General features: G+C 64.7%; 53 protein-coding genes (2 of these 53 cut by a window edge). 18 read left to right on the top strand and 35 right to left on the bottom strand.

Annotation, left to right across the window (positions count from 1 at the left end; all coding sequences use genetic code 11):
- From prmA to A3AG_RS0115575, 5 genes are all read left to right on the top strand, one after another.
- On the top strand, window positions 1–645 hold the 3' portion of the coding sequence (gene prmA / locus A3AG_RS0115595; protein WP_018006310.1) for a 50S ribosomal protein L11 methyltransferase. It extends 249 nt beyond the left edge of the window; 645 of the gene's 894 nt are visible here — the last part of the coding sequence; its start codon lies off the left edge, out of view; it ends in the stop codon at window positions 643–645.
- 9 nt (window positions 646–654) lie between these two features.
- Complete coding sequence (locus A3AG_RS0115590; RefSeq protein ID WP_026164219.1) at window positions 655–2,082, top strand: DUF3426 domain-containing protein; 1,428 nt, start codon at window positions 655–657, stop codon at window positions 2,080–2,082.
- A 98-nt stretch (window positions 2,083–2,180) separates the two neighbouring features.
- Complete coding sequence (gene tpx, locus A3AG_RS0115585) at window positions 2,181–2,681, top strand: thiol peroxidase (protein WP_018006308.1); 501 nt, start codon at window positions 2,181–2,183, stop codon at window positions 2,679–2,681.
- A 127-nt stretch (window positions 2,682–2,808) separates the two neighbouring features.
- Entirely contained in the window at window positions 2,809–3,756 is a 948-nt protein-coding gene (locus A3AG_RS0115580; RefSeq protein ID WP_018006307.1) for a carbohydrate kinase family protein, read from the top strand.
- Between the two features lie 37 nt (window positions 3,757–3,793).
- On the top strand, window positions 3,794–4,270 hold the full coding sequence (locus A3AG_RS0115575) for an outer membrane lipoprotein (protein WP_018006306.1): 477 nt from the start codon (window positions 3,794–3,796) through the stop codon (window positions 4,268–4,270).
- A 270-nt stretch (window positions 4,271–4,540) separates the two neighbouring features.
- Here the strand turns inward: A3AG_RS0115575 and A3AG_RS0115570 are convergent, their stop codons facing one another.
- Window positions 4,541–5,125 (bottom strand): histone H1-like DNA-binding protein, encoded by a 585-nt coding sequence (locus A3AG_RS0115570; protein WP_018006305.1) that lies wholly within the window; start codon window positions 5,123–5,125, stop codon window positions 4,541–4,543.
- A gap of 1,515 nt (window positions 5,126–6,640) precedes the next feature.
- Between A3AG_RS0115570 and A3AG_RS0115565 the strand changes: the two genes are divergently transcribed.
- The gene (locus A3AG_RS0115565) at window positions 6,641–7,105 is read left to right on the top strand and encodes a DUF2147 domain-containing protein (RefSeq protein WP_018006304.1); all 465 of its coding nucleotides are present in this window, start codon (window positions 6,641–6,643) and stop codon (window positions 7,103–7,105) included.
- Window positions 7,106–7,230: 125 nt separating this feature from the next.
- Here A3AG_RS0115565 and A3AG_RS0115560 read toward each other — a convergent pair whose 3' ends face one another.
- Window positions 7,231–9,339 carry a TonB-dependent receptor gene (locus A3AG_RS0115560; RefSeq protein WP_018006303.1) on the bottom strand — a complete coding sequence of 703 codons (2,109 nt, stop codon included), beginning with the start codon at window positions 9,337–9,339 and terminating at the stop codon, window positions 7,231–7,233.
- 179 nt (window positions 9,340–9,518) lie between these two features.
- Window positions 9,519–10,391, bottom strand: a complete 873-nt coding sequence (locus A3AG_RS0115555; RefSeq protein WP_018006302.1) for a LysR family transcriptional regulator — start codon at window positions 10,389–10,391, stop codon at window positions 9,519–9,521.
- A gap of 131 nt (window positions 10,392–10,522) precedes the next feature.
- Here A3AG_RS0115555 and A3AG_RS0115550 point away from each other — a divergent pair, with 131 nt between their 5' ends.
- The 3 genes from A3AG_RS0115550 (at window position 10,523) to A3AG_RS0115540 (ending at window position 13,444) form a co-directional block, all read left to right on the top strand.
- On the top strand, window positions 10,523–10,915 hold the full coding sequence (locus tag A3AG_RS0115550; RefSeq protein WP_018006301.1) for a tautomerase family protein: 393 nt from the start codon (window positions 10,523–10,525) through the stop codon (window positions 10,913–10,915).
- A 203-nt stretch (window positions 10,916–11,118) separates the two neighbouring features.
- Window positions 11,119–12,510, top strand: a complete 1,392-nt coding sequence (locus A3AG_RS0115545; protein WP_018006300.1) for a GntP family permease — start codon at window positions 11,119–11,121, stop codon at window positions 12,508–12,510.
- Window positions 12,511–12,610: 100 nt separating this feature from the next.
- Window positions 12,611–13,444 carry an aldo/keto reductase gene (locus tag A3AG_RS0115540; RefSeq protein WP_026164218.1) on the top strand — a complete coding sequence of 278 codons (834 nt, stop codon included), beginning with the start codon at window positions 12,611–12,613 and terminating at the stop codon, window positions 13,442–13,444.
- A 19-nt stretch (window positions 13,445–13,463) separates the two neighbouring features.
- Here A3AG_RS0115540 and A3AG_RS0115535 read toward each other — a convergent pair whose 3' ends face one another.
- The gene (locus A3AG_RS0115535; RefSeq protein WP_018006298.1) at window positions 13,464–13,877 is read right to left on the bottom strand and encodes a hypothetical protein; all 414 of its coding nucleotides are present in this window, start codon (window positions 13,875–13,877) and stop codon (window positions 13,464–13,466) included.
- A gap of 215 nt (window positions 13,878–14,092) precedes the next feature.
- Here A3AG_RS0115535 and A3AG_RS0115530 point away from each other — a divergent pair, with 215 nt between their 5' ends.
- The gene (locus A3AG_RS0115530; protein WP_026164217.1) at window positions 14,093–14,671 is read left to right on the top strand and encodes a BPSL1445 family SYLF domain-containing lipoprotein; all 579 of its coding nucleotides are present in this window, start codon (window positions 14,093–14,095) and stop codon (window positions 14,669–14,671) included.
- A 108-nt stretch (window positions 14,672–14,779) separates the two neighbouring features.
- Window positions 14,780–15,679 carry a recombination-associated protein RdgC gene (locus A3AG_RS0115525; RefSeq protein WP_018006296.1) on the top strand — a complete coding sequence of 300 codons (900 nt, stop codon included), beginning with the start codon at window positions 14,780–14,782 and terminating at the stop codon, window positions 15,677–15,679.
- Window positions 15,680–15,733: 54 nt separating this feature from the next.
- Here the strand turns inward: A3AG_RS0115525 and A3AG_RS0115520 are convergent, their stop codons facing one another.
- Window positions 15,734–16,177 carry a thioesterase family protein gene (locus tag A3AG_RS0115520; RefSeq protein ID WP_018006295.1) on the bottom strand — a complete coding sequence of 148 codons (444 nt, stop codon included), beginning with the start codon at window positions 16,175–16,177 and terminating at the stop codon, window positions 15,734–15,736.
- A 286-nt stretch (window positions 16,178–16,463) separates the two neighbouring features.
- On the opposite strand from A3AG_RS0115520, the gene A3AG_RS0115515 reads away from it, so the two are divergent.
- Window positions 16,464–17,456 (top strand): Bug family tripartite tricarboxylate transporter substrate binding protein, encoded by a 993-nt coding sequence (locus A3AG_RS0115515; RefSeq protein ID WP_018006294.1) that lies wholly within the window; start codon window positions 16,464–16,466, stop codon window positions 17,454–17,456.
- A gap of 59 nt (window positions 17,457–17,515) precedes the next feature.
- Entirely contained in the window at window positions 17,516–17,758 is a 243-nt protein-coding gene (locus tag A3AG_RS0115510; protein ID WP_018006293.1) for a hypothetical protein, read from the top strand.
- A gap of 21 nt (window positions 17,759–17,779) precedes the next feature.
- Here A3AG_RS0115510 and A3AG_RS0115505 read toward each other — a convergent pair whose 3' ends face one another.
- Both A3AG_RS0115505 and A3AG_RS0115500 read right to left on the bottom strand, forming a co-directional pair.
- Window positions 17,780–18,301, bottom strand: coding sequence for a helix-turn-helix transcriptional regulator (locus tag A3AG_RS0115505; protein ID WP_018006292.1), 522 nt, complete (start codon window positions 18,299–18,301; stop codon window positions 17,780–17,782).
- Window positions 18,302–18,783: 482 nt separating this feature from the next.
- Entirely contained in the window at window positions 18,784–20,325 is a 1,542-nt protein-coding gene (locus A3AG_RS0115500; RefSeq protein WP_018006291.1) for a methyl-accepting chemotaxis protein, read from the bottom strand.
- 202 nt (window positions 20,326–20,527) lie between these two features.
- Between A3AG_RS0115500 and A3AG_RS0115495 the strand changes: the two genes are divergently transcribed.
- A complete protein-coding gene (locus A3AG_RS0115495; protein ID WP_026164216.1) occupies window positions 20,528–21,037 on the top strand; it encodes a GNAT family N-acetyltransferase in 510 nt (169 codons plus the stop codon).
- 97 nt (window positions 21,038–21,134) lie between these two features.
- On the opposite strand, the gene A3AG_RS0115490 is transcribed toward A3AG_RS0115495, so the two are convergent.
- The 12 genes from A3AG_RS0115490 to A3AG_RS33400 all read right to left on the bottom strand — a co-directional run bounded on the left by A3AG_RS0115490 (window position 21,135) and on the right by A3AG_RS33400 (window position 29,713).
- Window positions 21,135–21,938, bottom strand: coding sequence for an enoyl-CoA hydratase/isomerase family protein (locus A3AG_RS0115490; RefSeq protein ID WP_018006289.1), 804 nt, complete (start codon window positions 21,936–21,938; stop codon window positions 21,135–21,137).
- Window positions 21,935–23,179, bottom strand: coding sequence for a CaiB/BaiF CoA transferase family protein (locus A3AG_RS0115485; protein ID WP_026164215.1), 1,245 nt, complete (start codon window positions 23,177–23,179; stop codon window positions 21,935–21,937). Before A3AG_RS0115485 ends, A3AG_RS0115490 begins: the two co-directional genes overlap by 4 nt.
- 59 nt (window positions 23,180–23,238) lie before the next feature.
- Complete coding sequence (locus tag A3AG_RS0115480; protein ID WP_018006287.1) at window positions 23,239–24,204, bottom strand: Bug family tripartite tricarboxylate transporter substrate binding protein; 966 nt, start codon at window positions 24,202–24,204, stop codon at window positions 23,239–23,241.
- A 60-nt stretch (window positions 24,205–24,264) separates the two neighbouring features.
- Window positions 24,265–25,203: a LysR family transcriptional regulator gene (locus A3AG_RS0115475; protein WP_018006286.1), complete on the bottom strand. Its 939-nt coding sequence runs from the start codon at window positions 25,201–25,203 to the stop codon at window positions 24,265–24,267.
- A gap of 80 nt (window positions 25,204–25,283) precedes the next feature.
- Window positions 25,284–25,445: a hypothetical protein gene (locus A3AG_RS34000; RefSeq protein WP_018006285.1), complete on the bottom strand. Its 162-nt coding sequence runs from the start codon at window positions 25,443–25,445 to the stop codon at window positions 25,284–25,286.
- Between the two features lie 186 nt (window positions 25,446–25,631).
- Entirely contained in the window at window positions 25,632–26,360 is a 729-nt protein-coding gene (locus tag A3AG_RS0115465; protein WP_018006284.1) for an Imm52 family immunity protein, read from the bottom strand.
- 64 nt (window positions 26,361–26,424) lie between these two features.
- On the bottom strand, window positions 26,425–27,198 hold the full coding sequence (locus tag A3AG_RS0115460) for an Imm52 family immunity protein (protein WP_018006283.1): 774 nt from the start codon (window positions 27,196–27,198) through the stop codon (window positions 26,425–26,427).
- Window positions 27,185–27,910, bottom strand: coding sequence for an immunity 52 family protein (locus A3AG_RS0115455; RefSeq protein ID WP_018006282.1), 726 nt, complete (start codon window positions 27,908–27,910; stop codon window positions 27,185–27,187). The genes A3AG_RS0115460 and A3AG_RS0115455 overlap by 14 nt, the downstream gene beginning before the upstream one ends.
- Entirely contained in the window at window positions 27,907–28,500 is a 594-nt protein-coding gene (locus A3AG_RS33405) for a restriction endonuclease fold toxin 5 domain-containing protein (RefSeq protein ID WP_026164212.1), read from the bottom strand. The genes A3AG_RS0115455 and A3AG_RS33405 overlap by 4 nt, the downstream gene beginning before the upstream one ends.
- On the bottom strand, window positions 28,500–28,847 hold the full coding sequence (locus A3AG_RS0115445; protein WP_018006281.1) for a hypothetical protein: 348 nt from the start codon (window positions 28,845–28,847) through the stop codon (window positions 28,500–28,502). The genes A3AG_RS33405 and A3AG_RS0115445 overlap by 1 nt, the downstream gene beginning before the upstream one ends.
- Window positions 28,831–29,334 (bottom strand): DUF4123 domain-containing protein, encoded by a 504-nt coding sequence (locus A3AG_RS0115440; RefSeq protein WP_018006280.1) that lies wholly within the window; start codon window positions 29,332–29,334, stop codon window positions 28,831–28,833. Before A3AG_RS0115440 ends, A3AG_RS0115445 begins: the two co-directional genes overlap by 17 nt.
- A gap of 7 nt (window positions 29,335–29,341) precedes the next feature.
- Window positions 29,342–29,713 carry a PAAR domain-containing protein gene (locus A3AG_RS33400; protein ID WP_477146757.1) on the bottom strand — a complete coding sequence of 124 codons (372 nt, stop codon included), beginning with the start codon at window positions 29,711–29,713 and terminating at the stop codon, window positions 29,342–29,344.
- A 189-nt stretch (window positions 29,714–29,902) separates the two neighbouring features.
- Here A3AG_RS33400 and A3AG_RS0115435 point away from each other — a divergent pair, with 189 nt between their 5' ends.
- Both A3AG_RS0115435 and A3AG_RS34835 read left to right on the top strand, forming a co-directional pair.
- Window positions 29,903–31,399, top strand: a complete 1,497-nt coding sequence (locus A3AG_RS0115435) for a M81 family metallopeptidase (RefSeq protein ID WP_026164211.1) — start codon at window positions 29,903–29,905, stop codon at window positions 31,397–31,399.
- Between the two features lie 328 nt (window positions 31,400–31,727).
- Complete coding sequence (locus A3AG_RS34835) at window positions 31,728–31,943, top strand: SymE family type I addiction module toxin (RefSeq protein WP_081610730.1); 216 nt, start codon at window positions 31,728–31,730, stop codon at window positions 31,941–31,943.
- A 489-nt stretch (window positions 31,944–32,432) separates the two neighbouring features.
- Here A3AG_RS34835 and A3AG_RS33995 read toward each other — a convergent pair whose 3' ends face one another.
- The 12 genes from A3AG_RS33995 to A3AG_RS0115380 form a co-directional block, all read right to left on the bottom strand.
- Window positions 32,433–33,962, bottom strand: a complete 1,530-nt coding sequence (locus A3AG_RS33995) for a hypothetical protein (RefSeq protein ID WP_147310025.1) — start codon at window positions 33,960–33,962, stop codon at window positions 32,433–32,435.
- Window positions 33,862–38,865: an AAA domain-containing protein gene (locus A3AG_RS0115420; RefSeq protein ID WP_167332270.1), complete on the bottom strand. Its 5,004-nt coding sequence runs from the start codon at window positions 38,863–38,865 to the stop codon at window positions 33,862–33,864. The genes A3AG_RS33995 and A3AG_RS0115420 overlap by 101 nt, the downstream gene beginning before the upstream one ends.
- 546 nt (window positions 38,866–39,411) lie before the next feature.
- Window positions 39,412–39,843, bottom strand: a complete 432-nt coding sequence (locus A3AG_RS33990; protein WP_145987511.1) for a ubiquitination-like system serine protease family protein — start codon at window positions 39,841–39,843, stop codon at window positions 39,412–39,414.
- Entirely contained in the window at window positions 39,840–41,021 is a 1,182-nt protein-coding gene (locus tag A3AG_RS0115415; protein WP_018006274.1) for a ThiF family adenylyltransferase, read from the bottom strand. Before A3AG_RS0115415 ends, A3AG_RS33990 begins: the two co-directional genes overlap by 4 nt.
- The gene (locus tag A3AG_RS33390; protein ID WP_081610735.1) at window positions 40,996–41,232 is read right to left on the bottom strand and encodes a multiubiquitin domain-containing protein; all 237 of its coding nucleotides are present in this window, start codon (window positions 41,230–41,232) and stop codon (window positions 40,996–40,998) included. Before A3AG_RS33390 ends, A3AG_RS0115415 begins: the two co-directional genes overlap by 26 nt.
- 217 nt (window positions 41,233–41,449) lie before the next feature.
- Window positions 41,450–42,637 carry a ribonucleotide-diphosphate reductase subunit beta gene (locus tag A3AG_RS0115410; RefSeq protein ID WP_018006273.1) on the bottom strand — a complete coding sequence of 396 codons (1,188 nt, stop codon included), beginning with the start codon at window positions 42,635–42,637 and terminating at the stop codon, window positions 41,450–41,452.
- Between the two features lie 143 nt (window positions 42,638–42,780).
- Window positions 42,781–45,720, bottom strand: coding sequence for a ribonucleoside-diphosphate reductase subunit alpha (locus tag A3AG_RS0115405; protein ID WP_018006272.1), 2,940 nt, complete (start codon window positions 45,718–45,720; stop codon window positions 42,781–42,783).
- Window positions 45,721–46,213: 493 nt separating this feature from the next.
- Window positions 46,214–46,834 (bottom strand): 1,6-anhydro-N-acetylmuramyl-L-alanine amidase AmpD, encoded by a 621-nt coding sequence (gene ampD / locus A3AG_RS0115400; protein WP_018006271.1) that lies wholly within the window; start codon window positions 46,832–46,834, stop codon window positions 46,214–46,216.
- A complete protein-coding gene (locus A3AG_RS0115395; protein WP_018006270.1) occupies window positions 46,831–48,468 on the bottom strand; it encodes a sigma-54-dependent transcriptional regulator in 1,638 nt (545 codons plus the stop codon). The genes ampD and A3AG_RS0115395 overlap by 4 nt, the downstream gene beginning before the upstream one ends.
- Before the next feature lie 22 nt (window positions 48,469–48,490).
- Window positions 48,491–50,644, bottom strand: coding sequence for a sensor histidine kinase (locus A3AG_RS0115390; RefSeq protein ID WP_018006269.1), 2,154 nt, complete (start codon window positions 50,642–50,644; stop codon window positions 48,491–48,493).
- Window positions 50,641–50,940, bottom strand: a complete 300-nt coding sequence (locus A3AG_RS0115385; protein ID WP_018006268.1) for a PP0621 family protein — start codon at window positions 50,938–50,940, stop codon at window positions 50,641–50,643. Before A3AG_RS0115385 ends, A3AG_RS0115390 begins: the two co-directional genes overlap by 4 nt.
- Before the next feature lie 6 nt (window positions 50,941–50,946).
- Window positions 50,947–51,882, bottom strand: coding sequence for a cytochrome C assembly family protein (locus tag A3AG_RS0115380; protein WP_018006267.1), 936 nt, complete (start codon window positions 51,880–51,882; stop codon window positions 50,947–50,949).
- A gap of 141 nt (window positions 51,883–52,023) precedes the next feature.
- Here A3AG_RS0115380 and ffh point away from each other — a divergent pair, with 141 nt between their 5' ends.
- On the top strand, window positions 52,024–53,418 hold the full coding sequence (ffh, locus tag A3AG_RS0115375) for a signal recognition particle protein (RefSeq protein ID WP_018006266.1): 1,395 nt from the start codon (window positions 52,024–52,026) through the stop codon (window positions 53,416–53,418).
- A gap of 52 nt (window positions 53,419–53,470) precedes the next feature.
- A complete protein-coding gene (locus A3AG_RS0115370; protein WP_018006265.1) occupies window positions 53,471–54,013 on the top strand; it encodes a hypoxanthine-guanine phosphoribosyltransferase in 543 nt (180 codons plus the stop codon).
- A 108-nt stretch (window positions 54,014–54,121) separates the two neighbouring features.
- On the opposite strand, the gene A3AG_RS0115365 is transcribed toward A3AG_RS0115370, so the two are convergent.
- The 4 genes from A3AG_RS0115365 to A3AG_RS0115350 all read right to left on the bottom strand — a co-directional run.
- Window positions 54,122–54,736: a LysE family translocator gene (locus tag A3AG_RS0115365; protein WP_018006264.1), complete on the bottom strand. Its 615-nt coding sequence runs from the start codon at window positions 54,734–54,736 to the stop codon at window positions 54,122–54,124.
- Window positions 54,737–54,871: 135 nt separating this feature from the next.
- Window positions 54,872–55,528: a LysE family translocator gene (locus tag A3AG_RS0115360; protein WP_018006263.1), complete on the bottom strand. Its 657-nt coding sequence runs from the start codon at window positions 55,526–55,528 to the stop codon at window positions 54,872–54,874.
- An 88-nt stretch (window positions 55,529–55,616) separates the two neighbouring features.
- Entirely contained in the window at window positions 55,617–56,465 is an 849-nt protein-coding gene (locus tag A3AG_RS0115355; RefSeq protein ID WP_035848876.1) for an AraC family transcriptional regulator, read from the bottom strand.
- A protein-coding gene (locus A3AG_RS0115350; protein ID WP_018006261.1) for a 2OG-Fe(II) oxygenase crosses the window boundary here: on the bottom strand, window positions 56,462–56,586 show its 3' portion. It continues 766 nt past the right edge of the window; 125 of the gene's 891 nt are visible here — the last part of the coding sequence; the start codon falls outside the window, past its right edge; the stop codon is at window positions 56,462–56,464. The genes A3AG_RS0115355 and A3AG_RS0115350 overlap by 4 nt, the downstream gene beginning before the upstream one ends.

The following is a 56,586-nucleotide window of genomic DNA, read 5'->3' as shown; positions in this document are numbered from 1 at the left end:
CTCGGCATCGACCCGGTGCCGCCGTACCAGCTGCGCGCGGTCGAGGACCAGGACTGGGTGCGGCTGACGCAATCGCAGTTCGAGCCGATCCGCGTGGGCGAGCGCATCTGGGTGGTGCCCTCGTGGCACGACGCGCCCGAGCCCGACGCCGTGGTGCTGGAGCTCGACCCGGGCCTGGCCTTCGGCACCGGCAGCCATCCCACCACGCGGCTGTGCATGCAGTGGCTGGAGCAGAACCTGACGCCGGGCGAAACCGTGCTCGACTACGGCTGCGGCTCCGGCATCCTGGCGATCGTGGCGCGCAAGCTCGGCGCCGGCGCCACGGTCGGCATCGACATCGACCCCAACGCCGTGGAGGCGTCGCGCTACAACGCCGAGCGCAACCGCGTCGAGGCCTCGTTCGCGCTGCCGGAATCGGTGTCCGACGCCAGCTACGACCTGGTGGTCGCCAATATCCTGTCCAACCCGCTCAAGCTGATGGCCGCCATGCTGAGCGCGCGCGTGCGCGCCGGCGGGCGGCTGGTGCTGTCCGGCGTGCTCGAGCGCCAGGCCGACGAAGTCGCCGCGGCCTATGCCCCCTGGCTGCCGCTGACGGTGTGGCGCAGCGAGGAAGGCTGGGTCTGCCTGCACGGCACCCGGCCCTGATTGCGCCCGATGGCCGCCGTCAAGCTAGTCACGCGCTGCCCGGCCTGCCGCACCGCCTTCCGGCTGGTCGCCGACCAACTGCGGCTGCGCCAGGGGCTGGTGCGCTGCGGCCAGTGCGAAACGGTGTTCGACGCGCGCGAGCACCTGATCGAGATTCCGCTGCCGGCGGGCAGCGCGCAGGCCTCGGCACAGAAGCCGGCAGCGTCTGCCGCGCCTGTCCCCGCAGCCGCTGAAACCACCGCGCCGCCCGCCTCATCACCCGCGGCACCCGCGCCGACCCCGACTCCCGCTTTCACCCCGACCATCGATCCCGGCTACGACGTGCCGGCGCTGGATGCGCCGACCATGCTGATGTCGTCGCCCGAGGACATGGCCGCGCCACCGCAGGCCGGCATGGACGATGCCGAGATCGAACGCGCGCTGCGCGAAGCCAACGCAGCCGTCGCCGACCGCGATGCCCGCGACGCGCAGCGCCAGGCGCCAGGCCTGGTCGCCGAAGCGGCCCCGGCCCCGGCCCCGGCCCCGGCCCCGGCACCGACACCTGCACCGGCGGCAGCCGCCTGGCCGGCGCTCGATCACGGCGCGCTCGATAGCCCGGCCGGCAAACCCGCGACGCCGGCCCCCGGCGCCATCCCCAGCGCGAGTGAATTCCTGCGCGCGGCATCGGCCGATCAGGCATCCGAGTCGGCGCCGTGGCCGGATCACACGCAGCGCCCGGCTGACCAGGCTGCGCCCGCCACGCCGCCGAACGCATTGCCCGCGGTCGGCGAGCAGGACCAAGCGCGCTCCGCCGGTCCAGATACCCTTGCCAGCGTCACCGGCGGCGCGGTGGCGCGCGAGCAGGCGACGCGCCGCTGGGTCCGCGCCGAAGCACCGGCCGGCCCGGTGTTCGCCCCGGACTTCCTGCGGCACGCGCGCGACCGCGAACGTGAACGCCAGCCACGCCGGCCCATTGCGGTGCCCCGCGTCGCGTGGCGCGCGGCAGCCGTGGTACTCGCCCTCGCCGCGCTGTTGCAGCTTGCGTACCTGGGACGCAGCCAGCTCGCCGGGCACCTGCCGATGCTGCGCCCGGCACTCGAGGCGGCATGCGCGCCGCTGGGCTGCACCGTGCCGCCGTGGCGCGACATCGATGCGCTGCGCATCGAGACCTCGCAGCTGCAGCGCCAGGATGAAGGCGGCGACACCTACCTGCTGGCGGTCACGCTGCGCAACCTGGGCCGCGCCAGCACCGCGCTGCCGGCGATCGAGCTGGTGATGACCGACCTGCAGGACCAGCTGCTGCTGCGCCGGGTGCTGCAGCCCGCGGAATACCTCGAGCCGTCGCAGCAGGCCTTTGCCGCGCAAGGGCTGCGCGCGGGCATGGAGCTGCCGGTTCGGGTACGATTCCGGACGCAGCAGGCGCCGGCCAACTATCGCGTGCTGATTTTTTATCCCTGAATTCCTGGCCCGCCGCCGGACCGAATCCGAGCCTGTCGGCGGGCCTTGCCCCCGCTCCGGACCACCACCGGAAACCCATCAGAGATCAAGGAGTAGACATGAGCAACGTCACCCTCGGCGGCAACGCCATCGAAGTCGCAGGCAAGTTCCCGCAACCCGGCGACAAGGCCCCGGCCTTCTCGCTGGTCGGCAAGGACCTGAAGGACGTCTCGCTGGCTGACTTCGCCGGCAAGCGCAAGGTGCTGAACATCGTCCCGAGCCTGGACACGCCGGTGTGCCAGGCGTCCGCGCGCAAGTTCAACGAAGCCGCCAGCGGCCTGGCCAACACCGTGGTGCTGACCATCTCCGCCGACCTGCCGTTCGCCATGGGCCGCTTCTGCACCGCCGAAGGCCTGGCCAACGTGGTGCCGCTGTCGACCATGCGCGGCGCCGAGTTCAAGGGCAACTACGGCGTCGACATCAAGACCGGCCCGCTCGCCGGCGTGACCGCGCGCGCCGTGGTGGTGCTGGACGAGAACGACACCGTCAAGTACAGCCAGCTGGTGCCCGAGATCAAGAACGAGCCCGACTACGACGCCGCCCTGGCCGCGCTGAAGTAACAGGCGGCGCGCCTGCGATGTCAGCGGCCGCCCGCGACCACGGGGCGGCCGCTTCTGTTTTCTGCGTTACAGCTGCTGCCCGCAAGGGCACCGATCCACCCAAACCATCACGACACCTGGAGAGAGCATGGCCAGCCTGATCTGCGGCTCCGTCGCCTACGACACCATCATGACGTTCGACGGACGCTTCCGCGAACACATCCTGCCGGACCAGATCCACATGCTGAACGTCTCGTTCCTGGTGCCCGGCATGCGCCGCGAGTTCGGCGGCTGCGCCGGCAACATCGCCTACACGCTGAAGATGCTGGGCGGCGATCCGGTGGTGATGGCCACCGTCGGCATCGACGCCGAATCCTACCTGGAATACCTGCGCAAGCTCGAGATCCCGACCGGCCACATCCGCGTGCTGCCGGAGACCTTCACCGCGCAGGCCATGATCACCACCGACCTGGACAACAACCAGATCACCGCCTTCCACCCTGGCGCAATGAGCCAGTCGCAACTGAACCACGTCAAGGACGCGCTGGGCGGCGACAAGGCGCCGGGCCTGGGCATCGTCGCACCGGACAGCCGCGAAGGGATGCTGCACCACGCGCGCCAGTTCGCCGAAGCCGGCGTGCCGTTCATCTTCGACCTGGGCCAGGCCATGCCGCTGTTCAACGGCGACGACCTGCGCGAGTTCGTTGAACTCGCCAGTTACGTGACAGTCAACGACTACGAGGCGCAGGTCCTGCTGTCGCGCACCGCGTGGACCAGCGCCGAGGTTGCCGCCAAGGTTCGTGCCTTCATCGTCACGCACGGCGAACGCGGCGCCAGCATCTTTGCCGATGGCCGCCAGTACGCGATCCCGGCGGTTGCGGCCGAGCGCGTCGTCGACCCGACCGGTTGTGGCGACGCCTTCCGCGGCGGCCTGCTCTTCGGCATCGAAAACGGATTAGACTGGGAAACGACAGGCCGCCTCGCATCGCTGATGGGGTCGGTCAAGATCGCGCAGCAGGGTCCGCAGAACCACTGGTTGTCGCGCGAGGAAATCGGCAACCGGTTCCAGTCTGCATTCGGGTACCGCTACGCCTGAGCTGCGGCCGGCGCGTGGCGAACTTTCGGGAACTGACATGAACAACAAGCTACGCGGCGGCGCGCTTGCCGTCCTGGGGGCCACCCTGGTTGCCACGCTGGCGGCCGGCTGCGCCACGCAATCCAATTCCAACAGCGTCTACGGCACCGGCCAGGCGCAGCGCGAGCAGACCGTGCGCTACGGCGTGGTCGAAGGCATCCGCGAGGTCACCATCCAGGGCGGCCAGAGCGGCGCCGGCACGCTGGCCGGCGGCGCCATCGGCGGCATCGCGGCCGGCAGCACCATCGGCGGCGGCAACGGCGCGGTAGCGGCCGGCATCCTCGGCGCGGTGCTGGGCGGCATCGCCGGCAGCGCGGCCGAGAACAAGATCAACCAGCGCCGCGCGCTGGAGATCACCGTGCGCCTGGACAACGGCGAGATGCGCGCGATCACGCAGGAGGCCGACGAAGCCTTCCGCCCCGGCCAACGGGTGCGGCTGCTGTCCTCCGGCGGCGTGACCCGCGTCACGCACTGACGGCCGCGCAGGCCCTCACCAAAGGCGCACCCCGGGCGCCGTACCCGCAAGGGTGCGGCGCTTTTTCTTTGGCCGCCGTGGCAGCCTTGCCATGCCCTGGCGCAGCCCTCGCTTGCCCATGAAAAAACCCGCCGGGCAGTTGCCATCGGCGGGTCGGCAAGACCAGGTGTCTTGCGGACCGGATACGCGGTATCCGGTCATACAGGCACGACTTGCGTGCCGTGGTGGTTCCTTGCGGAACGGGTAAGGTCCACGCCGTGGCGGCGCAGCTTACGGACGGTTGCCCGTCGGGAACGGCCAGGCAGCAGCCGGGTTCAGCGCGGTCTTGGCAGCCGAAGCGGGAGCAACGGCAGGGGCCGCGGCAGGCTTGGCGGCGGCCTTCTTGGCAGCCGGCTTCTTGGCAGCAGCCTTCTTGGCGGCCGGCTTCTTCGCAGCAGCCTTCTTGGCCGGTGCAGCCTTCTTGGCAGCGGCCTTCTTGGCGGGCGCCTTCGTGGCAGCAGCCTTCTTGGCCGGTGCGGCCTTCTTGGCGGCGACCTTCTTCACCGCGGCCTTCTTGGCCGGTGCTGCCTTCTTGGCGGCGGCCTTCTTGGCCGGTGCGGCCTTCTTGGCGGCGACCTTCTTCACCGCGGCCTTCTTGGCCGGTGCTGCCTTCTTGGCGGCGGCCTTCTTGGCCGGCGCGGCCTTCTTGGCGGCGACCTTCTTCACCGCGGCCTTCTTGGCCGGTGCCTTCTTGGCGGCTGCCTTCTTGGCGGCCGGTGCAGCCTTCTTGGCGGCGACCTTCTTCACAGCAGCCTTCTTGGCGGCCGGCTTGGCGGCCTTCTTAGCCGCCGGCTTTTTCTTTGCAGCAGTTGCCATGGATAACTCCTTCACTAGAGAGTGAATATCGAATGACCTAAGTTGGCGACCCGACCGACCCGAGGCGCGCCACAGCAGCGCGGCCCCAGTCGAGCGAGCGATTCATCGGCGTGCGGCCCGACCACTGCTGCACGCTAATGAATTCGGTTGCAGGGGCACCGCCCATGGCGGTGACTTGGCGGCCGGCGCGAGACCGCAAGCGGGTCTCGGGCACATGCCGCGCCCTGGAATATTCGATCAGCCCGCACCGCCCGTTGAGCCGGCGCGCGGCCAGAAATGAGGAGATATCGGACAGCAGGCCTGCGGTGCGGGCTTGGCCTCGCGCACGGCAGGCGGCATTCATTCGGTGGTAGCGGGTCCAACCCGTTAATGGACCAAGGGAGACTGCACGCGTTTTAAGAAGCCGGTCGGGCCTGGTCTGCGTCAAAGTTCTCGTGCTCCTCAGCTACTACCTTCGTCATTGCATCGAAGCGCGCATCGCGCTTTTCGGTTCCATCTTGCTTCCTGCTTCGCTGCAATGAAGTGAGACTCTTGTCAAGGCGAATCATAATTCGTTTGCACGATGATGTTAAGAAAAAAGTGCAAAAAAACTTGCCTGCATGCATCGCTCCAACTAGTTCTCACGCGCGTCGTCACGAAGACGTTGCCGACGACATCGAAACGCGTCGCGCGCATGCCCGTGTCGGGACCCACCACGCGCACACGCGCGCGCCGCGCGACGCCGCTTCGCAGAGCGCGCGCGCCGCAGCTTTTACACACCGTCGCGCGTAGCGATGACAAGCCGCGCAACCTGCGCGCGACGACTGCGGAGAGCGCCGCCGCGAGTCCTCGCGCTTTCCGAAAAGCCGCATGGACAAAGGCTTTGCGGGCGATGCACCGATACGCGGGCGATGCGCATCGCACGGTGCGGCGGCACGCTTGGACTCGCGCGCGCGGCGAACACCGGCGCGCGCTCTGCATGCTTTACACACTCGACCCGGCGCGCACGCGCGACGCCGCGCTCGGTGCTCGGCGACACCTGCGTCGGTCGCTGCGCGCCACCATCGCCGAGCGCGCGCGCGAGTGATGCGCGCACGCAACGGTTTGCATCGACGCAACATCGCAAAGGCATCGCGAAGGCATCGCCAGGACATCGCGGCGGCATCGCAGCGTTGCGATCGCGCCAAGCCGCGACGACAGCGAAGCATCGCGGCAACACTCCGGCAGTCGCTGCGATGACGACGCGTCGAGCCGCGCGATCCGGAGCGCGCGCCGCGCTTTGCGGATGCGTGCGCGCCCTCGCGAAGGTGCGGCGAAGTTGCCGCGCGGTGTGTCGTACGTCCGCTTAGAGGATTGCTTCAGCGCCCGCGCGCAGGCGCGTTTTGCTGCGCCACAAAAACCCGCAAACGCCCGCTGCATGCGGCCTGGCGGGCAGCGGGCGGGGGCGGGGAAGCGGCGTGCGCCACGCCGCGCCGGATTGCGGCGCGGCGCCCGCGCCAGTAGATTGGCGTGGCTACGGACCTCAAAGGAGACATCATGCGCAGCCCTTCCCTCATTGCTTCCACGGTGCGCGCCGCGGTGCTTGCCGCCACCCTGCTCGCCAGCGCCGCGGCGCTGGCGCAAGCCACGCCCAGCGGCACGTGGAAGACCATCGACGACAACACCGGCAAGCCGCGCGGGCTGGTGGAGATCACCGAGAAGAACGGCGTCTACAGCGGACGCCTGCTCAAGAGTTTCGTCGACGGCGACGGCAAGCCGCGGGTGTGCGACAAGTGCACCGACGCACGCAAGGACCAGCCGCTGATCGGCATGACCATCCTCTCCGGCCTGCGCAAGACCGGCGACAACGAGTGGAGCGGCGGCGAGATCCTCGATCCGGAAAACGGCAAGGTCTACAAGAGCAAGATGTCGCTCACCGAGGATGGCAACAAGCTCAACGTGCGCGGCTTCATCGGCATCAGCCTGATCGGACGCACCCAGACCTGGGAGCGCGAGCACTGAGCGCGGCCGGCACTCAGGGTTTCTCCGGGGCATGCGGTCGCGTGCCGGGCCGAAGGAGAAACAGCAGGCGAAAAAAAACCGGGCGGTGATGAACCGCCCGGTTTTTTTGTCCCCGATGCTGCGCTTTACATGCGATAGCGCAGGGTGGCCATGACGCTGCGCGGAGCGCCCGGCATGTTCAGGTTGGCATTGGTGCCGTGCGCCGAGACGATGTAGCCCTTGTCGAACAGGTTGTACACGTTCAGCTGGGCCTCGAAGGCGCCGCGGCGGTACCAGGCCATCGCGTCGGCGGTAACGTAGCCGGGCAGCGTCACGGTGTTCTGCGGGTCGGCATAGCGCGCGCCCACCAGGTTGGCGCCGAGGCCGACACCGAAGCCGTGGCCCAGGTCCTTGGTCACCCACAGGTTGCCGGAGTGGCGTGGCGTGATGGTGGCGCGCTTGCCCTGCAGCGCGGCGCTGGACTTGGTGATGGTGGCGTCCAGGTAGGCGTAGCCGGCCAGCATGCGCCAGCCGCTGCCCAGCTCGGCCGCGCCGGAGAGCTCCACGCCGTCGGTGCGCTGTTCGCCGATCGGCAGCAGCGCCGTGTTGGTGGCGTTGGCGACCTTGATATTGCTGCGCTCCAGGCGGAACAGCGAGATCGTAGTGCTGGCCTTGCCGTTCAGCCAGTCGTACTTGGCGCCGACTTCCGTATTCGTGGTGTTCTCCGGGCCGAGATCCGCATTGTTGGCCGCCAGCGCAAAGGCCTCGCCCGACGGCTGGAACGACTTGCTCCACGACACGTAGTACGACTGGGTCTTGCTCGGCTGCCACACCAGGCCGGCGCGCGGGCTCCAGGCGGAGTCGCTGCGCGACAGGTCGCGCTGGCCGGCGATGCGGTTGCGGGTCTCCTGCTGGAAGTTGTCGTAGCGCACCCCGACCAGCGCCTTCCACTGCTCGCTGAAGGTGATCATGTCCTGGGTGTAGAACGCCAGCGTATCGAAGATGCCCAGGTTCGAGGTGGTCGGGTTGCCTGGCGCCGGGCGCGGCAGCACCGGCAGCACCGGGTTGAACAGGTCGAAGGTACCCGGCACCGGCTTGGTGTTGTTGATCTGGTCCTTGTTCTGCTGGCCGATCTCCATGCCGTACAGGATCTCGTGCTTGGTGCCGAAGATCGTCGCCTTCTGGATCAGGTCGGTCTGGTTGAACCAGCCATGTTCCTCGCGGCGGACATTGCCGTGGTTCATGGTCAGCCGTTGCGTCGCTTCGTTGACCGCGGCGGTCAGCGTGTTGTTGCGGTCGAGCGAGTAGTGGTAATACCGCGTGGCATTGCGGATCGACCAGTTCTCATTGAAGCGATGGTTGATGGTGGCGGTGCCGGAGAACACACGCGACTGCGAGTAGTCGGCGTCGCGCGCGTTGGCCGCGCCGTAGTAGCGCGACGCGGGCACGTCCACCGGCCGCCCGCGGTAAGCCGGGATGCCGAAGTCGGTCACGCGGCGGTCTTCCAGGTAGTCGGCCTGGAACAGCACGGTGGTCTCGGGCGCGACGCGCAGCTCCAGCGACGGCGCGATCGCCGCGCGGTCCAGGAACTGTTGCGAGCGGTAGCTGTTGGCCTTTTCTACCGCGCCCGTCACGCGGAACGCCGCGGCGCCGTCGGCGAACACGCGGCCCACGTCGGCCTCGGCGCGGCGGTCGGCCCACATGCCGTAACTGAGCGCGAAGTCGGTGACGTCGATGCCCGGCTTCTTGGTCACGCGGTTGATCAGGCCGCCCGACGAGCCGCGCCCGTATAGCACCGCGGCCGGTCCCTTGATGACTTCGACGCGGTCGACGTTGGACATGTCGCGGAAGTACAGCGCATCGTCGCGAATGCCGTCGACGAACTGGTCGGCGATGGCGGTGAAGCCGCGGATCGAGACCTGGTCGCGCTGGCCGTCGCCGTGCGAGAACGACACGCCGGGCACGTTCTTCAGCGCGTCCTGCATCGAGGTGGCGTGCTGGTCGCGCATGACCTCGGCGGTGACCACGTTGACGGTTTGCGGCACGTCGCGCAGCGGCGCTTCGGTCTTGGTCGCGCTGACCGCATTGGGCGGGTTGTAGCCAGCGCCCAGTTCACGGCTGACGTCCGCCTTGACGGTGACCTCCGGCAACTGCGCCGGCGTCGGCGCCGGCGCGGACTGTGCCCACACCAGCATCGGTTGAAAAACGAAGCTCCCCGCCACCGCGGCACAAATCGGGTGAAGTTTTATTCTCATTGGCCTGTAATCGACTGTAATAATTTGGAAAAGCGGGCGAATTATCGATTACGCGATTGTCACGGTCAACGAGATTGCGAATTATTCCTATTCCCAATCAAGATATGTTGCTTTCAACACAACCAGGCCCCCTCGCCTGGGCCGATTTGTGATTCTTTTCTGACTTTGGCGCGGTCCGGCTAGGCCAGTTGTGCGGCCAGCGCATCGCGCGCTTCCGCAATGAAGGCCGACTCGCCGCGCCGCGCCGGCAGCAGGAAGAACTCCGCCTCCGGCAGCCGCGGCAGCCCCAGACGCGCGATGGTGGCGGCATCCAGCGGTGCCACGCCCGGCCCGATCGCCGATGCGTTCAGGCAGGACACGCCCAGCCCCGCCGCCAGCGCCAGGTGCAGCCCCGCCACGCCGGACGCGGAGTGCGCGATCTCGAACGACACCCGCTTGCGCAGCAGCCGCTGCACCACGTACTGGTGCAGCGAGCAAGTATCGGGCAGCAGCACCAATGGCAGCGTTGCGGGCAGGCTGTCGGCCTCGGCCGGCGCGGCGACCCAGGCGAGCGGCTCGCGACGCAGCACGGTGCCGCGCGCGGCCGGCGCGCGCGTGCCGGGCAGGCGCATGCTCAGGCCGATATCGAAGGTGTCGCGCGCGGCGGCGGCATCGATCGCCGCGCTCTTCATCACCGTCACGTGCAGGCGCAGGTAGGGATAGCGCTCGCGCAGGCGCCGCAGCATGCCGGCAATCTCGCCGGGACGGAAATAGTCGGTCACCGCCAGGCGCAGCTCGCCTTCCAGCGCGTGGCCGCGCAACTCCTGCAAGGCCAGCTCGTTCAGGTCGAGGATGCGACGCGCGTGCGCCAGCAGCCGCTGCCCGGCCGGCGTCGGCTGCGCGCCGTGGCGGCCGCGCGTCAGCAGCGGCACGCCGGCGCGCTCTTCCAGCTTGCGCAGCTGCTCGCTGACCGACGACTGCGACAGGAACAGCCGGGGCGCCGCGGCCGACAGGCTGCCGCTGTCGGCAACCGTCACGAAGGTACGCAACTGGTCGGTGTCGAAGCCACGCATGGCAAGCCTCCGGACAGGGTTGGAATGATTTCGGCAGATCCGATGGAAGGTATCGGTTATTCCCGCTTTTCCGATATTACACCACGCCCTACCATGGCTTCACCCACCCGCTCAAACCCAAGGAGCCCGCCATGCCCCACATCGTCCTGCACCTGTCCGGCCAACCCGATGCCGACCTCACCCGCCGCAGCGCCAGGGCCATCGCCGACCTGACCGAGCGCGTGCTCGGCAAGCAGCGCGACGTCATCGCCGTAACGGTCCAGTACATCCCGCACGACAGCTGGATCATCGCCGACACGCCGCTGTCCGAGCAGGGCCGCAATGCCTTCCACCTGGACATCAGCGTGACCGACGAAACCAACACCAAGGCGGAGAAGGCGGAGTTCATCGCGGCCGTGTTCGAGACCATGTCCGGGCTGCTGGGCAACCTGCATCCGGTCTCCTACGTCCACGTGATCGACGCCCGCGCCGCGGCCTATGGCTATGGCGGGCGCACGCAGGAGTATCGCCACCAGCACCGGTGAACCTGCCCTGCTCCTTCATGCCGGCCGCCGCCACCGTTGCGACCGGCGGCGCGCCGCGAGGTTTCGCCGCCGGCCAAGCTGTGGCACAGTCGCCGGCTGATCCCTTTTCCTGACGCACAGCAAGCGACAAAGCGCCACAAGCGCAGGCCCCCCGCGCGGCAACGGACCGCACCTCAGGAGAAGGCAACCCTGAAGGAGATCCGATGTCGTTCCTGATCGTACTGGCAGCCCTTGCCTTCCTGATGTTCGCCGCCTACCGCGGCTACAGCGTGATCCTGTTCGCGCCGGTCGCCGCGCTGGCCGCGGTGCTGCTGACCGACCCGTCGGCGGTGGCGCCGGTCTTCACCGGCATCTTCATGGAGAAGATGGTCGGCTTCGTGAAGCTGTATTTCCCCGTCTTCTTATTAGGCGCGGTGTTCGGCAAGGTGGTCGAGCTGTCGGGCTTTTCCGAGTCCATCGTCGCCGCGGCGATCCGCTATATCGGGCGTGCGCGCGCCAACGCGGTGATCGTCACGGTATGCGCGCTGCTGACCTATGGCGGCGTGTCGCTGTTCGTGGTGGTGTTCGCGGTCTACCCGTTTGCCGCCGAGCTGTATCGCCAGAGCAACATACCCAAGCGGCTGATGCCGGGCGCGATCGCGCTGGGCGCGTTCTCGTTCACCATGGATTCGCTGCCGGGGACCCCGCAGATCCAGAACATCATCCCCACCAACTTCTTCAACACCACCTCGTGGGCCGCGCCGGTGCTGGGCGTGGCCGGCTCGCTGTTTATCCTGGTGGTCGGCCTGAGCTACCTGGAATGGCGCCGGCGCGCCGCCGCCGCGCGCGGCGAGGGCTACGGCACCAACCTGCGCAACGAGCCCGAGCGCAGCCAGGCCGGCAAGCTGCCGCACCCGCTGCTGGCGCTGCTGCCGCTGGTGGTGGTGGGCGTGGCCAATTTCTGGCTGACGCGGATGATCCCGCTGTGGTACGGCGAATCCAACAGCGTGGCGCTGCCGGGCCTGGCCAGGCCGGTCGAGACCAAGATTGCCAGCGTTACCGCGATCTGGGCGGTGGAAGGCGCGCTGCTGCTGGGCATCGCGGTAGTGCTGGTGACCGCCTTCGGCGCCCTGCGCGAGCGCTTTGCCGAGGGCACCAAGGGCGCAGTCGGCGGCGCGCTGCTGGCGTCGATGAACACCGCGTCGGAATACGGCTTCGGCGGCGTGATCGCGGCGCTGCCGGGCTTCCTGGTGGTCAGCGAGGCGCTGCGCGCCATCCCCAACCCGCTGGTCAATGCCGCGGTCTCGGTCAGCACGCTGGCCGGCATCACCGGCTCGGCCTCGGGCGGCATGAGCATTGCCCTGGCGGCGATGTCGCAATGCTTCATCGCCGGCGCGCAGGCGATGCAGATCCCGCTGGAGGTGCTGCACCGCGTGGTGTCGATGGCCAGCGGCGGCATGGACACGCTGCCGCACAACGGCGCCGTGATCACGCTGCTGGCGGTGACCGGCCTGACGCATCGCGAGTCCTACCGCGACATCTTCGCCGTCACGCTGATCAAGACTGGCGCGGTATTCTTCGTCATCGCGCTGTATTTTCTGACCGGACTGGTTTGAAGCATTCCGTGCCCGCGCGGGTTGTACATTGCCGGTGTTGTTAACTAGTGTGGTTGGGTGCCGACGGGCGCCCGACCCCGGCCAACCTGGAAGCCAAGCGATGAAGCAAGTCACCCTGCCCGACGGCGAGCGCGTCCCGGCGCTCGGCATGGGCACCTGGAATATGGGCGAGTCCCCCGCCGCGCGGGCCGAAGAGATTGCCACGCTGCGCCTGGGGCTGGACCTGGGCCTGCGCCTGATCGACACCGCCGAGATGTACGGCGAAGGCCAGTCCGAGGCCATGATCGGCGAGGCCATCGCCGGCCGGCGCGACCAGGCCTTCCTGGTCAGCAAGGTCTACCCGTTCAACGCCAGCCGGCGCGGCACCGTGCAGGCCTGCGAGCGCAGCCTGAAGCGGCTGGGCACCGACCGCATCGACCTCTACCTGCTGCACTGGCGCGGCGGCGTGCCGCTGGAAGAAACCGTGCAGGCCATGGAGGCGCTGCAGCGCGACGGCAAGATCCGCCACTGGGGCGTCAGCAACCTGGACCTGTCCGATATGCAGGAATTGTGGGACACGCCGGGCGGCAGCCGGGTGGCCACCAACCAGCTGCTGTACAACCTGGGCCGGCGCGGCATCGAGTGGGACCTGTTGCCCTGGCTGCGCCAGCGCGGCGTGCCGGTGATGGCCTATTCGCCGATCGAGCAGTCGCGCCTGCTGGGCCATCCCGGACTCAAGCGCTTCGCGCGCGACCACGGCATGAGCGCGGCACAGGCGGCGCTGGCCTGGCTGCTGGCGCAGGACGGCATCATCGCCATCCCCAAGACCAGCCGGCGCGAGCGCCTGCAGGAAAACCTGGAGGCGCTGTCGAAGACGCTGTCGCCGGCGCAGCTGGCCGGGATCGACCGCATCTTCCCGCCGCCGGACGGCCCGGCGCCGCTGGAAATGCTCTGACCTGACGGCGGGCCCGCGCTCAGTTCTGGCGGGCCAGGTAGCGCTCGCGCTCGACGTAGCGCACCAGGTAATTGCGCGCCTTGTCGCGGGTGTCGCTGGTCACGCGCGCCGCTGCCTGGCGCGCGCTGCTCTTGCCGTGCGACGACGACATCTGCGCATCGAGATAACTGCGGAACGACTGGTGCATCGCGTCCAGTTCCGGCTGGCATGCGGACAGCGCCAGGTCGGCGACGTCCTTGGACTGGCCCTTGGCCGACAGGTTGTCGTTCGCCTTCTTCTGCGTGCAGTCCATGTATTTGGCGCGCAGCGCCTGCCATTCGCTGCCGGCGTCGGCCGCCGGGGCCGATGCCGTGGCGTCAGTGGAAGCGCCCGGAGGCTGGGAGGCGCAGGCGGCCAGCAGAAGCAGCGGCAAGGCGGTGAGAAGTTTCTTCATGACTGATCAAGATGCGGGGACGGCGCAGCGGCGGTCACATGGTAGCCGTCAGCCAGCCATGGGACGTACCGGGCGCAAGGCCCATTATTCTTGCCGCGAACGGCCGTCCCGCACCACCTTCGTCACAAATGGAAACGACTAGTTGGCCAGAATCATTTGCCCGGGTGATTTCGGCGCCTATGCTTCAAAGGCGACAACAACACCAAGGAGACGAGATGAAACGTCGAACCTTCCTTTCGGCCAGCGCGGGTCTGGCCCTCGGCACGCTGGCCACCGGCGCGTGCACCACCACCAAGCCTGACGCGCCCAGCGACAAGGCCGCACGCCGGCGCGAACTGGATTCCGGCGCGGACGCCACGCTGTCGCGCCTGTACAGCTCGGTCAACGGCTCGCGCGAGCTGGGCAACCGCGCGCGCGGCATCCTGGTGTTCCCGAAGACCCTGTCGGCCGGCTTTATCGTCGGCGGCGAGTATGGTGATGGCGCACTGCGCTCGGGCGGCGCCACGCGCGGCTATTACCGGCTGGTCTCGGGCTCGGTCGGCTGGCAGATCGGTGCGCAGTCCAAGGCCGTGATCCTGATGTTCATGACACAGGACGCCTACGACAAGTTCGTGCGCAGCAGCGGCTGGACCGCGGGCGTCGATGCCACCGTCGCGCTGGCCACGATTGGCGCAAACGGCGTGCTCGACACCAACACCGCGCAGCAGCCGATCGTCGGCTTCGTGCTGACCAATGCCGGCCTGATGGCCGGGCTGAGTTTCGAGGGCAGCAAGATCACAAAGCTCGACCTGTAGCAGCGCTTTCCGGCGATTGCCGCGCGGCCGGCAGGTCGCGCGGCGCCGGGCATTTTTCGCGGTGCCGCGCCGCGGGCGTTAGAATTCGTCCCTTTGGCCGAATTCCCCATGTGGTTCAAGAATCTGCAGGTCCATCGTTTCTCCGCCCCGTGGTCGCCGAGCGCCGACGAGGTCGAAGCCAGCCTGGCGAAGCACGCCTTCTTTCCCGGCACCAGCCTCGAGATGCAGACGCAGGGCTGGGCTTCGCCGCGTGACAACGGCCAGCTGGTCCATACCGTCGGCCGTCAGATGCTGCTGACGCTGCGCACCGAAAAGAAGCTGCTGCCCACCACCGTGGTCAACCAGGTCACGCGCGCCCGCGCCGCCGAGATCGAAGAGCAGCAAGGCTACAAGCCGGGCCGCAAGCAAATGAAGGAACTGAAGGAGCAGGTCACCGAAGAACTGCTGCCGCGCGCCTTCAGCATCCGCCGCGACACGCGCGTGTGGATCGATCCTGACAACGGCTGGCTTGCCATCGACGCCGCCGCCGCGGCCAAGGCCGATGAAGTACGCGGCATGCTGTTCAAGGCGCTGGATCCGCTGCCGCTGATCAACCTGCACGTCAACCAGTCGCCGGTGGCGGCCATGACCGAATGGCTGGCCGGCGACGCGGCCCCGGCCGGCTTTACCGTCGACCAGGAAATCGAGCTGCAGTCCGGCGCCGAAAGCAAGGCCACGGTCCGCTACGTGCGCCACCCGCTCGACCCGGAAGACCTGCGCCGCCATATCGCCGCCGGCAAGCGCTGCACGCGACTGGCAATGACCTGGAACGACCGCGTCTCGTTCGTGCTGACCGACGGGCTGGTGGTCAAGAAGGTCGCGCCGCTCGACGTGATCAAGGAACAGGCCGACGGCACCGCGCACGACGAAGACGAGCGCTTCGACGCGGACTTCACCATGATGGCGGGCGAGCTGTCCGGCATGCTGGTCGACCTGACCGAGGCGCTGGGCGGCGAGCGCAAGGCCTGAGCCCGCTTGCTGGCAAACACGTGGCGCTGTCAGCGGACCGCGCCACGCCAGCGGCTATTCCACCCAGTTCACCTTCGGGAAGCGCCCGGCGAACCCCGCCGGCATCGCCACCACCCGCTTGGCCACGTAGTCGAAGAAGACAAAGCCCGACTTGGCCATCGCGATCAGCGCGCCATCGGCCGGCCGCGTAATGCGGAAGATGATGTCGCCGCCGTACTTGTTGAAGTCCATCACGCCCACCTCGAACAGCAGCTGGTCGCGCGCATGGGCCTCGTTGCGGTACATCGTCGCCAGGTCGGTGACGATGATGCCGACGCCTTCCTCGCGCACATCCTCGCTGCCGAATTCGAACAGGAAGCGCGCCCGCGCCTCCGAAATCATTGAGATCATCGAATCATTGGCAAGGTGGTTGGCCGAATTGATGTCCGTCACGCGCACAGTGAGGTGCGTGGCGTAGCAAAGCTGGTCGGCGGGCAGGTCGAGTTTGAGGCGGGCCATGAGGATTCCAGCAGGAAATGGATCAAGCGCCGCACGAACCGGATGACTGAACGCGCCCGCAGCGGCGGCGCCATCATAAGCGATGCCGCGCTTCGGATCGCGGCACCGCCGCATGCCCTTGCGCAAACCCGATCCGGGTAAGTACCCCCCACCGTTTTCGTCCATCCCGCCGATGCCGCGACGCATCGCGGCCTCGTACGCTGCGCGTTGCCGTGGCCACTGGCGCGCCGATCCACCGGCGCCAGGGCCGCCTGCCGACACGACGTCAACCACTGGAGGAAACACCATGCAAGCCGACCGCCGCAAGGCCCTGCACTGGCTGGGAGCCGGATCCCTGGCCGCCGCCGCTTCAACCCTGGGCATCGGCCCGGCCCGGGCCCAGCAGTCCTGGCCGGCGCGTCCGGTGCGTCTGGTCGTGCCCTACCCGCCCGGCGGCGCCACCGACGTGCTGGCGCGCGCGCTGGGCGACCCGCTGGGCAAGCTGTGGCAGCGTCCGGTGATCGTCGAGAACCGTCCCGGCGTGGGCGGCATGATCGGCGCCGACGTGGTGGCCAAGGCGCAGCCGGATGGCTACACGCTGCTGCTCGGCCTGCCCAGCCTGGTGCAGACGCCCTATATGGTGGCCAAGCCGCCGTTCGACCCGCTGCGCGACCTGACCGCGATCGGCCAGCTGTGCACCTCCAGCCTGGTGCTGGCCGCCAGCAGCGCCATGCCGCGTACGCTGCCGCAAATGGTGGCCCTGGCCAAGTCCCAGCCGGACAAGTTTTCCTATGGCACCTATGGCATCGGCACCGGCGCCCATCTCTACATGCAGGTGTTCCTGAAAAATGCCGGCGCCGAACTGGTCCACGTCCCGTACAAGGGCGAAGCGCCGATCGCCACCGACCTGATCGGCGGCCAGATCTCGCTGGGCACGCTGTCGCCGATGACGGTGCGCCAGCATGCGCGCAGCGGCAAGCTGCAGCCGCTGGCGGTGACCGGCAACACCCGGGCGCCGATGCTGCCCGACGTACCCACCTTCCAGGAACTCGGCTACAAGGGCCTGGACGGCCCGGCATGGCTGGGCCTGTTCACCACCGCCGGCACGCCGCAGAGCATCGTCGACAAGATCTCGGCCGACGTCGAAACGGTGATGGCCGCGCCGGACATCCGCCAGCGGCTGGGCGATCTGGGACTGATCGTCAAGACCACGCAGCCGGCGGCTTTCGCGGCGACCACCCGTGCCGACCAGGCGTACTGGGGCAACGTGATCAAGGAAAACAATATCCGGCTGGATTGAGGCATGGCGGCGCGCGCGGAACATCCCGGCGCCTTGCGGCGCCAGGCAAGGGCCTCGCCGTGCTGGCCGGCGAGGTGCGGCAACTGGCGCACCGCTGCGGCGCCGCCACGCGCGAGATCCGCGGCCTGATTTACACCTCCGTCGAGCGCGCCCACGCCGGCACCGAGCGGGTGGGCCATACCGGCGAGACCATGTTCGAGGAGAACGCCGAACTGGTGGCCGGCGCGGCAGAAGCGGCGCGGGCGGAGCAGGCCCAGACCAAAAGGTTGAACCGGGCGGTGGCGGTGTTCAGGCTGGGTTGATGTCAGGCACCGGCGTGCGGCTCAGGCCACCAGCTTGCGGAGCCGTCGCTCCATCGCCGGGACGATGCTTCCGACGCTCCTGGCCAGATTGACCTGCATCGCGGCCGCAGCGACGTCCCTGAGCGAGGGCTCGATCTCGTAGCCCTTCCCGCTCATCCACGAGAGCACTTCCCCCAGATGCCAGAGGGAACTCGAACCTTCGTGCACCGGCGGGGGAAAGGAAGCCGGATGACCGAGCATCAGCTTGCGCATGTTCTGGCGCGACATGCCGAGAGTGTCGGCAATGTCCGTCAGGCCAACCAGGTCTGGTGCCGCTTCGATCAGCGTGGCGGACGGCATGGCGCGCCTGGCATCGGTGAGCGCGCTGACAATGGCGTCGGCCGCTGATTCCGCTTCGCGGTCGAACGCCAGCGCAATCCGGCCCGCCACGCCGGTGCCCACCGTTGCATCGTCGCATCCGGCTTCGTAGAGTCGTTCGACCAGCGTGTCGGGATCGCTGTCATCCGCCGACAACTGGTATCTCAAGGTGAACGCGTATTCCATGGCGGTGGTTTTTCCGTCAGCTCGACCGGCGCGAGGATTTCGTACCGATGCAAGCAGTTGTCCACGATCCGACGGATCCGGGTGGCGTGGTTGGATGGGCTCCTGGGTGTGCAATAGATGCTGATGACACAGAATTCCCCAGCACGGCATGCGCTGTCATGGTGCGAACAGTAGATCCGTCCCCAGGCATGGCCCCTGCCTTTCGCCGCCTCGATACGCCAGCCGCGAGACTCGGCGTGTCTTAACGCCACTTCAATTTCCTTCTTGGGGTGTTGGGCACGGGCCATCGATTTCTCCAAGGCTAGAGGCATGGCACATGGTTGTCAAGTGACAACCGTAAGGCACGGACCATCTGCAATGCAATTGGAGAATTGTCCGGCGATGCGCGGTGCATGGCATTAAGACGACTCTCTAAGCACCGCGTCGTGCTAGGTACGGATATCGTCAACGAGTGCGGCACAGATGCTGTCGTCGCCCGCCCTTCACGCCACCGCCAGCCCACCCAGCCTGAACACCGCCACCGCCTCGCGCAGCGCGCGCGCCTGTTCGGCCATCGACTGCGTCGCCGCCGAAGCCTGCTCGACCAGCGCCGCGTTCTGCTGCGTGACCTCGTCGAGCTGGCCGACCGCCTGATTGACCTGCTCGATGCCGTGGCGCTGCTCTCCCGACGCCGCCGCGATCTCGTTCACGATGCGCGAGACCTGCGCCATCGCCGCCGTCATCTCTTCGATCGTGCCGCCGGCGTTGCCGACCAGTGCGTGGCCGGCCGCGACGCGCTCGACCGCCACGTCGATCAGCGCCTTGATCTCGCGCGACGCTACCGCGCTGCGCTGCGCGAGCGTGCGCACCTCGTTGGCGACCACGGCAAAGCCGCGTCCCTGCTCGCCGGCGCGCGCGGCCTCGACGGCCGCGTTCAGTGCCAGCAGGTTGGTCTGGAAGGCGATGCCCTCGATCACGCCGACGATATCGCCCACCTTGGCCGAGCGCTCGGCGATCTCCTGCATGGTGGCGACGACATCGCCCATCACATCGGCGCTGCGCCCCGCGATATCGCGGGCCAGCGCGGTCTGCCGGGAGACCTGTTCGATGTTCTCGGCATTGGCGCGAACGGTCAGCGTCAGCTCATCCATGCTCGCGGCGGTCTCCTCCAGCGAAGCCGCCTGCTGCTCGGTGCGCGCCGACAGGTCGAAGTTGCCGTTGGCGATCTGCGCACTGGCAGCCGCCACGCCTTCGGCATTGCGCCGCACCAGTCCGACGACATCGGACAGGCTGTGCTGCATGTCGTGCAGCGCCTGCATCAGCGCGGCGATCTCGTCCTTGCCGCGCGTATCGATGCGCGTCGACAGGTCGCCCCTGGCCACGGTCTGGGCCACATCCAGCGCACGGGACAGCGGCCGCGTCAGCGCGCGGCTGAACAACATCGCGCCGGCCAGCCCGCAGACGAACGCGGCGAACATCAGGGCATAGCTCAACGTGGCGGCTCGGCTCGCCGTGGCCGCCGTCTGTGCCGACACGGCCGCGGCGTCCGCCGCGATCAGCCGCGCGGACTCCTGCAGCAACCGCGCCGGCTCACGGTCGACGCCGGCCACGACGCGGTCACCTGCAGCCGGATCGAAATCAGCCGCCTTGAAGGATTCGAAGCCGCGCCGATAGCCCTCGCCCATCGCGGCATGCGCGCTGGCGAACTGCGCGACCAGCTCCTTCGACTTGCCATCGGGCAGGCGCCTGGCCAGCATCGCGCCACGCTCGCGGATCGCCGCTTCGCGCGCGCCAAAGGCAGCCCAGTGCTTGTTCAGCCGCGCCGCGTCGCGGCCGCGCAGGATGGTGTTCTTCCACTCCTGGATCTGCTCCTTGAAATCGACCAGCATCGCCATGACCAACCGCTCTTCCTCGACACGTTCCAGCACCACATGGTTGTAGTCGTCGAGCGAGCGGTTCAGGGTGCTCAGGCCGTACAGCGCGCCGGCGAACATGACGATTAACGCCGCCGCGAAGGCGAGCGGAAGTTTGACTGCGATCTTCATTACGGATTTCCGATGGGCATGGGGGCGCCCCAGCGCAGGGGCTGGTATGGCATGGCTCTTATCGGCAGGGAGATCCGTAAATTGAGTCGGGACTGGCAGTACGGGCACGGGCTCGTGCCCTCGCCGGTACCGCAAGTGGGAGAACCGGGAGGCGTACACTGCGGCATAACTGGTTCGCAACCCGCCGAGCCAGCCTGCCCCCATGACTATGTCCGCCCCGCTGATCCACTCCGACCGCCTGACCTTGTCGCCCTTCTGCGGACACGACGCAGCCGAAGCGTGGCCCTGCATCACCCCCACGCTCGCCCGCTACATGGAATGGGATCCCGCCCCATCACCCGAGGCGTTTCGCGAGGTCTGGCAGGCATGGCTGCCGGCCATGGAAGACGGAACGGAATTCATCTTCACGGTCCGGCGGACCAGCGACGGTTGTTTCCTCGGCCTGGCCGGGCTGCATCATGCCGACACGCCGGCGCCCGAGTTCGGCATCTGGATCCGCGAAGACGCCCATGGGCACGGCTATGGCAAGGAAGCGGTGCTGGCCGTGGCGGCGTGGGCAACGGCCACCTTGCGGCCGGCGCGCTTTGTATACCCGGCCGCGGAGCAGAACTGGAAGAGCCGCCGGATTGCGGAAGCGATGGGCGGCGTAGTGGTGGACCGGCAGCCGGCACGGAAGTTTGTGCGGGTGGTTTATTCGGTACCGGTGAAGTAGCTGGATGGCCGAACGGCATCGGCAACCGATAACTGATGCCCGCCGTCCAGTGAATCGGCCCGAGGCTTCTATCTATAGCGCCGGGCGATCCGAAGAATCAACGCCCTTTCCACACCGGCGGACGCTTGCCAACGAAGGCTTCCACCCCTTCCCGGAAATCGTCGCTGCCATAACATTGCCGCACCAGGTCATCGGTAGCCGCCACCGCCGCCACGGTCTGGCGGCGCAATGACTCCTTGATGACCGCCTGCGTCACCGGCGCGAGTGCGCCGAGCCGCTCGCACAGCGCGGCGACTTCGGCGTCCAGCGCCTCGGGCGCATGCACGCCTTCAAGAAAGCCACAGGCCAGCGCCGCATCGGCATCGAGAATCTGCGCGAGCAACAACATTCGTCGCACCGGCTGCAGTCCCCACGCCGCGCGCAGCTTGGCCAGGTTCTGCGCCGACAGCGTATTGCCCAGCGTCTTCGCGATCGGCACGCCGAAGCGGGCCCTGGGCGTCGCCAGCCGGAAGTCGCAGGCGGTGGCGATGGCCAGCCCGCCACCCACCGCCCAGCCTTCGATGACCGCCACAGTAGGCATCTGCAGCTGCTCGACCAGCGCGATGCCCTCGTCGATGCGCGCTTCATACGCGACCCCGTCATCGCCGCCCGCGAACTGCTGGAACTGCGCGATGTCGGTCCCCGCGACAAAGGCCTCGCCGCCAGCGCCACGCAGCACCACCACGCGCGCGCTGGCAGTGCCTTCCGCGGCCAGCGCGCGGCAGTGTTCGGCGAGCTGCGCGTACATCGCCCACGTCATCGCATTGCGCGCGGCCGGGCGGTCGAAGGTCAGCGTCGCGATCCGGCCCTGCCGCGTCAGCGTGACCCGGCCTTCGCCGGCCGCCTGCTGCGGGGCGCTCATGCGCCGAACGCGCCGGCCGCGGCCAGCGACTGCTGTTCGTCCTCCGACATGCCCAGCTCCGCGAGAATCTCCGTTGTGTGCTGGCCCAGCAGCGGCGGCGGGCGCCGCACCTGCTGCGGTGTGCCGCCCATCTTCACCGCGAAGCCGATATTGGGCACCTTGCCTTCGATCGGATGATCGATCTCGATGCGCATCTTGCGATGCCTGCCGTGCTCGCTGTCGAACGCCTGCGGGTAGGTCAGGATCGGCCCGGCCGGGATGCCGACTGCCAGCAGTTGCTCGATCCAGTAATCAGCGCTCTGCCTGCCAAAGCTCTCTTCCAGCGTGCCGATCAGCGCCTGCCGGTTGGCCAGGCGCAGCGCGACGGTGGCAAAGCGTTCGTCCGCCAGCAGGTCGTGCCGGTCCAGCGTCTTGCACAGCAGCTGCCAGAGTTTCTGGTTGGTCGCGCCCATCACGAAGTAGCCATCGGCGGCCTTCATCGCCTGGTACGGCGCGCTCATGCGGTTGGCGGTGCCGAGCGGCTCGGGCTCGCGCCCGGTGCCCCAGTATTCGCAGGTGTCCCACACCGAGAACGCCAGCGCGGAATCGAACAGCGACGCATCGACATACTGCCCCCTGCCGGTCTCCTTGGCGCCGATATAAGCGGACAGCATGCCGTAGGTCGCGAACAGCGCGCAGCCGATATCGGCCACCGGCACGCCCGCCTTCACCGGCGCACCGCCCGGGTAGCCCGTCACGCTCATCACGCCCGACATCGCCTGCGCCATCAGGTCGAAACCCGGCCGCGTCGCCCACGGCCCGCTCTGGCCGAAGCCCGAGATGCTGCAGTAGACCAGCTTCGGGTTGATATGGCTGAGCGTCTCGTAGTCGATGCGCAGCCGCTTCATCACGCCGGGGCGATAGTTCTCGACCAGGATATCGGCGGTTTCCGCCAGCCGGTACAGCACCTCGCGGCCGGATTCGGTCTTCAGGTCCAGCGTGACGCTGCGCTTGTTGCGGTTCATGTTGAGGAAACCCATGCTGTCCGGGCCCTTCATCTTGAACCCCATCGAGCCGCGCGTCTGGTCGCCGCCGTCCGGCGGCTCGATCTTGATCACGTCGGCGCCCAGGTCGGCCAGCAACATGCAGGCGTAAGGCCCGGCCATGACCTGGCTGACATCGAGCACGCGCACGCCGGCAAGCGGCAGGCGCGCAGCGTTGGCGTGGGTTGTGTCGGCGCTTGCGTCGCGGGAATCCATCATCGGTTGCATCCTGGGAAATTGGTTCGTGCTGCGTGCATCGGTGCGTCGGCGGTCGCCCATCAGCTCTCCGCCTTCACGCCGGCGTCCTTGATCACCTTGGCCCATTTGGCCGATTCCGCGGTGATGTAGGCGGCGAACTGCTGGCTCGATCCGCCCGAGTCCTCGGCGCCGAAGCTCTTCAGCCGCTCGGCCACGTCCGGCATCGCCAGCACGCGGTTGACGTCTTCATTCATGCGCTGCGCCAGCGCCGGCGGCATCCCCTTCGGGCCGACCAGCCCGTACCACGACGCCGCGTCCAGGCCCGGGAAGCCAGATTCCGCGAGTGTCGGCACGCTTGGATGGCTGGCCGCGCGCTTCAGCCGCGTCTGCGCGATCGCGATCACCTTGCCCTGCTGCACGAACGGCGTGGCCGCGGTCATGGTGTCGAAGGCGTAGTCGATCTGCCCGCCCATCAGGTCCGCCACCAGCGGGCCCGAGCCCTTGTACGGCACGTGCACCACGTCGATCTTCGCCTGCATCCGGAACAGTTCCAGCGCCAGGTGCTGCGCCGAGCCGATGCCCGACGAACCGAACGAGATCTTGCCCGGGTTCTTGCGGCACAGCGCCACGATGTCCGAAACCGTGCGCACCTTCTGTTCCGGACGGCAGGTCAGCATATTGGGCGTGACCCCGACCATCGAGATCGGCGTGAAGTCCGCGCGCGGGTCGTACTTGACGTCCAGCAGCGCCGGCGCGATCGCATGGCTGTTGACATGCGCCATCAGCAGCGTGGTGCCGTCAGGCGGCTGCTTGGCCACATAGGCCGCGGCAATGGCGCCGGTGGCGCCGGGCTTGTTCTCCACCACCACGCTGGTGTTCCACATCACGCCCAGCTTCTGCCCGATCACCCGCGCCAGCACATCCGTGCCGCCGCCGGGGGCAAAGCCCACCACGATACGAACCGGCCCCGCCATATTGGCCGCGCGCACCAGGCCGGGCACCGCCAACCCGGCCGCGGCCGCCAGAAGAAATTGCCTGCGCTGCATTGCGTGTCTCCTCTATCGTTATGGAGCCATCTTGCGCAATGCACCCGCCCAGGGCTATCGCTATTTTCGGGATTCAGGTTTCGCGTTTTGCGCAAGCACCTGCAGCACGCTCAGCGCCGCCGACGACAGCACCCCGTGAGGCCGATGGCACAGCACAAAATGCCGCGCCGCCCATTCCCCCGCGATCGGCAAACGCACGAAGCGACTGCCCCCCGCCACCTCGCGCGCGATCGCCTCCGGCATCACCCCGCCCCCCAAGTTCTGCGCCACCAACGCCGCGACGCTGTCGAACCCGCTCACCCGCATGCGCATCCGCAATACCCGCCCCGCGTCCTCTGCCAGCCGCTCCAGCCCGATCGAGATCGCCGAACTCTCGCCCAGCACGATCAAGTCACAGTCCAGCACGTCCTCCGTCGTCACCTTCTTGCGCTTCGCCAGCGCATGGCCGCGCGCCAACACCAGCACCAGCCGGTCGCTCCGGTACGGCGCGGTCGGCAGGTCCACCACGCCCAGGCTGCCCTCGTAGATGCCGATATCGACCGTACCCCGGCGCAACGACTGCTGAACCTCCTGGCTGTTCATTTCCTGCAGATCGATCCGGACACCGGGGCATTCCGTGGCGCAGCGCTGGATGTCGAACGGCAGGAATTGGATCACGGCGGACTTGGGGGCGGCCACCCGCACCACGCCGAGATCGCCGCCGACGAAGGATGCGGCGTCGTCCTGCATGCGCTGCACCGTATGGGTGATGCCGCGCGCGTGGGCCAGCAGCGCGCGGCCGGCTTCGGTACAGGCCATGCCGTGGGGCAGGCGCTCGAACAGGGAGACGCCGAGTTGGGATTCGAGTTCGAGGATGCGGCGGGAGGCGGCGGCCGGGGCCAGATGCAGACGCTCGGCGCCGCGGGTGATGCTGCCCTGGTCGGCGACGGCGATGAAGAGCTGGATGGTGGTGAGGTCGAAATGCAGCCTTGAATTGCGTGAGTGGGCGGGGGACGTCACGATGGTCTGCGCGCTGGTGGGCGTGGTTGGGGCGAGCTACGGAGGGAAGTTATAAAAAACCGCCACGAGCAATACAGGGATTACTGCGCGGGCTTGTCCATTCTCCGCTCAACGTCGGGCCCCGGCAATTGCGGGTTTCCCGTGTCGCGGCCAACACCTACCACCGTCGACGCCTCGGGCGCGGTACGCGCCAGCGCGCGCTTCGGCATCTCCGACAATAATCGGGGGGCGATCACCTGCATGGCCAGCGCGGATCTGATTGAGGCAGCGCGAAGAGATAGCGTTTCCACGCGTAGAGCCCGCCGATTTCGCTTCAAGCTAGAGATCAACGTATCGCGGTAGAAGGCCCTTGACAAGACGAATCTCAATGGCAATGGTGCGACATGGCAGCGGAACCTTATCTGTAGACCCCTCTTCGCGAGTTACAGTTACAGATCGGCGTACCGCGGCAGAAGGTCCTGATCGACAAGCCGTACCTCAATGGCATGGGCTACCCTGACATGTTCCGGATCGCTCCCCGAGAATGGACCGTCAACTACGCTTACAACAATGGTTCCTAACTGCTTATTTTTCTCATTCAGGACGCTGACAAGTGCGCGAGCTTCCGGAACTTGCTGATCCGTGAGAATCGTCGGCAGGTAGAGCATCCAGCCAGCTCTTGGGCGGTCGAGAAAGACACCGCTGTAGTTTCGTTTGTCAATGGTGGCGATCAGCGGCTGCCAGATCTTTACCGTCTCACTCAGAACTCGCGCAACCGTAGGCCAAGCACCCAGTCTGCTAGTCGATGGCTTTGCCCCCAACGTAAGCCTGAGTCCCGACGCAGACCCGTCCGTGCGGTCGAAGTAGTAGGCAATGGAGGCGCCCTTCTCGTTCTCCAATTGGCCGTTCCATATGGCAAATGACTTTACGACTTCCTTGCCTTCCTGCTCGCGCTTCAATACTGCCAATGCTGCCGCAGTTGGACCCTGGTCTCCGAAAAGTTGATCTCGATAGGAATCGTCCTTCGTATCTCCGCTTAGATACCATGCGGATTCGCCGAGCAGCGCATCTTCCGCACCTAGTATCTCGATCAAGCGCCTGATCATGGAGAGATGGTCCTCGATATCCAGCCGTCGGTCTGGGGGTGTTCGGAACTGAAGGTCCAGCTCATGCGACATAGCAATAACTCGGTTGACTTCTGCCCTGATACGCGGAGCCGCTCAGCCATGCTTGCTCCGACTACTAGAGGTCAGCGTATCGGGGGAGCAGGTCTTGGTCGACAAGCCGCACCTCAATCCTGTTCGCCAGCCTTATGTGTTCAGGAAGCAAGTCCGAGAACATTTGATCGACGACACTGATGATGATTGTCCCGATACGGCAATGCTCTCTTGTCACAGGAACCAGAGCACCTGCTTCTGGTACCTCGCGTTCTGTGACTGTGCGCGGCAGATAGACCATGTTCCCGACGCCGGGCCGATCGCGAAGCACCTTCTTCGTCATATAAGACGGAGGATGCGCGGTAATTAGCAGGGGCGACCAGATGAAAGCGGCTTGCTCCACCACGGAGAGGACCTGCGAGGTAGTAATTGCCGGATCGACTCGTGGCCTAAGATTGACGGTCCACGGACGAAGTCCGCCCATCAAGTACTTCAACCCTGCAGCCTGGGTGCCGTCTTGCCCGTTCCAAAGGCCGATGTCACACGCCGTGTCCTTGCCGCTATTGAACGTACGCAGCTTCGAGTACGCAGGAGCGTTAAGTCCAGCTTCACCAAACGCCTCATACCTCAGCGCCTCACGCTTGCTGTTCCCACCTAGATACCACTTGCGAAAGACCGGTCCCCAGCTCCGGATCGCCTGGACGAAGCTATAGAGTTGAGACAGCTGATCCTCCAGTGAAGGCTCAACCTTCGGTCGGAATAGCGCAGTAATCTCGGGGAGAAAAGGCACGTCATGCATAGGTTTAAACACCCCCGAGGTCACGTAGTACCTTGATTCGTAACGCTCATAGCGCAGCATATAGTGGCAACAAATCCTGGTCGGCTAGCCGTATCTCGATTGCGTTTGCCACACGAACATGCTCAGGGTTGTGCTCAGAGAAAGGCTCGTCGATGACGCTAATGATTACCGTACCAACCTGCTTCCGTTCCTTGTCCAGAATCGGATGCAACAGTCCTGCTTCTGGCACCTGCTGCTCGGTAAGGATACGTGGCAGATAGAAGAGCCAGCTCACGCCTGGACGATCCCGGAATACCTTGTGTTCGTTGTACCAGAATGGACCAAAGCTCGCGATGAGCGGTCGCCAGATGGAGACTGCAGCTTCCAGCCAGAGTAGCGGCACCTTCCAATCAGCGAACGAAGGCTCAAGGCGAAGGTATAGCGTTATCCTGTCCGGTCGACCAAGCACATTGACGAGCGAGGTAATCGAAGCTTGCTGAGCGGTCTTTTCTGCGCCATTCCACAGAGCAATCGAACGGATATCGGTGACACCTCTATTGCACTCTTCAAGGACCGCGAGCGCCGCAGTGGTTGGTCCGGTTTCGTCGAAAGCGTGATAACGTAGCGCTTCTTCCTTGCTGTCGCCATACGACAGATACCATTCGTCGAGAAGTTTCGAATACCTTCCGACAATCCGAGCAAACTCATAAAGCTCTGCCAACTGGCGCCGGACGTCGATGAGGCCATCTTCCTTGCGCCGGAATGAGAGTTCGAGTGCAGGTATAGAGTTCATGGCTGGAATACCACCTCAATGTCGGGAAATGCTGCTTGAATGATCTGAGAGAAGTATCGATAGCTGACTGGCTGCATGAAATGCCATCGAAGCCGAACTGGTGGTCTCGGCACCGCTGTCGATGCTTGACGATAAGCTTCGAGCTCTATGACCTTCGCGCTCGATTCCCACCATTCATAGACCCCACCAAATTCGTCGAAAAACTGGTCGTATTTCGCTTTGGCTTCTTTCAGAAGGCACTCGGTGGATGCGAAGCCATCGAAAGTCACACCAGAGAATTGCCATTCCGTAATCACGCCAGGACCGACTGGCATACCCCCGATTCGCGCCTGATACTCAATTGAGATCGGAGACCATCCTGCGGTAGAGCGCTCGAAAGGGCGACCCATATCAGGTGTACAGTCTTTGCATTTTTCTTTTGCCTTCGTCTGAGGTTCGGCGCGCGAGATTGGCGTAGTTTTCGCGTCGTCTGCATCCTTCGTACGCTGCCGCGCGGCTTCAGCTGCTGCGCCGGCAGCGGTAGCTGCAGCAAGCCATTGGATCACCCTTGTTGCAATCAAGCGTATAGCCGGAGCCGCGAGCGATGCCATCAATGCTTCTCCTTCAGAAGAGTCATCACCACCGCACACAGGTCATCCAATCTCTGCTCCGGGGTAGCGTCGGGCTTCAGTAGGTATGTTCGAATTTCACGATCAAAGGCCAATTGCGGCGCATCGGCGCAGAGATAGAGGAGCTTTACGATATGGGGTGTCGATTGCAGGCCAATCTGTGCAGCGAAGTCATGCCCCGCCAGCATTCGACCAAGGAGTTCTTCCCTACCTGGTTCTTGCAACAACTCCTGCCGAAGAGCCAGGAACTGTTCACAGACCGCGCCGACGAAGTTCTGCACGTCCGTCTGCCGCAGCGCCTGCCACTGCGCTTCACTGAGCGTCAGCATGCTGTCTCCCTATCCAGACTCTGATGCCCTTGTCCAGGAAATGCCATTCGTGGATATGGCCGAAGAATTCCGCTCGTTGGTCACCTGCCATCAACTGAAAGAGAGCTGCCAGCACACGTGGATCCCAAAACCGCAAGAGTGCCGTTCGTCCGTCTGGCAGCTTGACGTCGAGTCGCAGCTGTAATAGTTGCGAAAGCCCCGTGAGATCGGCTTCAGCGATGAGCCAGGTGACGGCCGGTGCCGTCGTCTCCAGCGAGGTCAAGTCACGCAGGACTGCATCAGTTACCTGCGTCGCATCAACCAGCCAAGGGCCAGCGTGTGCCAGCGCGTCATCCGCTGTACCGGAGAACAAAGCAACCACCACGCCGGGCGCGTGTTCCAGCTGTCGCTCCCGATGCTGCTGATACAGCGCACCATCCACCAGGGCATACAGATTGAGCGTCTGCAAGCGCGCATGCAGTTGGCTGTATCGATCGAAGACATCCATTAGCCGGCTACCCTCGGACGACAGTCGCCGATCCGGTCGCAGCTGCCTTCATCAAGCAATCCAGGCAGAGGCCAGAACCCGTTACAGCCGCGATTCCCGCCGGTTCAAAGTCGGGGGCCACTGGTGTCTCCATGTCGCTTGCCAACGTGCTGTCCTGGCTGGCTAGTAACCTGGCACCGCAGGCGGTGCGGTCCATATGCCTGGCGTAGGGAACACCATTGGGCGCAGTGATAATTCCGTTGCCCGCCAGGATTGGAAAAGTGCCCTTGCACTTGGGACAGATGGTCATGTCCCCTGCACGCGCCATGGCGCGATTACCGATGATGCTGGTGGCATCGCCGGTAATGACTGTCCCTCCGTGCGTAGTCCGGTCGCCCACGCAAATAAGTCCGGAGATCACCTTACCCCTCCACCTTCGTTATCATCGAAAGAGCCGTCTGGCATACGCGGTGCATGCTTGCCCAAGGTAGTTGGCACCATGGGGTCGTGGCAACGGAGGAAATCCGCAAAAATATGCGTCCGTTTCTGCAAAGGCGAAGGAAACGGCTGCAGCCGGTTACCGCAGAGCATTTGCCCTTCCGTCGGACTCATCCACGAGACCAACAATGCCGCCGAATTCGCGGGCATGACGCCGCTGCGCGCGCTCGAGCAGTATCGGGGCGACGAAATCCTGGCGGCGTTCGACAAATCGAATCATCAGGTGGGCGGCTTTATCGAAGGCGCGCGCAGGACCGGCGCCACGCTCATTCCCACCTATGTCGGGCAGGCGACGCCCTCGTGCACGATCGCAGCCGGCGCGTATGCCGCCATGAAGCAAGACATCCTCGAAGGCATTCGCGCTGCGCTGCCGGTTGACGGTGTGCTGCTGGCCCTGCATGGCGCCGGTGTCGCCGACGGCACTGGAGACATCGAAGGCGATCTGGCGCTTGCCGTGCGTGCGCTGGTCGGGCCGGGTGTCCCGATTGCCGCGGTCTACGATTTGCACGGCAACATGACGGACGCGATGCGCGACGCTTGCGACCTGACGTTGCCATGCAAGCTTTATCCGCATACCGACTTCCATGACCGGGGCGTCGAAGCTGTCGAGCTGCTGCTTGAGATGATTCGGGGCGGGCTCACACCGGTCACCGCAATGCGACGCCTGCCGATGCTGCCGTACATCGTGACGACACAAGACGGGTTCATCCCGGCGGAAGTCAACGACGTTTGCCGGAAGCTGGCCGCACAGCCCGGCGTCATCGACTGCTCGTGGTTCCACGGTTTCCCCTACGCGGATATCGCGGCCCCCTGCCCGGCGGTCGTGTGCACCACAACCGGAGACGCCGCGCTTGCGCAGCGTTGCGTCGACGAAGTCGCGCAATGGATCTGGTCGCATCGCGAGGCGTTCCGTCCGACGTTTCCGACCCCCGCACAGGGCGTCGCCCTTGCCCTGTCGGCGGCAGAGGGGCCTGTCGTTGTCAACGAGTACGCAGACAACCCGGGCGGCGGCACACCCGGAGACGGCACGCATCTGCTTCGCGCGTTACTGGACGCCAATCCGCCCGCCGGCACGTGCTGTTTCGCGTCGATCAACGATGCCAGCGTGGTTGCACAAGCACAGCGCGCGGGTGTCGGCGCGACGATCAGGGTCTCACTGGGCGGCAAGAAAGGCCGCTTCCAGGGCGCGCCGATCGAGGCCGATGCCTATGTGAAATGCATCACGGACGGTCGTTTCGTGAATCGTCCTGGGGCGATGTTTGAAGGTGTGCGCTTTGACCTGGGGGTGATGTGTCGCCTCATCATCAACGGTGTCGATGTCATCGTGGCTTCGCGTGCCGAGCAGATCTTTGATGTCGAGCCGTTTGCGATGCATGGGCTGGATGTCACTGGGTACAAGGTCGTTGCGATCAAGGGGGCAAACCACTTCCGTGCTGGATATCGGACGGTGGCTAAGCAAATCATTTCTGTCGACAGCGAGGGCTTGAGTACGGCTGCGATTGCGTCGTTTCCGCGCGAAAAGCTCATGGGGGAGTTTTGGCCTTTGTCGGACGAGGTTCAGTTCGATATCGGTGCCGATGTCGCATGAAAGAAGCAGGCGGTCATCAACGAGTTGGGCGCCCCCCCTGCGCAACTGCAGCAGCTACAGCGACGATCCGATGAGCGGGCCCACGCGCATGCTCAGCACGCGTCCGGCCCACCTCCGCCAGCCGACTGCGTAATCCTTCCGTGGATGTTTGACGTCTTGGCCTCCGAGCCGATGGGCATGCCATAGTGGTCGCGTATGGCGTGTCCTTATAGGTGATTGCCAGCGACCACGGTCCTGCGTAGGCTATTTCATCGTCAAGTGCTGAACACACTCTCGCAGCGGCCTTACCGCACCCGGACAGCTTGCGGTCATCCTCTCAGGAGCCGCCATGAAAATCAGATCCACTGGCACCCACGTTCTGACTATCAAGATTAGCCGGGCTCAATTCCAGGTTGTTCCAGGTAAAAGCAATAACTTCACTGGTCTGAGGACAATCCCTTGGATTCGCTTGCGAGGTGTTTGGTTGGAGCGGGCTGGATTCAGCGTCGGCCAATCCCTGAAGGTTAAAGTTCAGCGTCAGCGGATAGTTATTTGGGTGGGATAAAGTAGACAGCCAAATCGGTGGGGGCCGGCGACGGCCCCTACCGCCCCCTCTCGGCTCTTTGCATGTTTCCTTCACGAGAGGCCGAAGCTGGGTGACCAGCCGGCATACAAGCTGATGGCGTTTCATCGGCGGATGCACATCCACCTTGGACAAGCGTCTGTGGATGCTGCGTAGGTGATTCGTCCCGAGGCGGCCTGAAGGAATTTCCGCCTAATGGAGGCAGCGGAATGTTGCTACAGTTCATGCCAGATAAGAGCGCGATTTCACTTCAACGCACCAGCGGCGAGGCTGCGCCACCCGGTCGCGTGGCGCCTGATCCATAAATCGATCGGGCTAGCGTGCCATGAAAGTATCAGTGATTAGGGGAGCCGCAGCCGCACTTTGTCTAACTGACCGTTCAGCATGCTGGGAGCAGATCGAGTGACCTCGTACAGTACGCGATGGCAAAATCAAGGCCTCTGTCAGGTAGCCCCATCCGCGTGGGGGGTCTCACGTCGTCTCAGGCGATCCCGGTCGGGCTGGGCCAGTGGCAGGTTCCTGCTGCGATGATTCCTCCCAAAGCAACAGGGCATGCCAGTCAATTTGCTCGCCTGAGTCCAGAGTTCGAGTACGCAGCTTGCCTTCGAGAAATTCATGAGCACGTCGGACCACCTCCTGCTCGAAGCTGAGAACTCCAAGAGGTACAGGAAAGCCCCGGCCTAGTCCAATCGGTGCGTTCACCACAACTGCCACCACCCGGTGCGGAACCAGCAGAATCTCCAGCGATGAGGGAATCTCGCCATCGTCTGAACGGATAACTACCTGATTGAATGCCTTCCTGAGATGCTTCTGCGATCGGTCGCGCAGGACGGCAATGGCTGTTTTCGAGGCTACTGACCCCGGGTAGCAAGCCTGCGCGACGCTATCCAAAAGTGTGAGCAGCGCCCTGGACGCACCCCAAACCGGGCTGCCGGGAACAACCCACACCGGGTCGCCTGCACGGCCATCGCTCCCTGGATCGGATGAATATTCCAGGGCATTCCGAATCCGCTCGATATTCTCCGGCGAATATAGCGGCCCTACGATACCCACAGTGCGACGGTCGGCCCGCAACTCACCCGCGCGAGAAGCAGTTTCCTTGAAGAATCGATTCACGCTTAGACCGTCACGCGTTCGATACTCCTTAAGATAGTCGGGCGCGATCTCGAGCAGTAGTCGATAGGCTCGCTCATCCTCGGTTTGCCGAACTGTCTTCAGATTATCGATGAATGTTGCGACCGAATGAACTACTGATCCGCGATCTTCGAGTTCATGCCCGTTGCGCCAGGCTTCGAGTACCGCAGCCGGCTCACCTGGCTTCAAGACGTTCGCTACGGCCAGAACGGGAACCACAGAGGAGAATCGATCCGCAGGAATGACCTCATCTATTGAATAGAGCGAACGCCTAACTCCAGCGGCTACATCGCGATCCTTGCGCCCTACAAAATCTCGATAGTGCCGTCGGAATGCATCCGGTACCTCCTGAGAGGCCATACCCACTCGACCAGCATCCACAATATCCAGTTCAGGTAAAGCACGCTCAAAATCCGATAGATTGTCTCGTTCACATGGCGCCATCGACAGCAGATCGAAGCCGGCCTTTTCACTACGCTTGAGTACCTCGAAGATTTGCGGCCTATCACTATCTTTGAAGAGGGCGTAACCGGCGTCCGACAACCAGACACATCCATCCTGACGTTCGACGAAATCCCGAGCCTCCGCTTCGTTTACGGCAAAGGACATTTCGGTTGCATTGAATCCAAAGAATTGGGCGATCTGCTCTTCCTCGAGGCCATCGACGGAATACAGTAGACGCAAAAGGAACTCCGTTGTCAGCGATACCTGGCCCACCTCCGCAACCTTATGATGAACAATAAACTGCCGGCCGGGAAGAAGGAGATCAAAAAGACCAATAGATACGCTCTTTTCCTCCAACGATTCGCTTGTCTCGCCGCCTCTTTTGTTGGGCAGGGTCAGAATGCTTCGCTTCTCTCCGGTCATTGCGCCACCTCCGATCGGGCGTTCGGCCTGTTACTTCGAGCTGCATCCCTCGTTGCTTTCGTCGTTGCAGATGACGGTGCCTCGATAAGTTCACCTGCATTAAGGACAGTTGCCTCCCCACGATCCATTTCATCAGCGAATGCTGCGGCAACCTGAGCAAGTGAATGGTCTGACGCCATCCCCTTAGCGCCCCAACTATTACTAGACGATCCATCGCGCGGCTCAGTGCGACGTTGATCCGGTTGCGTCGGGCCATGAAGCCAGGAGCGATCGTTGGCGCGCCCTGCTCCAATGGTCCATCCGAGTTGTTCCGGACTAGGGACAGCAATACGATGAGATTTTCCTTCCCTTGGTAGCTGTCGATTGTGTCGACCTTCAGCGATCGTCGCACTGCCTCTGGCAGGTTTTCCGCTTGGACCCTCTTCCATATGAGGTCGCGTTGAGCCGCGTAGGCGCAGATAACGCCAATTGTCGGAGTCTGCTTGGGCCTTGTCGCTAGCCATGTCAGAAAAGGCTCATGCGCGGCCCAACGCTTGATCAGCGTGACGATGGCTTCCGCTTCAACATGGTTTACGAGGCTTCCTCGACGCTCCGCTGGCGTGCGCTGATGAGCGTCACGACCTAGCGCATCCGTGCTAACCCACGTCAACGGCGTCTTCAACTCCGCGGGCATCGCATCTTCGTCGATCAATGCTTCGCTTCGACCGTGAACAAGCTCACCTCCGTAAAACGCCCTAGATACGATGCGGCCAATGGACGGAAGCATGCGGTATTGCTTGGTAATTGTAGATCCAGCCGTTCTGCCATAGGCTGAATCAAATACCCTTTCGAAGTCGCTACGCGCTACCTCTTGCATTGGAATACCCAATTCTTCAGCAACGGACTGCACCACCATTGCAGAGTGCAACGGCTCGAGCTGCGCTTGGTCGCCAACGAGGACGACCCATTTGCCGGCTTGTATAGGCACTGCAAGCTCACTGGACGTGCATCGCGCTGCTTCGTCGACAATCACGAGATCGAATGCTGTCTTCGTGAGGCCAAGAGAGGTACGTCCCAGCCCCACGCAAGTACCCGCAACGACCTGTCGTGTGCCCGCAAGAAATGTCTCGAAACTCCTATGCCATGTCGAAACGCTGCCGACGACGTCGCGTGCCAGTTGAACAACGTGGCGGAACTTCTCGACTTTTGCGGCCAGCGCCACAGGTAGTTCCGACAGGAATAGGTTTGTGACAACGTCTTCGACCTGTTCGGGGGCAACATGCGAACAATCAAGCATGATGTCGCGCGCGGACAGTTGCTGCTCTACCGTGCTGATGAGAGAGTGGAGTCTCTGCGTTTGCTCTGAGTTTTCGCCCGCAAGCTGGGAGATCCTTGATAGCACCGGACTTACGGCATCCTCGAACCAGAGCACAAGCTCCGAGATCCGCTCGTCGAGACCGATCGCCTTCGATATCACACGCAGCCGCTGTCCGCGAGTAGCTGTAAAACGATCCTTGTAGGCTCGTTCCACGCGCGCAACGTGATGCGGCTTCAGCAATTCCGAAACTGAGCCCTCGTGCCCGACGCGAATGAGGCTGAGAGAGTCGCGGTCAGCTCCGAATAGATCAAGGACTGCTTCCGCTGCATTATTGACCGCTTCGTGTGACTGGCTGGCAAGTAATACATTGCGTGCAAGACCATGGGTTAGTGCGTAGTGCACAAGTGCGCCAATGAAGCGGGTCTTGCCTGTTCCAGGCGGGCCTTGCAACAGCCCAACAGGTCGGCTTTGGAGAATGCTTGTAAACGCCCTGGTCTGTACTGGGTTGAAACTGTATCGCGCCTCCACTTCTGCTTCGTCGATGTCACAGGAAATGCGACGGGCGACGGCGCCGGACGCAGGCTGGAAGACTTCGAATAGGCCAGGCGCGGCGGCCGCCGCCTGCAAGATACGAGTAGTTGCCGCCTCTCGCCGTTCTCGGCTAGTGTTCTCGTAACGGCTCTGGAATCGAAGTCTGCTTCCGTCGGCAACCAATGCCGCGCGGCCCCCGCTGATCCAGCTGTCTATCGCTATGAACTCAGCGGTCGATGCCGCGATATCGAGCATACCAATTCTTGTCCAGCGACCCTTCATGTCCTGACGCTCCACACCGACGGTATCACCCCGATCGAAGTCGAACTCTCCCGCTGCGAGTTGGATTGGGACAACATGACGGTTCACGTCCTGTCGGAACGAGCTGTCAGCTAGGCAGATTGCCTCCGTCTTGAGTTCCGCCTCGATGTCCACCATGCGCCGCCACAGCTGCCGAACGTCCAGAGATGAAGGAGTAACCGGAGCAACCATGAGTTGCTCGGCGATTTCGTCTTCTTGAGCCTCGGTCTGCGTTCCTTCCGCTTCGCCTTCCTCCCGGTCGTCCGGCTTGTTAGCCACTCCGCCATGTTCTAGGGCCGCAGCGACCTCTGGTCTCAAAAGAAGAGTCTCGATCGAGGCGAGATCGTTCAATTCGTTCCTGACGACCACGATCCCAGCAAACGACGAGCGCTCAAATCGCCTATGACGCTGAATCGCGCCCTGGCTCAATTGCACGCGCCGTGCCATCAAAGGTTTGCCCGTAGAGTCGAGACGGATCTCGAGTCTTTCAGTTGCTCCGCGAAGATACACATCGCTCCCGAATCGCGAGAGCCAGTACACTCCTTCGTCCGGAAGCATATGACCGGCGTCGGCTCCCACGATGGACACTTCGATGGTGCTCGGTGTGACGGTCGGGTCCGCCGGGTTCAGGGCGCGGTCAAGAGCCTCCATCAGTGGCAACAACGTGGAATTTTCGGGCGGACCGATTCGGCATTGATCGATTGCACGTGCGATGTCCGCCCAGATATCCCCTTTGATCTGTTGGGTCCCAATGACTTCCTCGACCATCCTGGTGACGGCAAACCGGTCTCGTTCAAACCTTCCGCCGGAGGATGGAGCGTAGGCCTTTGACAGGCGCTCACCATCAGCGCGGGGGGAAAAGTCAAGCAGATCGATCAGTACCGGGTGAAATTCGGCAGCATCGTCACGCGAGGAAACGACGATATTCGCAGGTTTCAGATCCCCATGAGCGAGTGACCTGTCATGCAGAACGTTTACGACGTCAGCCAGTTCACGGAAAAAGCGTAGGGCCTGGACGGGATCGGAAAGCTGGCTCTTCTGCTCGATTTCGTCGAGAAGAGTGGGCCCCTCGACAAGATCCTGTACAAGCACAATGGCATCGCCAGTCCAGTGAACGTTATGGAGCACTACAGTTCCAGGGACCGGCGACTCGATGTGCGCCTCCGCCCGCTCAAGGAACGCCAGAATCCGCGAAGCCTCGCGTTTTAGGTCGCCGATCGCCGTGCCTTTCCAGAGTTTGACCACACGGGGGCCATCCGAGCTATCCGTGCGCCAGATTGCGACCCGTTGATCCTCCTGTATCAGCTCCGATTCAGGGTAGGCCTGAAACACTTGGCGTTGTGACTTCAGCGTGAGGAATCTATCCAGCCCCTCGATAACGGACTTTTCGCCTGATCCGGACGACGCGGCAGCGTTAAAGGCGTCGAGCATTTCAGACGCGTCTGCAAATCTCGCGTTCTTGTCGATGTCGAGCGAGCGAGCAAACCATGGATGGAGCGTCGTGAAGAGTCCATCACGGTCGACCTTAGCGTCCCAGTCAGGTGGACTCCCTGCTGGAAGCTCGCCAAACAACAATGCATGCACTACGCAGCCCAAAAGGAAGACGTCCTTGCGCAGAGGGTTCACCTCACCGCCAAGCACATCCTCCGGAACCGTGGAGCTGGAAAGAAACTGGAACCGAGCACTTCCCATGGACTCGATCTCCGGAAACGAGGCGGCCATGAGATGCGACAGTCTGACTGTCGTGGGAGCTTCGAGCCATATACTATGTGGCCCGATATCCAGATGCGCTGCCTTAAGATCGTGAAGCAGCTTTGCGGATGCGAGAATCTGTCTCGCCAGCTCCAAGCGCTCACCAGGCGTTGATTTCTGGAAATCCGTTTCGCAGTATTCCGCCAGCCTCTTCATGCGGCGGCGCTTTTCAAATACCTCCCAATATGAGACACCCCGATCCGGGTCATCGACTTTCGGCTTTAGCAGCGAGGAACCGCAGATGGGGTTGCGGTCATCAAGCCAGGCGATGACTGACTTCTCCCGTCCCACAATTGTTGCTCGCCCTTCTTCGGCCTGGAATCGAGTGTCTGCCTTGGTGAAGTCCCAACGTCGAAGCAGACCGGTCGACATCTGAACGCCCTCTTCATCGACATCAAACTCCGTGAAGATGCCATCTCGATGGGCAAAAGTAGGACTGTCGTTCTTGGCACGGAATCCGCCGTAGCGACGCGTTCCAGCCTGAAATATTCCCGTTGAGGTGTTGAAGAAGTGGCGGAAGCGCGCGATCCATTCCGGCGTCGTAAAGTCTGTATGTCTTGACGGCGACTCACCAAGCTGCGCATCGCGCTCTCCCCGATTTCGCAGCATACGCATGAAAGGGTCGACGCTAAATACGCGCGAAATTTCTGATCCTGATACTCCTGATCGATCATTTGCTCGCGTTAGAACGACAGCGCCTTCGATCCAAGGGTAGGGCAACTTCTTGGAGGAACTGCCTCCTGCCTTGCTCTGCTCCGTGATGAACTTTCTCAGAAGGGATGTCAGTTCTCTGACGTTTTCGTTGATCTTGTGGACCGGAGAGCGGCCACAGTCACGCTTCCCGTTGAACCAATTTCCGTCCTTGCTGACGACTGGCCCGAGCCAGTCCTTCAGATCAATTAGCAACAGCCGATCTTCGAGAACCATCACAAGGTCGATTTCACGCATGCCGCGGCCCGGAAGCGCGAGATCAAGGTTCGTGAATGCATGCCAGTTGTCTGGCAGTTGCCTGAGCTTGTCCAATCCCGGGATTTCCCGTAGATGGATTCCCCGCCCGCTGTTTGTTATTTTCATATTGCACCCTTCGATCATGCTCGAGACATGGCCCGAGTGAACCGATCAGTCGTTGAAAGACGCACCCTATGCCAATAAGGGGGCGAGTGTTCTCAACCAGCTGGAAGCTACGTATAACCGCCTTGCAAAACTCAATATCAGAGAAAAAAGGGGCAGATCTATTCCTGGTCTTGATATCGAAATAGATCTGCCCCTCTCTCCTTCCATGTCGATGCGACCCTAGAGTTTCGGCATACGGGCCTGTCCCGTTTTTCTGTCTACAGGTTCTGCATCGCAGGAGGATTGTAGCCCCGTTGTCCTTCAATGAGGGCAGCGGAGGGGTTTGCACCAGGCATCGTCAAAAAAATGGAGTGATAAATGGTCCAGCCGAAGTTCCGGATGGCGCTCGAGACCGCGCCGCTTAGTGAGGATGAGCTGTCCGAATATTGCCGCTGCAAGCGTTCAGCCCGAGCCTATCCGGCAGTAGCGTGCGCATAATTTTTTTGGCATTTAAAATTATGAACCCAACAGCCTTCTCAACCATTCATTCACCTTGGACGCGAAGCTCGGTTTGTGCTTCTTGGCGGCTGCCGCAGCGGCGTTCGTACGCTCTATATATCGAGTCATGTCACGACGGTCTCGGCGCTGCACCGCCCGGATCGTCTTGGGATCAAATTTCTTAGCTTCGACGACCTGGTTTTGCGAAATCCAATAGTGCGACTGGCATGCATAGTTCCAGTTACCAATCGATGGAGAAAGACTAACTTTATCGCCGTCTTTTCGAATTTGCCATTTCACAGGATTCAAGGGAGTAATCACCTTTTCCCCGCAACCGCAACAGCATAAGTGGCCAGCAGTCTCAAACTCTTCACTAATATATAAGATACCCTCTTCAAAACTGGCAGGAAATTGACTCACATAATTCGGCCGGATCGTTTTTAGCTTCATTGGTGGGCAATCTGATTCCACGAGCACTTGTAATTAATCGAATTTGGTCTTTCTTCATCAGTGAAGAACTGCAGGTGTTGCTTGTAGCGGATTAACGCGAGGTTAGCGTTAAGCGAATTTAGTTCTGCAAGTTGGATATTCCCATACATCGCCTCGTCCGCGTCGTCTGCCGTTGGCAGGGTGTTCACAAGATGTCGGGTTTCTGACGTAATCAGCGATACCCGCGCACGGCCATGGAGCATCATTGCTTCGGCGACCTTGTCCACCCCAATTCCCACATCGATAAACGGAATGCCCATCGCCGCGAGATGACCTGCGATCAGAGCACGGGAAGGGCCGTGGTCGACCGCAATGAAGACGAACTGACAGTCATTCAACTGATCAATGTTTGCTGCGGTCACGTTATCGGCATGGCTATGAATTCCGACTCTGAATTGGCTAAATATCTCTTTGAGTACTTCGGTCTTCTTGCGCTTGCCGTATACGATATCTACCGGCATAGAACCAGGCACCCTAAAAGCATTGTGAGGCTCAATGACATCGCCATCGTACAAATGAATCTCTACTACGGAAGTCTTCGCCAGTCCGTCGAGAATGTACGAACCGGTGCCACCGAGGCCAACGATCGCCACCTTATTCAGTTGCAGTTTTGCTTCATAGGCTTCCAGGCCAGCCCGAGCCGTTGCAGAGTTCGGGTAATGGAAAACTGAGGGTATGTCTCTATGCGCAAAACTGCCCTTCCTCCGGGCGCTCACGTTCGGATCGATGGCCCTTACGTAGGTCTCAAGCTTGTTGATGTAGTGCGTTAGCTTGTTGTAATACGAGCAAAGCATGTCGCCGATCGGCTCTGGCTTGTTCGACAGATAGCAAAGCGCATCCCGCCCAGCCGTCTTTTGGGGAACGGGATAAACAGTGGCGACCATAGCTTCCTGAAGGGAGGAACCGTCGTCTCGATGTGGAACAGTGCCCGTGAAGAATACTGTATGGTCAGTGATTGCGTTCGGTACCCCGTAACTCTCCGAGTAAGCAGATAGCAACGCTCCATAGCCGATGACCCGGTCCTTAGTGACGTAAGGTACCCCGTGGACGATCAGGTAACCACCTTCGACGCTGATGTCGTACCCATCGTCCACGAGACGCTGCAGGTCAGGATTAGGAGCGATTCGATTTACCAGCATCGAACTTCATCCCGTTTTCGAGCTTGGCGGTCTTGCCTGGAGTCAGGCTGCCGAGATTGTTGCCATGCTTATAATCAACGTCATACAGCCCTAGATCAACACCGACGATATTAATACCGGCCAATTCCAGTATTTTCTCGAAAGAGATTTCAGGCCCTGGAACTTTGTGCGGCGCAGTATTAACAAAAATTTGAAATTCATTGTGCTGCATATTCAATACCCCATCGAAGATTATCAAATCTGCACGGCCCACAACTGATCAACCAGCCTTCCTGTGCATTTCCCAAACAATCAAGCTTGCCGTAAAACCGAACAGCAAACAGAATTCTTTCACTTCAGAGGCTAGGCCGTCACCCCTCGAAAGTGGCATCAAGGCTGGCAAAGGCAAAAAAAATGGGAGCTAATCGGCTCCCATTCTCGTCGTCATCTCAATCCCAGCTCAACGCCCCACCCGTCTGATACTCAATGACGCGCGTCTCAAAGAAGTTCCGCTCCTTCTTCAGATCGATCATCTCGCTCATCCACGGGAACGGATTTTCCTCATTCGGGAACAGCTGATCCAACCCAATCTGCTGGCACCGGCGATTGCAGATGAACCGCAGATACGACTTAAACATCGGCGCATTCAGACCAAGAACGCCACGCGGCATCGTGTCCTCAGCGTAGCGATACTCCAGATCCACCGCCTTCTTAAACAGCTCAGTGATCTCGGCCTTGAATTCCGCCGTCCAAAGATGCGGATTCTCCAGCTTGATCTGATTAATCAAATCAATCCCAAAATTGCAGTGCAGCGACTCGTCCCGCAGGATGTACTGATACTGCTCCGCAGCCCCAGTCATCTTGTTCTGCCGCCCCATCGCCAGGATCTGCGTGAAGCCCACATAGAAGAACAGCCCTTCCATGATGCAGGCGAACACGATCAGCGACTTCAGCAGCTTCTGGTCGTTTTCCGGCGTGCCGGTCTTGAACGACGGGTCGGTCAGCGTGTCGATGAACGGGATCAGGAATTCGTCCTTGTCGCGGATCGACTGCACTTCGTGGTACGCGTTGAAGATCTCGGCTTCGTTCAGGCCCAGCGATTCAACGATGTACTGGTAAGCGTGCGTGTGGATGGCCTCTTCAAAGGCCTGGCGCAGCAGGTACTGGCGGCATTCCGGCGCGGTGATCTGGCGGTAGGTGCCCAGCACGATGTTGTTGGCGGCCAGCGAGTCGGCAGTGACGAAGAAGCCGAGGTTGCGCTTGATGATGCGGCGCTCGTCTTCGGTCAGGCCGTTGGGGTCTTTCCACAGGGCGATGTCGCGGGACATGTTGATTTCCTGCGGCATCCAGTGGTTGGCGCAGCCGGCCAGGTACTTTTCCCACGCCCACTTGTACTTGAACGGGACGAGCTGGTTGACGTCGGTCGAGCCGTTGATGACGCGCTTGTCGGCGGCGTTGACGCGGCGGTTGCTTTGCGCGGCGGCGGCGTTGGGGTTGTTGCCCAGGATGCCGGCTTGCGTGGCGCTCGACGGCAGGACGCCTTGCTGGTCAGCGGTGGCAGCCGATGCAGCGGGTTGCAGGGCAGGCTGCGGTGCGGCCTGCGGGGTGGCTTGAACGTCGTCGTCCCAGCTCAGCATGATGTTGTTCTCCGTGATTCGGGTTGGGGGCGGCGGTGGTCAGGGTTTTTTGACTTGTGCAACTTCGTGGTTGCGCCGGCCCTCTCCCCCGGCCCCTCTCCCGCGAGCGGGAGAGGGGAGCAAACCGGGGGGTTAGGTAAGGCTTATTGGCAGGCTTCGCATTCTTCGAAGCCGGGGTCGCCCGGGCGCATCGTGCACACCGCGCCTTCGGCTTCCGGCATGGCCGGGGCCGAGGCGGCCGCTGCGTCCAGGGCCGAGCCGCTGTCGCTGCCCGACGACACCGCGTTCAGCGAGCCGCGCGACACGGTGGACTTCTCCACGTGGGTGGCGGCCATGGTGCGCAGATAGTACGTGGTCTTCAGGCCGCGCACCCATGCCAGCTTGTAGGTGTCGTCCAGCTTCTTGCCCGACGCGCCGGCCATGTAGATGTTCAGCGACTGGGCCTGGTCGATCCACTTCTGGCGGCGGCTTGCGGCTTCCACCAGCCAGGTCGGCTCGACTTCGAACGCGGTGGCGTAGATGTCGCGCAGGTCTTGCGGAATGCGGTCGATGCGGGCCAGCGAGCCGTCGAAGTACTTCAGGTCGGCGACCATCACTTCATCCCACAGGCCGCGTTCCTTCAGGTCGCGCACCAGGTAGTCATTGACCACGGTGAACTCGCCCGACAGGTTGGACTTGACGTACAGGTTCTGGAACGTCGGCTCGATGCAGGCGGATACGCCGATGATGTTCGAGATCGTGGCGGTCGGCGCGATCGCGATGCAGTTCGAGTTGCGCATGCCGTGCTGCTTGATGCGGGCGCGCAGGCTGTCCCAGTCCATGGTGCTGGACAGGTCCACTTCCAGGTAGCCGCCGCGCTCTTCGGCCAGCAGCTTGAGCGAGTCTTGCGGCAGGATGCCACGGTCCCACAGCGAGCCTTCGTAGGTGCTGTAGCGGCCGCGCTCTTCAGCCAGCTCGGTCGAGGCCTGGTAGGCGTAGTAGCACACCGCTTCCATCGAGGTGTCGGCGAACTGCACCGCGGCCTTGCTGGCGTACGGCGTGCGCAGCACGTGCAGGCAGTCCTGGAAGCCCATGATGCCCATGCCGACCGGGCGGTGGCGCAGGTTGGAGTTGCGGGCCTTGTCGACAGCGTAGTAGTTGATGTCGATGACGTTATCGAGCATCCGCATGGCGGTGCGGATGGTCTTCTGCAGCTTGGCGTGGTCGAGCGCGTACGAGCCGTCGGCCTGCTTGGCCAGGTGGGCCACCAGGTTGACCGAGCCCAGGTTGCACACGGCGATTTCGCTGTCGTTGGTGTTCAGCGTGATTTCCGTGCACAGGTTGGAGCTGTGGACGACGCCGACGTGCTGCTGCGGGCTGCGGATGTTGCACGGATCCTTGAAGGTGATCCACGGGTGGCCGGTCTCGAACAGCATGCCCAGCATCTTGCGCCACAGTTGCAGCGCGGGCAGCTTCTTGAACAGCTTCAGTTCGCCGCTGGCGGCCTTGGCTTCATAGCCCAGGTAGGCCTTTTCGAATTCCTTGCCGACCTTGTCGTGCAGGTCCGGGCAGGTGGCGGGCGAGAACAGGGTCCACTCGCCGCCTTCCATCACGCGCTTCATGAACAGGTCCGGGATCCAGTTGGCCGTGTTCATGTCGTGGGTGCGGCGGCGGTCGTCGCCGGTGTTCTTGCGCAGTTCCAGGAACTCTTCGATGTCCAGGTGCCACGTTTCCAGGTAGGCGCAGACGGCGCCCTTGCGCTTGCCGCCCTGGTTCACGGCCACGGCGGTGTCGTTCACTACCTTCAGGAACGGGACCACGCCTTGCGACTTGCCGTTGGTGCCCTTGATGTGCGAGCCGAGTGCGCGCACGTTGGTCCAGTCATTGCCCAGGCCGCCGGCGAACTTGGACAGCAGCGCGTTTTCCTTCAGCGCTTCATAGATGCCTTCCAGGTCGTCCGACACGGTGGTCAGGTAGCACGACGACAGCTGCGAGCGGCGGGTGCCCGAGTTGAACAGGGTCGGCGTGGACGACATGAAGTCGAACGACGACAGCAGCTGGTAGAACTCGATGGCGCGCGCTTCGCGGTCCTTCTCGTTCAGCGCCAGGCCCATGGCCACGCGCATGAAGAAGGCTTGCGGCATTTCGATGCGGGTTTCATCGATATGCAGGAAGTAGCGGTCGTACAGGGTCTGCAGGCCCAGGTAGTTGAACTGGAAGTCGCGGCCAGCGTCCAGCGCCGCGCCCAGGCGGGCCAGGTCGAAGGTGGCCAGCTTTTCGTCCAGCAGCTCGGCTTCGATGCCGCGGGCGATGAACTTGGGGAAGTACTCGGCGTAGCGGGCCGACATCTCCGACTGGGTCACTTCGGTGCCCAGGATTTCCTTGCGGATGGTGTGCAGCAGGATACGGGCGGTGACCTGGCTGTAGTCCGGGTCTTTTTCGATCAGGGTACGCGCGGCCAGGATGGCGGAGTCGTACACCTGCGTCATCGGCACGCCTTCGTACAGGTTCTTCAGCGTTTCCTTCAGGATCGGCTCGGCGCTGACGGCATCGCCCAGGCCGGAGCAGGCGTTGTCGATCAGGGCGTGCAGCGCGACGATGTCCAGCGGCTTGGTCACGCCGGCGTCGGTCACGTTGATGCTGATGCCGGCTTCCTGCACGCGGGCCACGGCCTGCGCGCTGGCGCTGGCGCGTTCCTGGGCGCGCTTTTCGCGGTACAGCACGTAGGCGCGGGCGACTTCATGCTCGCCCGAGCGCATCAGCGACAGCTCGACCTGGTCCTGCACGTCTTCGATATGGATGGCGCCACCGCTCGGGCGGCTGCGCACCAGCGCGCGCACCACGTTGTCGGTCAGCTGCTCGACGATCTCGCGCACGCGCGCGCTGGCGGCGCCCTGCCCGCCGTTGACGGCGAGGAAGGCCTTGGTCATGGCAACGGCGATCTTGGACGGCTCGAACGCCACCACGGCTCCGTTGCGACGAATGATCTTGTGATCCGGGTAGTTCGTGGTCGCGGCGCTGGGGGTCTGCTGCGTGGTCGAAGCCTGGCTGGCAACGCCGGCGGCGGCGCCACCCGTGGTGATTTCGTTCTGGGCCGTTTGCATGAGAACTCCTGTTTTTACCCTGGCAATAAGAGACAAAAGAGTCCCTGGCGAAATGCGGCGAAAAAGAACGTCCCTCCCGGCTGCATAGCGGGTGCGACTGACTGCCTTTACGTGAACATTTCGCCAGGGACTCTTGTGATGCCGGCCTTGCGGGAGAGTTTGCAGTCGATGCGCGAACTTCGCGGCTGCTGCCCTGCTCCCGGGGCCGGCTCCCCGGTTTGACTACTAGATATAGTGTGTGACGCGGAAAACTGGGCTAAGTATAGTGAAACGAATCCGAATGACCAGTCTTGACAACCGCTATTTGGGGCACGGCGGCGGCTGTGCGGCAGCGCCACATGCCCGCAAGCCTAGTACGCGCAAGGGTTTCGGCCAGACCGTTCGCAACTGCACATTTCACAAAAATTTTTTTGATTGTTGCGAGGTTGCGATAGCCCCACACCGACGTGGGGCATGTGCGCCGGAATGGCGCGCACAAGGGCGGGGAATGACGTTAGGAATCCGTCACGTGCCCGGCAGCGCCGGGGCACTGGTAGGGCAGCATGCCCGGTGCCACGCCCGCTTGCCTGGCAAACCGCGCCCAGTCGAAATGCGGGCCGGGATCGGTCTTGCGGCCCGGCGCGATGTCGCTGTGGCCGGCAATCGCGCGCACCGGGTAGGCGGCCATCAGCGCGGGCACCAGCGCGGATACGGTGTCGTACTGGGCTTTGGTGAACGGCAGGTCGTCGCAGCCTTCGATCTCGATGCCGATCGAAAAATCGTTGCAGCGCGTGCGGCCGAAGAAGTCTGACTGCCCGGCATGCCAGGCCCGCTGCGTGCACGGCACGAACTGGACCAGTTCGCCGGTGCGCGTCACCAGGAAGTGCGCCGACACCTGGACCTGGTGGATAGTGGCAAAGAATGGGTGCTTGCCGGGATCGAGCCGGTTCTGGAAGAACGCCTCGATGTCGCCGCTGCCGAACTGGCCAGGCGGCAGGCTGATGTTGTGCAGCACCACCAGGTCCACCGGCATGCCGTCCGGGCGCGCGTCGTAATTGGGCGACGGCACGCGGCGCGCGGCCGGAACCCAGCCGTCGGCACCGGGCAGATAGGACGACGGCGCGGGCGCGGTCATGGCGTGCCCTCGCCTTCCACGGCGCCGCGGTCGGCGCCGTCCATGGCTTCGCGGATGCCAAGCTGCTGGATGCGGTAGCGCAGCTGGCGCAGGTTAAGGCCCAGCAGCGGCGCGGCTGCGGTGCGGTTGAAGTTGGTCTGCGCCAGCGCCTGCAGGATCAGTTCGCGCTCGACGGCTTCCAGTTTGGCGGGCAGGTCGATCGGGAAGACGATGCCGCGGCAGGCGCGCTCGGCGGGATCGCCGGCAGGCTCGGGTTCGGGCGCGGCGTGGGCGGCAGCAGCCGCTGGGGGCGATTCGGCGGGAACCGGCGCAGGCGTGGGAGCGGTCGGCGCGGCCGCACCCGCTGTCGTGCCCGAGGGCGCGTAAGGGTATGGCGCCATCGGCTGCGGTACCATCGCCGGCGCCGGGGCAGGCATCAGCCCGGCGCGCCCGGCGCCCGCATCCAGCGGCCCCAGGTCGGCCAGCTCGATGTCTTCGCTCTCGGCAAACGCGTAGGCGCGCTCGAGCAGGTTTTCCAGCTCGCGCACATTGCCCGGGAACGGATAGGCCACCAGCCGCTGCAGCGCCGCCGGCGACAGCCGCTTGGGATGCGCATCGCCGTAGCGCACCGCCAGGTGGTCCAGGATGGCGCGCGCCAGCACCGGGATGTCTTCGCCGCGCTCGCGCAGCGTGGGCATGCGCAGCGCGAGCACGTTCAGCCGGTAATACAGGTCTTGCCGGAACTGCCCCGCCGCCACCATCGCGGCCAGGTCCTTGTGGCTGGCGCACATCACGCGCACGTCGACGGCGTCTTCGCGGCTGGCGCCGATCTTGCGCACGCGGCGCTCCTGCAGCGCGCGCAGCAGCTTGACCTGCATCGGCAGCGGCAGGTCGGCCACCTCGTCGAGCAGCAGCGTGCCGCCATTGGCGGCATGGAAGAAGCCGCCGCGCTCGGCGTCGGCGCCGGTGAACGCCCCTTTGACGTGGCCGAAGAACTCGGACTCCATCAGGTTCTCGGGGATGGCGCCGCAGTTGACGGCGACAAACGGATGCGCGGCGCGCGCGCTGGTGGCGTGGATGGCGCGCGCGGCGCGTTCCTTGCCGCTGCCGGATTCGCCGCTGATCACCACCGGCGCCATGCTGCGCGCCAGCCGCGACAGCGAGCGGCGCACCTCCTGCATCGCCGCGGAATGCCCGGGCAGCAGCGCGGCGGCGCGGTCGGCGGCCTGCTCCGCCGCCGTGGCGGCGTCGGCATCGGCGTTGTCGCGCGACTGGCGGCCGAGCGCGTTCAGCACCAGGCTGCGCAGCTGCTCCAGCGACACCGGCTTGGCGATGTAGTCGAAGGCGCCGGCCTTGAGCGCCTCCACGGCGTTGTCGGCGCTGCCGTAGGCGGTGATCACGGCCACCGGGATGCGTTCCGGCGCGGCCGACAGCTGGCGCACGATCTCGATGCCCAGGCCGTCGCCCAGGCGCATGTCGGTCAGCACCAGGCTGTAGGGACCGTGCGCCAGCTTTTCGCGCGCCTCGGCCAGCGAGCCGGCCAGCACCACGTCATGGCCCATGCGGCGGATGGAGATGTCCAGCAGCTCGCGCAGGTCGGCCTCGTCGTCGATGACCAGGATGGGATCGGGCGCGCGGGACGGTCGGGGTGGCATGGGTGATGGCGGAATGGACGGGTCAGACGGCGGCCGCCGCAGTGGCTGCGGCAGCCTCGGCGCTCTCGATGCGCAGCGTCAGCACGAAGGCCTTGGCCGGCAGTGTATCGCGCGCGGCCGGGGCCAGCATGCCGGTGCGCTCGATCAGCGCCGGCAGCGAGATCGCGCCGTAACGCACCTGCGCGTCATTGGCGCCGCACAGCTCGCGCGCCATGAACAGGCCCAGTCCGGTGCCCTGGGCGTTGCTGGTGAAGAACGGCTCGAACAGGCTGCGCTGGTGTTCGCGCGCCACCTCGGCGCCGTCGTTCCAGACGATCAGCTCGGCATGGTGCTGGTCCAGCGCGTGCGCCAGCAGCCGGATCGAGCCGGGCAGCCGGCTGCAGTAGCGCCAGGCGTTGTCGAGCAGGTTGCCCAGCACCTGCTGCAGCTGCGAGGCGTCGAACACCACCGGCTGGGCCACGTCGACGGTCAGGCGGATGGCATTGGCGTTGATGTCGGCGCGGCCGGCCGGGCGCGTCTCGCCGGCGCGCGGGCGGCGCTGGCGCATTTCGGCGCGCCAGCGCTCGACGATCTCGGGCAGCGCCTGCGCCAGGTGCACGGTGCTGCGGCCGGTGCGCGGGCGGCGCGACATCTGCAGCACGTCGGACACCACCTGGTCCAGCCGGCGCACGTTGTCGTGGATGATGCGCAGCAGGCGGGCGTCGATATCGACATCGGCACCGCCCGGCTCGTGCGCTGCCGGGTCATGCCGGCCGGAATCGCCCAGCAGTTCGCTGGCCTGGCTGATCGCCGCCAGCGGGTTGCGGATTTGGTGCGCGATGCTGGCCACCAGCCGGCCCATGGCGGCCAGCTTTTCCTGCTGCACCTGTTCGGCGATGCGCTCCCAGCTTTCGATATGGACCAGCACGGTGTCGCGCATCTCGCTGCGCAGCAGCGCCTCATCCTCCTGCGACCACGCCATGGCCTCGTTCTGGGCGATGGCCAGGCGCAGGCGCGCGGCGGCCTCGGGCGACAGCTCGTTCCACGCGGCGGTGTCGAGCGCGGCCGGCACGGTGCGGCCATGCGCCATGGTCGAGCGCAGCCCGGCCAGGCCCGGCAGCACGAAGCGCAGCCGCAGCCGGGTATGCTGCATGGTGCCGTCGGCCAGCGCGGCGCCGGAGGCCATCGGCAGCAGCTGCAGGATGCGCGGCACGTCGTCCTTGCTGCGCAGCCAGTCGCGCAGCATTTCCATCAGCGGCTGCAGGCGCGGGATGCGGCGCAGGTCGAACAGCACGGTATCGCCGCCGCCCTGCCCGGCTTCGCCAGCGGGCACGCCACCCAGCTTGCGCGAATAAATGCGCTCGTGCGGCTGCACCCCCAGCAGCACCACCGCGGCGGGATTGGCGGCCACCACCGCGCCATTGGCGCGCACCAGCATCACGCCGTCCTGCATGTCGTTGACCATCAGCCGGTTGACCAGCTGCTGCAGGCGCAGCTCCTGTTCGCGCGCCAGCGCCAGGCGCTCCTGCGCAAGCTGGCGGTTGGCCAGCATGTACATCAGCAACGCGGCGATCATGAACACCAGGCCGAACAGGCCCGAGCCCAGCAGGCCGGCATCGGCCTGGCGCAGCAGGATGGTGTGCATGAAGGGCCCGCTCATCACCACCAGCGCGGAGATCGCCGCGGCAAACAGCGCGAACAGCAGGCTGGTCAGCGCGCCGGCTTCCAGCGCCGGCAGCAGGAAGATCATGGCCAGGCCCTCGGCCTGCCCGCCCCGGCCCAGCACGCTGAAGACCAGCGCCAGCAGCGCCAGGTCGGCCAGCACCTGCACCCGCACGCGCAGGTGGAAATGCCGGCGCCACAGCGTGCCCGCCAGCATCGCCAGGGCAATGCCAAGGTAAGGGACGGCGACGGCCATGGCCGCCGCATGCTCGATCCCGCCCATGGCCTCCAGGCCGAAAGGCAAGGCGGGGATGGCGGAAGTGAAGGGGGAAGCGGCCGTGCCGGCGCCCACGGCCGGCTCGCCGCGCCGCATCAGGGCGAAGCCGACCAGCAGCAGGCCCACGGCAACGCGGGTCCAGCAGAAATAGCGCAGCAGGCGCCAGTGGAAGTCAGGCGGTTCGGGCTGGCCCCACAGCTGCGCCAGGCCGCGCCAGGCGTTCAGCCGCTGCCAGGCCGACGGCGCCGGCTGGGTCATGGGCGGGGGCCGCTGCTGCCGTCGCCACCTTCGGTGCGGCTTTCATCGGGCAGGTGGCTGCGCCGGCAGTAGTGCAGGCCGCGCCAGGCAATGGCGTCGCCCTGCGGCAGGTGCACGCCGCACTGGGCGCACTGGACCATGCGCTCGGCGGCGGCATCGGGCGTGCCGGCGGCGGCGTGTTCACTGGCCTCGCGCGCCTGGCGGGCGCGATGCTCGGCCAGGCGGGCCTCCGCGCGGGCGCGCAGCCACCAGAAGACGCCCAGCACCACGGCCAGCAGGATCAGGATACGTGCCATGGCAAATCAGAACCGGTGCAGGACGACTTCAATTACGAAACGGCTGCCGACATAGGCCAGCAGCAGGATGCCGAACGAGGCGATGACCCAGCGCAGCGCCACCTTGCCGCGCCAGCCGCGGAACACGCGCCCGGCCAGGATGCCGCCGAACATGGCCCACGAGATCAGCGCGAACACCGTCTTGTGGTCCAGCCGGAAGGCGCGCCCGAACAGCTCTTCGGAAAACAGCAGGCCCGAGCCGATGGTCAGCGTCAGCAGCACGAAGCCGGCGCCGATCAGCCGGAACAGCAGCTTCTCCAGCGTCAGCAGCGGCGGCAGCAGGTCCAGCCAGCGCCCCAGCCACTGGCCGGGCTGTGGCGCCGACGGCCGCGCCGGCGCGTGGCGGAAGCCGTGCAGGCGCCGCTCGGCCAGCAGCATCAAAAAGGCGTGGAAGGCGGCCAGCGTGAACAGCCCGTAGGCCACGTTGGCGATGATGAAATGCAGCTTGAACAGCGGCCGCGCGGCGTAGCCCAGGATCTGCGAGCCGGGAAAGGCCAGCGGCATCAGGCTGGCGAGCAGCGCCACCGGGATCACGATCAGCCCCAGACCCGCCAGCGAGAAGAAGAAGCTTTCGATCCAGTAGATGCCCACGCCCAGCCACAGCATGGCCGACAGCGCAAAGGCAAAGCCGAACATCATGCGCTCGGCCGGAAAGATGGTTTCATGCAGCAGCATGCCGTGGCTGGCCAGCGCGGCCAGCATCAGCACGTGCCACCACGCCGGGCGCCCTTCGCCGTGGGCGCCGCCCGCCGGAGGGATGCCACCGCCCGCCACCAGCACCGCCGTGGCCGAACCACCGGTCGGGCCGGCCGAAGCAGCCACGCGCGGATGGCGCGTGGCCCAGCCGTGCCAGGCCAGGCCGCAATAGAGAAGTGCCGTCAGGGCATACAGTACAATGACCATTTACGCAGTTTACCTTAGTGCCCACGGACGGTGGCGGCCCGCTTGAACCGGTGTAGCCGGTGTTCCCGGCCCACCCGTGTGCCGGACTGCCTCCCGATTTCAGCCCCGAGCCCTGCTCCGACTTTTCCCCCGATTCCTGCCATGCTGGACAATCTCACTCAACGCCTGGCGCGTGTGGTCAAGACCATGCGCGGCGAGGCGCGCCTGACCGAGGCCAACACCGCCGAGATGCTGCGCGAAGTGCGCCTTGCCATGCTCGAAGCCGACGTGGCGCTGCCGGTCGTGCGCGAATTCGTCGCCCGCGTGAAGGAAAAGGCCATGGGCGAAGAGGTGGTCAGCAGCCTCACCCCCGGGCAGGCCCTGGTCGGCGTGGTCCAGCGCGAGCTGACCGCGGTGATCGGCGGCGCCGAGGCCGCCGGCGGCAACAACAAGGAAGCCGAGCTGAACCTGGCGGTGCAGCCGCCCGCCATCATCCTGATGGCCGGCCTGCAGGGCGCCGGCAAGACCACAACCGTGGGCAAGCTGGCCAAGTGGCTCAAGGAAAACAAAAAGAAGAAGGTGCTGACGGTCTCGTGCGACGTCTACCGCCCCGCCGCCATCGCCCAGCTCAAGACCGTGTCCGAGCAGGTCGGCGCCGAGTTCTTCCCGTCGCAGCCAGACCAGAAGCCGGTGGACATCGCCCGCGCGGCAGTGGACTGGGCGCGCAAGCATTACCACGACGTGCTGATCGTCGATACCGCCGGCCGGCTGGGTATCGACGAGGCGATGATGCAGGAAATCGCCGCGCTGCACGCCGAACTGAAGCCGGCTGAAACCCTGTTCGTGGTCGACGCCATGCTGGGCCAGGACGCGGTCAACACCGCCAAGGCCTTCAACGACACCCTGCCGCTGACCGGCGTGGTGCTGACCAAGCTGGACGGCGATGCGCGCGGTGGCGCGGCGCTGTCGGTGCGCCATATCACCGGCCGCCCGATCAAGTTCGTCGGCGTCGGCGAAAAGCTCGATGGCCTGGAGCCGTTCTACCCGGACCGCATGGCCCAGCGCATCCTGGGCATGGGCGACATCCTGGCGCTGGTCGAGGAAGCCCAGCGCGGCGTCGACATGGAAGCGGCCGAGAAGCTGGCCAAGAAGATCAAGAAGACCGGCGACTTCGACCTGGAAGACTTCAAGGCCCAGATCGGCCAGATGAAGAAGATGGGCGGCCTGGGCAGCCTGGTCGACAAGCTGCCGGCGCAGTTTGCGCAGCAGGCGCAGGGCGCCAACATGGACCAGGCCGAGAAGCAGGTGGCGCGCATGGAAGGCATCATCAACAGCATGACGCCGGCCGAGCGCGCCAAGCCGGACCTGATCAAGGCCAGCCGCAAGCGCCGCATCGCCGCGGGCGCCGGCGTGCCGGTGCAGGAGGTCAACCGCCTGCTCAACCAGTTCGACCAGATGCAGTCCATGATGAAGAAGCTCAAGGGCGGCGGCATGATGAAGATGATGCGCCAGATGGGCGCGATGAAGGGCGGCATGAAGGGCCTCTTCAACCGCTGAAGCCCGCCGCGCAAGCCGAACTGCCTCCCCGCAAAAGAACAGGAAAGACATCATGATGAGCGCCGAACAGGCCCGCGAGCTGTGGGCCAATTCCGAAGAAATCGTCTCCGCCGAAGAAGTCCAGGCTTCGCTGGACCGCATGGCCGCCGACATCACCGCCAGGATGGGCAATGACTTCCCGCTAGTGCTGTCGGTGATGGGCGGCGCGGTGGTCTTCACCGGCATGCTGCTGCCCAAGCTGGCGTTCCCGCTGGAGTTCGACTACATCCACCTCTCGCGCTACAACAACAAGACCGTCGGCGGCGAGATGCAATGGCGCGTGGCGCCGCGCGAATCGGTTAAGGACCGCGTGGTGCTGGTGCTGGACGACATCCTCGATGAAGGCGAGACCATGGCCGCGATCCGCCAGCGCATCATGGACATGGGCGCCCGGGAATTCCACGCCGCGGTGCTGTGCGAGAAGACGCTGACCAAGGCCAAACCCATGCATCCGGATTTCTGCGGCTTTGCGGTGCCGGACCGCTATGTGTTCGGCTGCGGGATGGACGCGAAGGGGTATTGGCGTAACCTCGATTCGATCCGGGCGCTGGTTTGAATCAGACGGCGCCGCGAGCGCTGGTGGTGGTCTGCCCTCTCCCGCGAGCGGGAGAGGAAGCATCATCCCGGTAGGGGTTGATGGTCCGCCAGTGTTTGCTTGAAGCCCTCAGGCCCCCAAAATCGGCCACAGCGACGCCAGCAGCAGCACCGCCATCCCGATATTGAACGCCCGCAGCACCTTCGGCCGCGCCAGCCAGCGCCGCAGCGCCGAGCCGCACAGTGCCCACATCGCCACGCTGGGCAGGTTCACCACCCCGAAGATCCCAGACAGCAGCAGCACGTTCAGCCACAGGTTGCCGTGCAGCACATAGGTGCTGCATGCGCCCACCGCCATCACCCACGCCTTGGGATTGACCCACTGGAACGCCGCGGCGGCCCAGAAACCCATCGGCCGCGCCACCTGCTGGTCCTGCACGCCGCCGGCCGTGGCCAGCTTCCACGCCAGCCAGACCAGGTAGACCGTCGCCACCACGCGCAGCACTTGCCAGGTCCACGGGAACGCGTGGAACAGCGAGCCCAGCCCCAGCCCGACCAGCGCCACCATCAGCGCGAAACCGATGCTGACGCCCAGCAGATGCGGCACGGTGCGCAGGAAACCGAAGTTCACGCCGGAGGCGAGCAGCATCGTGTTGTTCGGACCGGGGGTGATCGACGACACCAGGGCAAAGCCGGCAAAGGCGGCAAAGACACCGGTGCCGGCGGCGAGTTGGGACACTTCCATGACTGACTCCAGGGGGCATTCATCTGCTTTCGGGAAATCAGTCTACGGTCACTTAACGGTACAGTACCGGTACACTTTGAGGGAAATACGCCAATACAGGGCCGCCCCACCTGCCCCGCTTCGCAGGCAGCCTGCTCACCGCAGCGCGTGCCAGGCGACCCCCAGCGCCAGCAGCCACAGCACGGCTCCGGTGGCGCGCTCGACCCACCGCACCGAACGCCCGAAGCGCGCGGCGATCGCCGGATGCCCGATGCCGTAGGCCACCAGCAGGTCCCAGCCGAACACGACCGCGAACATCCAGACCCCATAAGCCAACTGCACCCCCTGCGGCGTGCGGCTGGCGGCCAGCACCGAAAACAGGCTGGCGTAGAACAGGCCATTCTTCGGGTTCAGCACGGCGGACAGGAAGCCGCCGGCAAGCTGGGCCAGCCAGGGCGCGGGCCTCGCGGCAGCATCCGCCGCCGGGATCGACAGTTCGCCGGAGGCGTTCAGCAGGCGCCAGCCCAGCCACGCCAGGTAGGCACAGCCGGCCCACTGCAACGCCGCGAACAGTTGCGGCGAGTCCCGCATCGCGGCGACGCCGGCCAGCGCCAGGCCGATAAAGACGCCATTGCCCAGCGCAATGCCCAGGCACACGGCGCCGGCGCGCCGCGGCCCGTGCAGCAGCGCGCTGCGCACCACCAGGAAAAAATCCGGCCCCGGGCTGAGCAGCGCCAGCGCATGCGCGCCCGCCACTATGGCGAATTGCTGCCACGGCAATGCCCCCGGGGCGAGATCGAAAACCATGTCCATGCCGACCCTCCGTGAAGAGTCCGCAGTGTGGTGCGCACGGCGGTGGCCGGTCTTGAAGAAAGTTGCGGTGTGGCGCCGGGCCGGCGCCTCAGGCGGCGCGCTGGTACGCGCGCGGTGTCATGGCCACGCGCTGCTTGAAGGCGCGCTGGAAATGGCTCTGGTCGGCAAACCCCAGCGCCAGGGCGACCTCGGCCAGCGCCGCGCCCTGCCGCAGCAGGCGGCGCCCGTGCTGGATGCGCAGGTCGAGCTGGTAGGCGTGCGGCGTCATGCCGGTTTCGGCGCGGAAGGCGCGCACCAGGTGGTAGCGGCTCAGGCCGCAGGCGCGCGCCAGTTCGGCCAGCGGCAGCCGCTCGGCATGGCGCTCGCGCAGCAGCTCGCACAATTGCGCCACGCGGGCGGAGACGGCGGCCGGTACGGGCAGTGTCCGGGTGGTTGCGCCGGTGTCGATGGCGGCATGCAGATCGCCGATGAAGGCCACCAGCGCGGCTTCTTTCTCGACGCTGTCGGCAGCCGAGAACAGCGTGCGGTTCAACCCGCAGACCAGCCCGTAGACCGCCGGCGACGTCATCACGCGAGCCGGCAGCCAGGCCCGCGCCGCGCTGTCCTCGTGCAGCACGGCCGCCACCCACGCCGGGTCGAAATGCAGCATCTGGTAGCTCCAGCGCCCGTCCGGCACCGGATTGCAGGCATGGACCTGGTGCGCCGGGATCACCACCACCGCGCCCGGCGCGAGCTCGGCGCTGTCATCGCCGCAGGCAAAGCGGCTGGTGCCGCCGTCGACGGCGCCGACCGACAGGGTGGGATGGCTATGCGCCAGGTAGCTGGCGCTGCTGTGGCTGGCGCGCCGGCTTTCGGCAAACGGCAGCGCGGGATCGGCCCACCAGCGGCTGGCGGGCTGGGCAGCCGGTGCTGCTGGTGCTGCCGTGGGGCGGCTCACGCCGCGCTGCGGTACGGCCGTTCGCGCAGCCACTTGGTGGCGATCCACTTTTCGCCGGCGGCCACCGGCAGGCCAGCGTGCAGGGTGCGGTCGTCGAGCGTGCCGTCTGGCAGCAGGTAGC

The sequence above is a fragment of the Cupriavidus neocaledonicus genome (assembly GCF_000372525.1).
Lineage (GTDB): Bacteria > Pseudomonadota > Gammaproteobacteria > Burkholderiales > Burkholderiaceae > Cupriavidus > Cupriavidus neocaledonicus.
This window is presented reverse-complemented; position numbering and strand designations above follow the sequence as displayed.

Coding starts and splice junctions, on each gene's coding strand:
- ffh (WP_018006266.1), top strand. CDS start 52,024: ATGCTGGACAATCTCACTCAACGCCTGGCGCGTGTGGTCAAGACCATG.
- A3AG_RS34000 (WP_018006285.1), bottom strand. CDS start 25,445: ATGCAGGTGATCGCCCCCCGATTATTGTCGGAGATGCCGAAGCGCGCG.
- A3AG_RS0115520 (WP_018006295.1), bottom strand. CDS start 16,177: ATGGCCCGCCTCAAACTCGACCTGCCCGCCGACCAGCTTTGCTACGCC.
- ampD (WP_018006271.1), bottom strand. CDS start 46,834: ATGACCGCGCCCGCGCCGTCGTCCTATCTGCCCGGTGCCGACGGCTGG.
- A3AG_RS0115365 (WP_018006264.1), bottom strand. CDS start 54,736: ATGGAAGTGTCCCAACTCGCCGCCGGCACCGGTGTCTTTGCCGCCTTT.
- A3AG_RS34835 (WP_081610730.1), top strand. CDS start 31,728: ATGAAAATCAGATCCACTGGCACCCACGTTCTGACTATCAAGATTAGC.
- A3AG_RS0115395 (WP_018006270.1), bottom strand. CDS start 48,468: ATGCCACCCCGACCGTCCCGCGCGCCCGATCCCATCCTGGTCATCGAC.
- A3AG_RS0115505 (WP_018006292.1), bottom strand. CDS start 18,301: ATGGAATACGCGTTCACCTTGAGATACCAGTTGTCGGCGGATGACAGC.
- A3AG_RS0115360 (WP_018006263.1), bottom strand. CDS start 55,528: ATGGACATGGTTTTCGATCTCGCCCCGGGGGCATTGCCGTGGCAGCAA.
- A3AG_RS0115535 (WP_018006298.1), bottom strand. CDS start 13,877: ATGAAGAAACTTCTCACCGCCTTGCCGCTGCTTCTGCTGGCCGCCTGC.
- A3AG_RS0115525 (WP_018006296.1), top strand. CDS start 14,780: ATGTGGTTCAAGAATCTGCAGGTCCATCGTTTCTCCGCCCCGTGGTCG.
- A3AG_RS0115445 (WP_018006281.1), bottom strand. CDS start 28,847: ATGCTGACGCTCAGTGAAGCGCAGTGGCAGGCGCTGCGGCAGACGGAC.
- A3AG_RS0115570 (WP_018006305.1), bottom strand. CDS start 5,125: ATGGCAACTGCTGCAAAGAAAAAGCCGGCGGCTAAGAAGGCCGCCAAG.
- A3AG_RS0115565 (WP_018006304.1), top strand. CDS start 6,641: ATGCGCAGCCCTTCCCTCATTGCTTCCACGGTGCGCGCCGCGGTGCTT.
- A3AG_RS0115540 (WP_026164218.1), top strand. CDS start 12,611: ATGAAGCAAGTCACCCTGCCCGACGGCGAGCGCGTCCCGGCGCTCGGC.
- A3AG_RS0115380 (WP_018006267.1), bottom strand. CDS start 51,882: ATGGTCATTGTACTGTATGCCCTGACGGCACTTCTCTATTGCGGCCTG.
- A3AG_RS0115495 (WP_026164216.1), top strand. CDS start 20,528: ATGACTATGTCCGCCCCGCTGATCCACTCCGACCGCCTGACCTTGTCG.
- A3AG_RS0115405 (WP_018006272.1), bottom strand. CDS start 45,720: ATGCAAACGGCCCAGAACGAAATCACCACGGGTGGCGCCGCCGCCGGC.
- A3AG_RS0115410 (WP_018006273.1), bottom strand. CDS start 42,637: ATGCTGAGCTGGGACGACGACGTTCAAGCCACCCCGCAGGCCGCACCG.
- A3AG_RS0115560 (WP_018006303.1), bottom strand. CDS start 9,339: ATGAGAATAAAACTTCACCCGATTTGTGCCGCGGTGGCGGGGAGCTTC.
- A3AG_RS33405 (WP_026164212.1), bottom strand. CDS start 28,500: ATGGCATCGCTCGCGGCTCCGGCTATACGCTTGATTGCAACAAGGGTG.
- A3AG_RS0115555 (WP_018006302.1), bottom strand. CDS start 10,391: ATGCGTGGCTTCGACACCGACCAGTTGCGTACCTTCGTGACGGTTGCC.
- A3AG_RS33990 (WP_145987511.1), bottom strand. CDS start 39,843: ATGAAGCTAAAAACGATCCGGCCGAATTATGTGAGTCAATTTCCTGCC.
- A3AG_RS33995 (WP_147310025.1), bottom strand. CDS start 33,962: ATGACCGGAGAGAAGCGAAGCATTCTGACCCTGCCCAACAAAAGAGGC.
- A3AG_RS0115415 (WP_018006274.1), bottom strand. CDS start 41,021: ATGCTGGTAAATCGAATCGCTCCTAATCCTGACCTGCAGCGTCTCGTG.
- A3AG_RS0115575 (WP_018006306.1), top strand. CDS start 3,794: ATGAACAACAAGCTACGCGGCGGCGCGCTTGCCGTCCTGGGGGCCACC.
- A3AG_RS0115515 (WP_018006294.1), top strand. CDS start 16,464: ATGCAAGCCGACCGCCGCAAGGCCCTGCACTGGCTGGGAGCCGGATCC.
- A3AG_RS0115550 (WP_018006301.1), top strand. CDS start 10,523: ATGCCCCACATCGTCCTGCACCTGTCCGGCCAACCCGATGCCGACCTC.
- A3AG_RS0115590 (WP_026164219.1), top strand. CDS start 655: ATGGCCGCCGTCAAGCTAGTCACGCGCTGCCCGGCCTGCCGCACCGCC.
- A3AG_RS0115385 (WP_018006268.1), bottom strand. CDS start 50,940: ATGGCACGTATCCTGATCCTGCTGGCCGTGGTGCTGGGCGTCTTCTGG.
- A3AG_RS0115480 (WP_018006287.1), bottom strand. CDS start 24,204: ATGCAGCGCAGGCAATTTCTTCTGGCGGCCGCGGCCGGGTTGGCGGTG.
- A3AG_RS0115545 (WP_018006300.1), top strand. CDS start 11,119: ATGTCGTTCCTGATCGTACTGGCAGCCCTTGCCTTCCTGATGTTCGCC.
- A3AG_RS0115485 (WP_026164215.1), bottom strand. CDS start 23,179: ATGATGGATTCCCGCGACGCAAGCGCCGACACAACCCACGCCAACGCT.
- A3AG_RS0115490 (WP_018006289.1), bottom strand. CDS start 21,938: ATGAGCGCCCCGCAGCAGGCGGCCGGCGAAGGCCGGGTCACGCTGACG.
- A3AG_RS0115455 (WP_018006282.1), bottom strand. CDS start 27,910: ATGAACTCTATACCTGCACTCGAACTCTCATTCCGGCGCAAGGAAGAT.
- A3AG_RS0115370 (WP_018006265.1), top strand. CDS start 53,471: ATGATGAGCGCCGAACAGGCCCGCGAGCTGTGGGCCAATTCCGAAGAA.
- tpx (WP_018006308.1), top strand. CDS start 2,181: ATGAGCAACGTCACCCTCGGCGGCAACGCCATCGAAGTCGCAGGCAAG.
- A3AG_RS0115580 (WP_018006307.1), top strand. CDS start 2,809: ATGGCCAGCCTGATCTGCGGCTCCGTCGCCTACGACACCATCATGACG.
- A3AG_RS0115460 (WP_018006283.1), bottom strand. CDS start 27,198: ATGCTGCGCTATGAGCGTTACGAATCAAGGTACTACGTGACCTCGGGG.
- A3AG_RS0115440 (WP_018006280.1), bottom strand. CDS start 29,334: ATGGATGTCTTCGATCGATACAGCCAACTGCATGCGCGCTTGCAGACG.
- A3AG_RS0115465 (WP_018006284.1), bottom strand. CDS start 26,360: ATGTCGCATGAGCTGGACCTTCAGTTCCGAACACCCCCAGACCGACGG.
- A3AG_RS0115500 (WP_018006291.1), bottom strand. CDS start 20,325: ATGAAGATCGCAGTCAAACTTCCGCTCGCCTTCGCGGCGGCGTTAATC.
- A3AG_RS33390 (WP_081610735.1), bottom strand. CDS start 41,232: ATGCAGCACAATGAATTTCAAATTTTTGTTAATACTGCGCCGCACAAA.
- A3AG_RS0115530 (WP_026164217.1), top strand. CDS start 14,093: ATGAAACGTCGAACCTTCCTTTCGGCCAGCGCGGGTCTGGCCCTCGGC.
- A3AG_RS0115390 (WP_018006269.1), bottom strand. CDS start 50,644: ATGACCCAGCCGGCGCCGTCGGCCTGGCAGCGGCTGAACGCCTGGCGC.